General features: G+C 36.5%; 48 protein-coding genes. 18 read left to right on the forward strand and 30 right to left on the reverse strand.

The features are described 5' to 3' along the window. The 5 genes from EV144_RS15115 to EV144_RS15135 all read right to left on the reverse strand — a co-directional run. A partial coding sequence (locus tag EV144_RS15115) for a DUF5977 domain-containing protein (RefSeq protein WP_166670584.1) occupies window positions 1-4,377 on the reverse strand: 4,377 nt, incomplete at its 3' end. 46 nt (window positions 4,378-4,423) lie between these two features. Continuing rightward, a complete protein-coding gene (locus EV144_RS15120; RefSeq protein WP_134150008.1) occupies window positions 4,424-6,085 on the reverse strand; it encodes a T9SS type A sorting domain-containing protein in 1,662 nt (553 codons plus the stop codon). 528 nt (window positions 6,086-6,613) lie between these two features. Continuing rightward, on the reverse strand, window positions 6,614-8,599 hold the full coding sequence (gene mobC, locus EV144_RS15125; RefSeq protein ID WP_134150009.1) for a conjugal transfer protein MobC: 1,986 nt from the start codon (window positions 8,597-8,599) through the stop codon (window positions 6,614-6,616). 30 nt (window positions 8,600-8,629) lie between these two features. Continuing rightward, window positions 8,630-9,895 carry a relaxase/mobilization nuclease domain-containing protein gene (locus EV144_RS15130; protein WP_134150010.1) on the reverse strand — a complete coding sequence of 422 codons (1,266 nt, stop codon included), beginning with the start codon at window positions 9,893-9,895 and terminating at the stop codon, window positions 8,630-8,632. After that, window positions 9,880-10,317 (reverse strand): plasmid mobilization protein, encoded by a 438-nt coding sequence (locus EV144_RS15135; RefSeq protein ID WP_243854675.1) that lies wholly within the window; start codon window positions 10,315-10,317, stop codon window positions 9,880-9,882. The genes EV144_RS15130 and EV144_RS15135 overlap by 16 nt, the downstream gene beginning before the upstream one ends. A 255-nt stretch (window positions 10,318-10,572) precedes the next feature. On the opposite strand from EV144_RS15135, the gene EV144_RS15140 reads away from it, so the two are divergent. Together EV144_RS15140 and EV144_RS15145 are read left to right on the forward strand one after the other, a co-directional pair. Further along, complete coding sequence (locus tag EV144_RS15140) at window positions 10,573-10,866, forward strand: hypothetical protein (protein ID WP_134150011.1); 294 nt, start codon at window positions 10,573-10,575, stop codon at window positions 10,864-10,866. Between the two features lie 135 nt (window positions 10,867-11,001). Then, window positions 11,002-12,201, forward strand: coding sequence for a WG repeat-containing protein (locus EV144_RS15145; protein WP_134150012.1), 1,200 nt, complete (start codon window positions 11,002-11,004; stop codon window positions 12,199-12,201). A 303-nt stretch (window positions 12,202-12,504) separates the two neighbouring features. Here the strand turns inward: EV144_RS15145 and EV144_RS15150 are convergent, their stop codons facing one another. Beyond that, complete coding sequence (locus tag EV144_RS15150) at window positions 12,505-12,972, reverse strand: JAB domain-containing protein (protein WP_134150013.1); 468 nt, start codon at window positions 12,970-12,972, stop codon at window positions 12,505-12,507. A 429-nt stretch (window positions 12,973-13,401) separates the two neighbouring features. On the opposite strand from EV144_RS15150, the gene EV144_RS15155 reads away from it, so the two are divergent. Together EV144_RS15155 and EV144_RS15160 are read left to right on the forward strand one after the other, a co-directional pair. After that, the gene (locus tag EV144_RS15155; protein ID WP_134150014.1) at window positions 13,402-14,388 is read left to right on the forward strand and encodes a WG repeat-containing protein; all 987 of its coding nucleotides are present in this window, start codon (window positions 13,402-13,404) and stop codon (window positions 14,386-14,388) included. Between the two features lie 415 nt (window positions 14,389-14,803). Then, complete coding sequence (locus EV144_RS15160; RefSeq protein ID WP_134150015.1) at window positions 14,804-15,094, forward strand: DUF6965 family protein; 291 nt, start codon at window positions 14,804-14,806, stop codon at window positions 15,092-15,094. A gap of 95 nt (window positions 15,095-15,189) precedes the next feature. On the opposite strand, the gene EV144_RS15165 is transcribed toward EV144_RS15160, so the two are convergent. Next, window positions 15,190-15,627 (reverse strand): response regulator, encoded by a 438-nt coding sequence (locus EV144_RS15165; RefSeq protein WP_134150016.1) that lies wholly within the window; start codon window positions 15,625-15,627, stop codon window positions 15,190-15,192. A gap of 388 nt (window positions 15,628-16,015) precedes the next feature. Between EV144_RS15165 and dinB the strand changes: the two genes are divergently transcribed. The 4 genes from dinB to EV144_RS15185 all read left to right on the forward strand — a co-directional run bounded on the left by dinB (window position 16,016) and on the right by EV144_RS15185 (window position 23,457). Beyond that, a complete protein-coding gene (gene dinB / locus EV144_RS15170) occupies window positions 16,016-17,197 on the forward strand; it encodes a DNA polymerase IV (RefSeq protein ID WP_134150017.1) in 1,182 nt (393 codons plus the stop codon). Window positions 17,198-17,201: 4 nt separating this feature from the next. Next, complete coding sequence (locus tag EV144_RS15175) at window positions 17,202-20,258, forward strand: DNA polymerase III subunit alpha (RefSeq protein WP_134150018.1); 3,057 nt, start codon at window positions 17,202-17,204, stop codon at window positions 20,256-20,258. A 68-nt stretch (window positions 20,259-20,326) separates the two neighbouring features. After that, window positions 20,327-20,947: an alpha-ketoglutarate-dependent dioxygenase AlkB family protein gene (locus tag EV144_RS15180; protein WP_134150019.1), complete on the forward strand. Its 621-nt coding sequence runs from the start codon at window positions 20,327-20,329 to the stop codon at window positions 20,945-20,947. A 176-nt stretch (window positions 20,948-21,123) separates the two neighbouring features. Beyond that, window positions 21,124-23,457, forward strand: a complete 2,334-nt coding sequence (locus tag EV144_RS15185) for an ATP-dependent helicase (protein WP_134150020.1) — start codon at window positions 21,124-21,126, stop codon at window positions 23,455-23,457. 59 nt (window positions 23,458-23,516) lie between these two features. Here EV144_RS15185 and xseB read toward each other — a convergent pair whose 3' ends face one another. The 4 genes from xseB to EV144_RS15200 form a co-directional block, all read right to left on the reverse strand. Beyond that, window positions 23,517-23,729: an exodeoxyribonuclease VII small subunit gene (gene xseB / locus EV144_RS15190; protein WP_317129085.1), complete on the reverse strand. Its 213-nt coding sequence runs from the start codon at window positions 23,727-23,729 to the stop codon at window positions 23,517-23,519. Further along, window positions 23,704-24,726 (reverse strand): exodeoxyribonuclease VII large subunit, encoded by a 1,023-nt coding sequence (xseA, locus tag EV144_RS15195; RefSeq protein ID WP_243854676.1) that lies wholly within the window; start codon window positions 24,724-24,726, stop codon window positions 23,704-23,706. The genes xseB and xseA overlap by 26 nt, the downstream gene beginning before the upstream one ends. Beyond that, window positions 24,617-25,180 (reverse strand): exodeoxyribonuclease VII large subunit, encoded by a 564-nt coding sequence (locus EV144_RS24365; RefSeq protein ID WP_243854677.1) that lies wholly within the window; start codon window positions 25,178-25,180, stop codon window positions 24,617-24,619. The genes xseA and EV144_RS24365 overlap by 110 nt, the downstream gene beginning before the upstream one ends. A 74-nt stretch (window positions 25,181-25,254) precedes the next feature. Then, on the reverse strand, window positions 25,255-25,500 hold the full coding sequence (locus tag EV144_RS15200) for a hypothetical protein (protein WP_134150021.1): 246 nt from the start codon (window positions 25,498-25,500) through the stop codon (window positions 25,255-25,257). A 553-nt stretch (window positions 25,501-26,053) separates the two neighbouring features. Between EV144_RS15200 and EV144_RS15205 the strand changes: the two genes are divergently transcribed. The 6 genes from EV144_RS15205 to EV144_RS15230 all read left to right on the forward strand — a co-directional run bounded on the left by EV144_RS15205 (window position 26,054) and on the right by EV144_RS15230 (window position 34,162). After that, window positions 26,054-26,980, forward strand: coding sequence for a helix-turn-helix domain-containing protein (locus tag EV144_RS15205; protein WP_134150022.1), 927 nt, complete (start codon window positions 26,054-26,056; stop codon window positions 26,978-26,980). Window positions 26,981-27,106: 126 nt separating this feature from the next. After that, entirely contained in the window at window positions 27,107-28,054 is a 948-nt protein-coding gene (locus tag EV144_RS15210; protein WP_134150023.1) for a helix-turn-helix domain-containing protein, read from the forward strand. Window positions 28,055-28,175: 121 nt separating this feature from the next. After that, entirely contained in the window at window positions 28,176-29,114 is a 939-nt protein-coding gene (locus EV144_RS15215; protein ID WP_134150024.1) for a helix-turn-helix domain-containing protein, read from the forward strand. Between the two features lie 784 nt (window positions 29,115-29,898). Next, window positions 29,899-30,837 carry an AraC family transcriptional regulator gene (locus EV144_RS15220; RefSeq protein ID WP_134150025.1) on the forward strand — a complete coding sequence of 313 codons (939 nt, stop codon included), beginning with the start codon at window positions 29,899-29,901 and terminating at the stop codon, window positions 30,835-30,837. A gap of 308 nt (window positions 30,838-31,145) precedes the next feature. After that, entirely contained in the window at window positions 31,146-32,516 is a 1,371-nt protein-coding gene (locus EV144_RS15225; RefSeq protein ID WP_134150026.1) for a sigma-54-dependent transcriptional regulator, read from the forward strand. Window positions 32,517-32,596: 80 nt separating this feature from the next. Further along, on the forward strand, window positions 32,597-34,162 hold the full coding sequence (locus tag EV144_RS15230; protein ID WP_134150027.1) for a sigma-54 interaction domain-containing protein: 1,566 nt from the start codon (window positions 32,597-32,599) through the stop codon (window positions 34,160-34,162). 108 nt (window positions 34,163-34,270) lie between these two features. Here the strand turns inward: EV144_RS15230 and EV144_RS15235 are convergent, their stop codons facing one another. The 13 genes from EV144_RS15235 to EV144_RS15295 all read right to left on the reverse strand — a co-directional run bounded on the left by EV144_RS15235 (window position 34,271) and on the right by EV144_RS15295 (window position 46,898). Further along, the gene (locus EV144_RS15235; protein WP_134150028.1) at window positions 34,271-36,448 is read right to left on the reverse strand and encodes a histidine kinase dimerization/phosphoacceptor domain -containing protein; all 2,178 of its coding nucleotides are present in this window, start codon (window positions 36,446-36,448) and stop codon (window positions 34,271-34,273) included. Window positions 36,449-36,757: 309 nt separating this feature from the next. Then, a complete protein-coding gene (locus tag EV144_RS15240; RefSeq protein ID WP_134150029.1) occupies window positions 36,758-37,372 on the reverse strand; it encodes a pyridoxamine 5'-phosphate oxidase family protein in 615 nt (204 codons plus the stop codon). 69 nt (window positions 37,373-37,441) lie between these two features. Beyond that, window positions 37,442-37,885 carry a DoxX family protein gene (locus EV144_RS15245; RefSeq protein WP_243854678.1) on the reverse strand — a complete coding sequence of 148 codons (444 nt, stop codon included), beginning with the start codon at window positions 37,883-37,885 and terminating at the stop codon, window positions 37,442-37,444. 116 nt (window positions 37,886-38,001) lie between these two features. Then, window positions 38,002-38,691 carry an isochorismatase family protein gene (locus tag EV144_RS15250; protein ID WP_134150031.1) on the reverse strand — a complete coding sequence of 230 codons (690 nt, stop codon included), beginning with the start codon at window positions 38,689-38,691 and terminating at the stop codon, window positions 38,002-38,004. Between the two features lie 115 nt (window positions 38,692-38,806). Beyond that, the gene (locus tag EV144_RS15255) at window positions 38,807-39,778 is read right to left on the reverse strand and encodes an alpha/beta fold hydrolase (protein WP_208326859.1); all 972 of its coding nucleotides are present in this window, start codon (window positions 39,776-39,778) and stop codon (window positions 38,807-38,809) included. Between the two features lie 52 nt (window positions 39,779-39,830). Further along, window positions 39,831-41,630 carry an amidohydrolase gene (locus EV144_RS15260; RefSeq protein WP_134150032.1) on the reverse strand — a complete coding sequence of 600 codons (1,800 nt, stop codon included), beginning with the start codon at window positions 41,628-41,630 and terminating at the stop codon, window positions 39,831-39,833. A gap of 75 nt (window positions 41,631-41,705) precedes the next feature. After that, window positions 41,706-42,371 carry an alpha/beta hydrolase gene (locus EV144_RS15265; RefSeq protein WP_243854680.1) on the reverse strand — a complete coding sequence of 222 codons (666 nt, stop codon included), beginning with the start codon at window positions 42,369-42,371 and terminating at the stop codon, window positions 41,706-41,708. A gap of 460 nt (window positions 42,372-42,831) precedes the next feature. Further along, window positions 42,832-43,626, reverse strand: coding sequence for an alpha/beta fold hydrolase (locus EV144_RS15270; protein ID WP_134150034.1), 795 nt, complete (start codon window positions 43,624-43,626; stop codon window positions 42,832-42,834). Between the two features lie 111 nt (window positions 43,627-43,737). Continuing rightward, complete coding sequence (locus EV144_RS15275; RefSeq protein WP_166670586.1) at window positions 43,738-45,087, reverse strand: alginate export family protein; 1,350 nt, start codon at window positions 45,085-45,087, stop codon at window positions 43,738-43,740. A 52-nt stretch (window positions 45,088-45,139) separates the two neighbouring features. Next, a complete protein-coding gene (locus EV144_RS15280) occupies window positions 45,140-45,586 on the reverse strand; it encodes a DoxX family protein (RefSeq protein ID WP_134150036.1) in 447 nt (148 codons plus the stop codon). Window positions 45,587-45,622: 36 nt separating this feature from the next. After that, the gene (locus EV144_RS15285; RefSeq protein ID WP_134150037.1) at window positions 45,623-46,099 is read right to left on the reverse strand and encodes a Dps family protein; all 477 of its coding nucleotides are present in this window, start codon (window positions 46,097-46,099) and stop codon (window positions 45,623-45,625) included. A 32-nt stretch (window positions 46,100-46,131) separates the two neighbouring features. Continuing rightward, on the reverse strand, window positions 46,132-46,539 hold the full coding sequence (locus EV144_RS15290) for a hypothetical protein (RefSeq protein WP_134150038.1): 408 nt from the start codon (window positions 46,537-46,539) through the stop codon (window positions 46,132-46,134). 59 nt (window positions 46,540-46,598) lie between these two features. Further along, window positions 46,599-46,898 carry a phosphoribosylpyrophosphate synthetase gene (locus tag EV144_RS15295; RefSeq protein ID WP_134150039.1) on the reverse strand — a complete coding sequence of 100 codons (300 nt, stop codon included), beginning with the start codon at window positions 46,896-46,898 and terminating at the stop codon, window positions 46,599-46,601. A 294-nt stretch (window positions 46,899-47,192) separates the two neighbouring features. On the opposite strand from EV144_RS15295, the gene EV144_RS15300 reads away from it, so the two are divergent. Together EV144_RS15300 and EV144_RS15305 are read left to right on the forward strand one after the other, a co-directional pair. Next, on the forward strand, window positions 47,193-47,774 hold the full coding sequence (locus EV144_RS15300) for a TetR/AcrR family transcriptional regulator (protein WP_134150040.1): 582 nt from the start codon (window positions 47,193-47,195) through the stop codon (window positions 47,772-47,774). 85 nt (window positions 47,775-47,859) lie between these two features. Beyond that, the gene (locus EV144_RS15305; RefSeq protein WP_134150041.1) at window positions 47,860-48,903 is read left to right on the forward strand and encodes a proline iminopeptidase-family hydrolase; all 1,044 of its coding nucleotides are present in this window, start codon (window positions 47,860-47,862) and stop codon (window positions 48,901-48,903) included. A 367-nt stretch (window positions 48,904-49,270) separates the two neighbouring features. On the opposite strand, the gene EV144_RS15310 is transcribed toward EV144_RS15305, so the two are convergent. From EV144_RS15310 to EV144_RS15330, 5 genes are all read right to left on the reverse strand, one after another. Further along, window positions 49,271-50,254 (reverse strand): type I glyceraldehyde-3-phosphate dehydrogenase, encoded by a 984-nt coding sequence (locus tag EV144_RS15310; RefSeq protein WP_134150042.1) that lies wholly within the window; start codon window positions 50,252-50,254, stop codon window positions 49,271-49,273. 141 nt (window positions 50,255-50,395) lie between these two features. Next, entirely contained in the window at window positions 50,396-51,160 is a 765-nt protein-coding gene (locus EV144_RS15315; protein ID WP_134150043.1) for a sulfite exporter TauE/SafE family protein, read from the reverse strand. A 2-nt stretch (window positions 51,161-51,162) separates the two neighbouring features. Further along, window positions 51,163-52,056, reverse strand: a complete 894-nt coding sequence (locus EV144_RS15320; protein ID WP_134150044.1) for an alpha/beta fold hydrolase — start codon at window positions 52,054-52,056, stop codon at window positions 51,163-51,165. 17 nt (window positions 52,057-52,073) lie between these two features. Then, window positions 52,074-52,943, reverse strand: a complete 870-nt coding sequence (locus EV144_RS15325) for an alpha/beta fold hydrolase (protein WP_134150045.1) — start codon at window positions 52,941-52,943, stop codon at window positions 52,074-52,076. Window positions 52,944-52,989: 46 nt separating this feature from the next. Further along, window positions 52,990-53,400, reverse strand: a complete 411-nt coding sequence (locus EV144_RS15330) for a nuclear transport factor 2 family protein (protein WP_208326860.1) — start codon at window positions 53,398-53,400, stop codon at window positions 52,990-52,992. Window positions 53,401-53,881: 481 nt separating this feature from the next. Here EV144_RS15330 and EV144_RS15335 point away from each other — a divergent pair, with 481 nt between their 5' ends. Then, complete coding sequence (locus tag EV144_RS15335) at window positions 53,882-54,814, forward strand: AraC family transcriptional regulator (RefSeq protein ID WP_134150047.1); 933 nt, start codon at window positions 53,882-53,884, stop codon at window positions 54,812-54,814. Between the two features lie 118 nt (window positions 54,815-54,932). Continuing rightward, entirely contained in the window at window positions 54,933-55,871 is a 939-nt protein-coding gene (locus EV144_RS15340; protein ID WP_134150048.1) for an AraC family transcriptional regulator, read from the forward strand. A 123-nt stretch (window positions 55,872-55,994) separates the two neighbouring features. Here the strand turns inward: EV144_RS15340 and EV144_RS15345 are convergent, their stop codons facing one another. Then, window positions 55,995-56,972 (reverse strand): AraC family transcriptional regulator, encoded by a 978-nt coding sequence (locus EV144_RS15345; protein WP_134150049.1) that lies wholly within the window; start codon window positions 56,970-56,972, stop codon window positions 55,995-55,997. Window positions 56,973-57,671: the final 699 nt, after the last annotated feature.

A 57,671-nucleotide genomic window follows, 5' to 3' on the forward strand; every position in this document is an offset into this window, starting at 1 on the left:
ACCCTGCGCCTGAGCATCGGCATCTGCCTGAGAAACATTTGAACTGTAACGTCCTGCAGGTACTGTATAGGTCGCACTCTGAGGACTGCCTCCTGATGCACAGTTGTTTCGGGTAAATACACTGCTTTTTACAACATTAGTAAAAATACATTTTGCATTGTTGTTATCATTGGCAAATGCCTGCCCGTTAGCATTTATCTCACCCTGCGCCTGAGCATCGGCATCTGCCTGAGAAACATTTGAACTGTAACGTCCTGCAGGTACTGTATAGGTCGCACTCTGAGGACTGCCTCCTGACGCACAGTTATTTCGGGTAAATACACTGCTTTTTACAACATTAGTAAAAATGCATTTAGCATTGTTATTATCATTTGCAAATATCTGCCCATTTGCATTTACGTCATTCTGAGCCTGAGCGTCTGCATCTGCCTGTGAAACATTTGAACTGTAACGGCCTGCGGGTACTGTATAGGTCGCACTTTGAGGCGTACCTCCTGAGCTGCAGTTGTTTCGCGTAAATATCACGCTTTTGATAATATTTTTAAAAATGCATTTAGCATTGTTATTATCATTGGCAAATATCTGCCCATTTGCAGTTATATCGTTTTGAGCCTGAGCATCTGCATCTGCCTGTGAAACATTTGAGCTGTAACGGCCTGCGGGTACTGTATAAGTTGCGCTTTGAGGCGTACCTCCTGAACTGCAGTTGTTTCGCGTAAATATCACGCTTTTGATAATATTTTTAAAAATGCATTTAGCATTGTTATTATCATTTGCAAATATCTGACCATTTGCAGTTATATCGTTTTGAGCTTGAGCATCTGCATCTGCCTGCGAAACATTTGAACTATAACGCCCTGCAGGCACTGTATAAGTTGCATTTCCAGGAGTACCGCCCGAAGCACAATTATTTCGGGTAAACACAGCGCTCTTAACTGCATTTTTAAAAGTACAAAGTACTGATGGATTACTATTAGCGTAAGCCTGTCCATCTATATTAAATTTAGTTAGACCATCTGCATCTGCAATTGCTTGAGAAACCGTTGAAGTAACTGCTCCTTCAGCTTGATTGTATGTTACACTAGAACCTGTTCCTCCTGTCGCACAATTGTTCTTTGTAAACGAACCGCTTCTTGCTGTACTCTTATACAAAACTATACTCGTTGAGCTGTTATTACAGTCAACTTGGTCTCCTTTATAATTATAGCAGTATTTTTGAAGCACATTTAAATCTTTATCTTTTACAAATTTTAATCTGCCGAAAGTATCATATTCATAATAAGAAGATATTTCTTTAGGATCCGTAACACTGGTTACACCGATTAAAGGATTATAAGTATAAGTTGATGCAAAAGCATCCGCTGGAAGTGAATTTCTAAATGTATTTAATGCATTTCTTAGAAGCTGTTCTTTACACGCCACTCCCATGCAGTTATCATTATCTGCATTTGAAAGTGTCTGCAGGCTGTTAACCGTTGCTGCAGGAATAGATGAATAGGCGTAATTCTCGATTTTTGCGATGGGCTGGGTCTGATTGTATCCCCATATTATTGACACAGGCGTGCTATTTTCTAAAGTATACTGGAGTACGTTCCCTTTACTGTCATATAAATCATAAGTAACTTTTTTCTCAACATTCCCAACATTATTTATTAGAGAAAATGAATTAGGAAATTTCCCTGCATAAATAGATTTTGGAAGCAGTAAATTGCTAGTCGATGCAGTTTTATCATAGACAGATACCTGTTCTGATAATTTCGCTGCACCGTTAAAAGTCTGCGTTCTTAAAGGAATTGCAAGCATGTTTGCAGTTATGATTTCAGGAGCAAAAGGAAGATTTCCCGCTTCAGCATCCTGCGCATAAAAGTATCTGGTTTCAACAGTTTCATTTTTAGAATTGGTATTTTTCTGACTTTTAAGATTGCCTGTATTATAATCATAGGCATTTAATGTTATGTGTACTAATTCTTGTCCATAATAATAGTCCTTATTTTCTGTACTCTGCAATTGATAATTTTTAGCTTCATGTTTAAAAGTACCGATCATAAAATCAGATAAAGGCCTCGGATAACTCATCGGACATGCTGCATACGGAGAAGCACGCGTCTCAATAATATTTTTACAATCTAGAAAGTACATAAACTTTGGAACAGTACGTCTCAAGCCCTCCAAATAAATATTTTTCTGGTTTGATAAAATTGTGCCTGACTGGCTTTTTACCGTTTGGGTATCTAGAAGCCCAATGGTAAAATAATTTTCATCATCATACAGTGAATTGGAAGATGCTTTTCCATAGTACGAATATATAATTTTCCCATTACTAGAGCTTCCATTGCTGTCTGATTTTTCAACGGTATTATATAACACCGGGCTTCCTCTAAAATTAGACAAGGGATAAATACTTGAATAATTATAAAAATCCTGTCTTACGTAAATACCTTGGGGACAACTCAAATTATCCTGAATAAAATATCCTGAATAAAAACTAGGTCTTTGAAGCATTATTCCCGTACTGTTTCCTGCTTGAGAATAAGTATATGAAGTCGTAATGCATTCACCATTGAAATCACAATTTTTAGTTTGCTTAATTCTTATGCCCCCTACCGTCTGATTAAAATATTCAGGCCGCTGCTTAAGGTTTAAAGTTATGCTGGCAGACGATCCTTTTGTAGATGTTGCTTTGATACGATAAGTACCCGCTTCATTAATGACTATCTTTTTTGTTGCTGTAAAAATTAACTTGGAAGGAATCCAAACGCCCTCAGGAAGCCAATTTTGTGAAGCTTTATAAAGAGGGGTTGTACTCTGGCCGTCTTTATACAAAACAACTTCAGTATTCCTTTCTTCATAAGGATTAATTGAGGTATGATTTGTTAAAGTAGAAATAACATTTACCTCTAATGGAACGGTAGTGACTGTAAAGCTGTCTACATCATTCATATTAACATCAGGAGTTGTTGCAGCATCTATTGTAGAAGTGCTTACTGCGTCTGCATCATAAGGAAAATTGTAATCCGTTGATTTCATATAAACTGTATTAGGTTCATAGTCTATCAAAGAATATCCTTTAGTTTGATAAGTAATCTTGGTTAAAGCGCCAATTTTTGTACTGGCTAAATCTGATTTTATACTAGAATTAGCATACGGATCTGTTAAACCTGTTGGGCTTACTGGGACTGCATTTGCATTAAAATATCCCCATAAATCCTTTTTTAGGTAATAGCTGTTTAAAGTAGGCAGCGGATAAGGAATACTCATGTCATATTCCATGGTATTTGTAACAGCTCCATTATATTTTACATTCAGAAGATTAACCCTTCTGCCTGACCACGAAGAAAACTCAAAATCATAATTTTTAATTACACTGCTTAATTTATCTTGTATTTTTAAATTACTAATAACAGCAACAGCAGGTTCGTTTACATTGCTGTTGTACTGAAGTTCAATAGTATAATTATTAGTAACTATCCTATTTAACTTTCTGGTGTTTAGTATTGTGGTAACTTTATTATTCCTTAATGTAAAGTCATTATCAGGATTACCTATCTGGTTAGTCGTTTTTATTAAACTCTGGCTGGAGTTAATATCATTATACTGCAGGACAGTACCATACTCAAATGTAATTTTGTTTGTACTAAAAGGAAAATTAATTTCTGTTATTAAAAAAGAAGAATTATAACTATATTGGTCGTTGTCTGTAACTTTATCAGCAGTTTGGGCCAGACTAAAAACATAATTAATTCCATAATCATCAGTTAATGTAAATCCAGTTGTTGAATTACCAGTAAGTTTATAATTTTCATTTTTTAAAAAAATTGGATTATTATCTTTGTCCAGATAAAAACTGCAGTTTAAATTTCCAATATTCACAGAATACTTATCGGGTTCTCCATCGAAAATTCCGTTTGAAACATTTTCTAAAAAATGTGCTATAGTAGTCTGTCCTTCACCTGTTGCTAAATCATTATACGGTGCCAGTTTATTGATATAGTTGTAAACGTATGTTTTATTAGACTCGTGGTTTTCATCATTTAAACCATTAATGGAATGTGTTATTGCTCCGCCAATATTAAAAGTCCAACCTACACCTGCGTAACCCGGAGTTTCATCCAGTAAAAGTCCTGAATAATTATAGGATAAACCAATGGGCATAGTAAAATTACCTTCTTTTATCTCAAATATGGGAATGCTGTAATTTATTCTCCCGGTAGAAATGTCTACAGGAATTTCCCCAGCTTTATTTATGGCACCGGCCTGAGGAGTGGTAACTGTTATATTTGGGATGTATTTTTGATTTCCTCCAATAGTTTGAGATTTTATTTCTTGAACATTTAATAAAAAAATAAAAAATAATAAAAAATATAAATTTGATTTCATAACGATTTGTAACTGGATATAGATAAGTTTAAATAAGAAATAATTCCTACTTAACAGTTTTGATTACTTTTACAGATTCCGTCTTCACATCGGTTTTGATTTTAATAATGTAGATCCCTTCAGAATATCGGCTTAAATCTATCGGCACTGTCCTGCTTTCTATCTTGAATTCCTGCAGCGTACGTCCTGTGATATCCACCAGCGTGGCAGTTCCTTCCTTAAAATCGTAACCTATTATTACATTGGTAAAACTGACAGCCGGGTTGGGGATTGCTTCGATACTTGACTTGACTTTCTCTATTTTGGTTTTATCCTTAAGCTTTACAACCCAAAAATCATTACCGCCGATATTAGAGTTTTTATCCTTTGATGATCCCGAATTAGAAGTTCCGGCCATCAAGTAGCCGCCGTCACGGGTTTCTATTAATTTTCTTAAAATATCTTCTCCCCCGCTGCCTATTGTTTTACTCCAGATCTCTTCTCCCTGATCATTAATTTTTAAGGCGATATAATCGTTAATCCCGTCTTTCTCTTTATTAATCAGACCTGCAGCTTTTCCCAGTAATCCTTCTGTAAATCTCACAGCATCATTTTGGGCATGACCGCCGATTAAATACGTGTGGTCATTATTTTCTACTAACGAGGTAAGGATATCAACTTTTCCAAAGTCGTATGTCTTGCTCCATACAACACCACCTTCTTCATCTGTTTTCAAAATCCAGTAATCAGTTCCATTGCCGACAATACCTCCCTGAGGCGATAACGGATTTTTACTATTGGAATTACCTCCAATAATGTAACCGCCGTCGCTTGTCTGATGAATTACATAAGGCTGGTCATCTCCATCGGCCCCATAAGTTTTCTGCCATAAAATTTCCCCCGTATCATTTATTTTGATAATCCAATAATCTCCCACTCCTTTATTAGCATCTGCTTTTTCTCCTGATATTGGAGAGTTAGAATAACCTGCTAAAATATAGCCCATATCAGAAGTCTGTTCCATACTTCTTAATTCATCGGTATACTGCCCGCCGTAAGTTTTCTGCCATTCAATTTTACCTTCCTTATCCAATTTCACAATCCAGTAATCCATGTTGCCTCTGCTCTTTTCAGATTTACTAAATAAATCTGCTTTTGCAGCAGGAGCCAGTTTTCCCTCTGGACTGGTATTTAAAATTGATGAGGGGCTTGAACTGGATGAACCTCCTAATATATATCCTCCGTCTTTAGTCTGAAAAGCGCATAGTAATTCATCCTGGCCGCTGCCGCCAATGGTTCGCTGCCATTGTTCTGCACCAGCTGCGTCAAGTTTTATAACCCAAAAATCGGTAATACCTTTGCAGTCTTCTCCTTTTTCAAAACCCGTTCCAGAACTAGATGTGCCTGCGAGTATAAAACCGCCGTCTCTGGTAATCTTGATGCTTTGAAGTAAGTCAAATCCATTTCCTCCGAAACTTTTCTGCCAGTCCAGTTCTCCTTTCTCTGACATTTTCCAGATCCAGTAATCCAGATCCCCGTGATTGTCCTGGTCTTTATTCCCGGTTTTATCCGAAACAGAACTTCCCGCGAGAATAAAACCGTAATCGGCTGTCGGCTGTGCATCAAAAAGATAATCGGAATGTTTACCCCCATATGACTTTTCCCATTGGATATCCTGGGAATAGTTCAAAATCGGTAAGAGAAGAATTAGTAAGTAAAGTTTTTTCATACGCACATTTATGATTAGACAATTTCGTGCGTAAATGTAAATGAGGGATTCTTATAATCTTTACGGATTTCCTCATTGATAAAAAATCTTTATAAATCCAGCAAAGAAATAAAATATAACATGCTGTAAATAAAAATATTACATCAAAAAAAAAAAAAAAAAACTATAATACAGATGTAAAAAAGGTATTTATACTTAGCATTTTATTTACAAAAAAATATAGAAAATACTTATTTCATGACACTTTCAGATTGACAATCCTGCATCATCCAGAAATGATTAATTATGCTAATTTTTATAAATCATCAAAAAAAAATGGTTCCAGAATTGTCGCGTTAGGGCTGGAAAAGTTTTAGAAAAATCTAAAACTTCTTAACCTCTTATTTTTAATCCAAAACCATAATAATATTCTCCATTTAATAAATGGAATTAACTAAATCATCATTACGTATTGCCGGCCATAATAATTAAAATAAAACAGTCTGCTTCAAAGGCTCATCCAATAAACAAACAAACAATTCAAATCAATCATCTCTTCTTCTTAACTACCACCAGATGCTTCAGCGCAGGATCATTCAAAAGTCTCTCCATCTCGGTATAAATAATTTCCTGAACATCACGCCGGATCTGTGCGAAATTCTGCTGGATCATCGCATTATCAAGCTTTCTAACAGGCGGTATTTCCTTGTACCCCTGCTCTTCTTTCCGTAACACTTCATGATCGTTTACGATCTCCGAATGAAAAGTCTTCAACTCTATTTTACAATCCGGATTATCTGCTGTCATCCCCACAAATTCCCCAGAACTTAAGGACGAAATCTTCGAAGGAGGCACTGCTGCTTCCAATTGTCTGGAACGGCTGATAGAGGTATCCGCACTGTTTATCGAAACACTTTCTCTATCCTGCATGATCTTCCCGAAACGTTCCGAGAGCTGTTTGGCCGTATCCCCTGTCACCTGCCCTGAGATAATATTGCCAGTAATATTTAAAATCACATCGGCCTGCTCCCGTCCGTAATCTTTTCTAAGCTGGCTGAAGTCCTGAACCCCTAAACAAGTGCTCACCTTATTGCTTCTGGCTGTAGCAATCAGACTGTCCATATTGTTGAGATAAATGGTCGGGAACTCATCAAAGATCAGGCTCGATTTCAGCTTTCCTTTTTTATTGACCAGTTTGATCAGGCGGTTCACATACAGCGATAAAACGGCTCCGTAAATCTGTATTTTCTGCGGATTGTTGCCCATACAGACAATCTTCGGCTCGAGTGGATTATTAATATCCAAAGTAAAATCATTTCCCGACAGCACATAATACAACTGTGGCGACGAAAGCCTTGCCATGGCTATTTTAGCCGAAGCAATCTGTCCCTCCAATTGATCCATGGCATCGTTGAGATAGGCATTGATAAAAGGATTGATGAGCACCTCAATTTCTTTATCGGTACGCAGCAGGGTAAAGAGACTGTCGTAATCAATCTGCATGAGTTCAATCACATGCGGCAGGGTGCAGAACTCCCCTTCGTTGTAACGCCTTAAATACCAGATTACAGCGGATAAAAAATTGATCGGCGACTCCACAAAAAAATCCCCCTGACGCTTGATCCATTCCCGGTTAAGCCCCATGAGAATTGTCCTTGCGGATTCCGAAGCATCGGTGATATCTTCCATGCTCTGCGGATCTAAAGGATTGCAGCGGTGCATGATGTTATCAAAGTTAATGAAGTAACATTTGGGCATCACGGCATATACCTGCTTGTATTTCTCAAAGGTGTTGTAAACTATTTTAGACAGGTCATCATACTTAAAATCATAGACAAACATGCTGAATCCTTTGGCAATGTGCTGGGTGATGACATGACGAATGACAAAGTAGGATTTACCCGATCCGGGCGTGCCTAAAACCATCAGCCCGCGGAACGGATTGATGACGTTGATCCAGCTCGAGCGCAGCTTTTTTTTCAGATAATACCGGGCCGGCAGATTAATCGAATATTCATTTTCCAGAAGCCGTTCTTCCTGCGGAAAGGTCTCATTCTCGCTGTTGAAAATATCTCCGGAAGACAGTCTGTTTTTGATCAGTCTGGACAGCAGCGTCCCTCCTGAAAGCACCAGCAGAAATCCCAGACTCGTGACCATCATATACCCCGCCGCTGCATACAAAAAAGAGGAAACAAGGATCAGAAACAGCCCGCTCAGAAAGTACAATACCAGCCCCGAAACCACTTTATAAAAAGCCGTTTTGAACTCGAGCTTTTCATCCTTTCTTCCCTTTGCTCCCCATAATGAAATAACCAGAAAACCAAGCGAAGCACACTTTGAAATATAAAAATTCCCGAACAGTCCGGTACGGTAAACCGCTCCCAGAATCTTACCTGCAAACACACTGGTAAGATTCCATAATTTAAAAGCTTCATAACAGTAATAGTAGTAATGCCCCAGCAGTAAAAAGATACTGATAAGCCTTGTCATGTCCACTATTTTTCTCAGTGCCTGTTCATTTTCTCCTGTCTGCATAATTCTCTATTTTAGTATTATTTTTTCCTTTTAATTCAGATCCGAACGACCTTTTTTCTTCCTCCTTTTACGTTTTCGTTTCAGTGCGGCAGGCACATTATCGGACTGCCATTCGGACTTGAAAAGCTCTTCAAGTCCTTTACCCAAAAGACCGGATGAAACACTTTCAGAACCCGTCTGGTACAGCTCTTTAAAATCATTGCGAAGAACTTTTTCAGCCCCTGCAGCCTCTCCCATTTTCACACTTCCCTCGCAGCGTTCCAGCATGCCTTTGGCACTGTAATTTTTCCCCAGTGCACTGCCGTTTAAAACACACTTCGTTACATGGTCCACATAGGTAATCCCATACAGCTGTCCCGCATCACTCTGCCGTAAAACCACCTGTATCCCTTCTTTCTGAAGCTGGGAAACCAGTCCTTCCATATTGCTATTTTTCGTTAGAAAAACAGTATCAACTGCATTTCGGATCCGCTTCTTTTCAAATACCTTTTCGGTGTTGTTCAGCAGATAACTGCGCTCTAAAAAAGCAAGGGTCGGCTTCATCGCAAAATCACTGGCCTTGATGGGAACTCCTGCAGTTTTCCCTTCCTTATCCAGTATGCGGTACACGAGTCCTCCGCTCTTAAAAACCCTCGAATCCGCACTGCCTCTGTCTGCCTTAATATTATAGAGTTGCAGCACTGCATTGAGTTCTGCCAGCGAGCCGTATTTATATTGCAGAAGCACGGACTGCAGTACGGCTGAGATGGCTTTTTTGGATTCGATTTTACCGTAGCAGACTTTACTGACAGCAGCTGGTTTTACGAGAGTAATTCCTTCCGGTTTCTTCCCTTCCGCTCTTACCAGGTGGAATGCTTTTTCAATTTCTTTTCTGGCTTTTTCAGACTGGTTTTTCCCTATGTTCTGCATGTCAATCCGCGAGCCGTCTCCCCTGACTTTAATGGAGACCAGATGGATGTGCGGATGCCCTGCATCATGATGCTGGTAGATCAGATAGGGCTGTTCTCCGAAACCTATCTTTTCCATATAGGCTTCGGCGATCTGAAGGAGCTTTTCTTTGGAATACTTTTCAGAAGGATGAAAGTTCAGCGAGATGTGCACGCTGTTTCTTTTCACATTACCGTTCAGGGCATTCTGATGCACCAGTCTGCTGAGTTTCATAGACGAGTTCAGGTCCTGCACCCCAGCAGGATAATTACCCTCCCCGATACACTCGGCAGCCCCTTCCTTGACCTTGTTTTCGTTGTAATGGAAAATGCGCTGCACCGAATGCCCAGTCTTTATGACCGCAACCATTTCTCCGTAATTTTAGCGGTCATTCTCTGGATCTCCGCTACTTGAAACAGCAGTATTTCGCGCTGCGTTTCCGTCTCAAAAATCCACTGCCCGAACTCGGGAATCTGTTGCAGGGTATGCAGTTTTTTAACGGTCTGGTTGAAGTTGTTCCCCACCGCACTGAGCTCTTTTCGAAGGCGTATAAATTCGAGCATAAATTCATCCAGTGAGGCATCGCGATGTTTGACCGTTACCGGCTTATGTAAAAGACAGTTTCTGAGATATTCGCTCATCTGCCTGCAGGTTGTCGCTCTGCATCTTCTTTCAAGCACTGCATATTCCCCGACGGTAAAGCGGATCGCTGCAATGCGGGTTCGGTTTAAAATCTCTTTTCCCATCTTCTTTCCCTTTCCTTTTTTTAAACTCTTTTCTTCTTGTTTCACTGCCAGCGAGTTCCGAGCACAGGGCAGCCGGATGCGTTTGTTTAACAAACGGACATCTGGCCGACTGCAGCAAGCGGGGCAGTCTTACAGCCTCTCCAAACAATTACCTCTGAAAGCTGTTTTTAAACGATTCTGATAACGAAAGTAGAAAAGACAGACGGATTCCTCCCATCCCGTCCATATTTTGAACGGGGTGTTTTTACAGCTTCTGACTATCTTTGAAGATCCAATTATTAATTTAAAAACAAGTGAATTATGCTGACAGAAAATGATGCAGCCCAGGTTTTTGATACCATACTGAGTGTCCCGGGCATGAATGAACCAGTGAAGATTGATCTGAAAATTTCACGAAAAAATGTCCTCCTGCTGAGCCATGTAATTGAGCGAGGTCTGCTGGAAAATAACGGCAGTCCTTCATTGCTGCTCCAGCGTACCGCAGAAGAAAATATCACCGAACTCAAACAGCTTTCTACAGACTGCCTGAGCAGGGCCGGTCTTACCGAACTCAATGAAAAACTTGCGGGTCTGGCAGCTGCCAAAAAACAGTAAAACCAAAAAGAAAAGCCGTTAACCAAAGTGTTAACGGCTTTATTATTTTATACGTCATTATCAATGCATTTGATTTTTAAAATATAGAATATTATGATTTTTATGGTATTTTTGAAGAGCTGATCCAAATATAATATGAGCCCTGAAGAATTAAAATCGTTTGAAGAAAGACAAAATGAAATGCAGCAAACCAGAGATATTTTTGATCTCATCTGCAGCAGACTCAATCTTAAATACGGGGAGTTTTTTGGATTCCGTGATACCAGAGGATTCGTTGTTCTTAACATCTATAATGATAAGGGCGGTAAAACAAGAGTGCTGAAAGTTTCGGAAACGGCAGAAGTGCTGTTCGATACCCATAAATACTATTCAGTCCATCATACACAGACGAAAAAAGACATCCTTTTTTTCAGTGAGCTGAGAGATAAGCCCGAGATCTATAAGACCACCAGAGAAGGTGTGCTTGATGAGAATTTCGAGATACTGGTTCCTGCCATCTATGATACTGTAAGGGACATCAATGAAGACAGCTATCTGGTCGTTATTGATGATTACCGGGGCATCCTTAATTCCAAATTTGAAATCATCATCCCACTAAAATACAGTGAAATTGAGTACAATAAAACCCTGAAAATTTTCAAAGCCAGAGAACAGATCCATAAAGGAAAAGATGAAGATGGTGATGATCTTGAAGGCAGCAGGTATTGGATCTACGATCAGAACGGACTGCTGCTTCAAACTCTTGAATACGGTCTGGTTAATTTTGTACATGATCCCAATTTATATACGGTTTATGATATCGGGGTATTCTACAGCAGCTATGTCGACAATACCGCTATGATCGAACAGCAGGGACTGCTGGATCAGCACTTCAGCATTATAATTCCGCCGCTTTACAATCTGATTTCTAAAGGTGAAAAGTTTATTCTGGTTTATGAAAAAAGAAACGCGGTATCCGGTCATGACTATGAATCGAAAGAAGCAGAAGGTGCTGAATGCTATTATACGCTGGACGGCGGAAAATGGGGTGTCTATGATCATGCGGGAAGCCTGATTATCTCTATTCAATACAACTGGATTGATCACACTTTTAGTGATGATTTGTTTTTAATCAACCCAACAGGGCTGATGTATTATTATCAGGGTGAACAGGAAGATGGAGTCTGGTGTGCTAAGGATGGGTTCTGGGGACTTATCAATTCCAATAACGAAATAATTGTAGAGCCTGTCTATAAACACTACCAAATGTACGAGGACAGGATCATATTCTATAACAGGCAGACTGTCAATTATGAAATTCTTGATATAGAAGATGCTCTCACCATATACTTCTAGTCCTGTCAGAAGATTTAATTACTTTTTACATAAAAAAACTCCCTTAAAAAGGGAGTCTTGGGCGGCCGGCGGTTGCCTGAAATGGTATGCGGTAACTAACTAAATCATTTGGGACAGAACCTCCAGACGAACCCCGCCGGTCCCCTGTTCTTTTCTGGCTGATTTAAACAGCAGCATTACCAGTATATAAACAAATTTACGACAATAAAGAGCACTGCCACTTACAGGATCTTCCAATAATCTTACAGCATTTCAAGCCTGCACGGCAAAGGTCAAAAAACATATAAAAAGAAAAAAAAGACGCTATAAAGCGCCTTCATCCGCAAAGGAATAATAGCTGTCAGCTGTCACTATCAGATGATCCAGCAGCTTGATATCGAGCAGCTCTCCTGCTGCTTTAATTTTTCTGGTAATGCTTTTATCGGCTTCTGAAGGGGCAGTATTACCCGAAGGATGGTTGTGGGTGATAATAAATCCCACTGAATTGGCTTTAAGAGCTGCCACAAAGAGCAGTCTGACATCCACGACAGTTCCTGCTATACCTCCGGAAGAGGCTTCATAAATGCCGAGGACTTTATTGGCCTGGCTCAGCAGCAGCACCTTGAACTGCTCGATAAATTCAATTTTATCGGGATCCCAGCAATCCCTGAGAATCGCATAAGCAGATCTCGAAGAAGTAATCAGCGGCCTTTCTGAGCTTTTAATTTTGGTTCTGTAGATCAGGTCGATTTCCGATACGGTTTTCCAGCTGCTGTTTTCATTTGTTTTCATGGTACTGTATATTTAAGATTAATAACAGCACCGCCTGCGGGCACAGGAAAGCGAGCGCAGAAAGCAACGCAATAAAGCAGGACGGATGTCCTGCATTTATGGGGGAATTTTTTGCAGCGAACCGCAGTCCTGTGTCCGAACTTTGTGATGGAATTAAACGAAAGTATGCTTCTTCAGATTTCAAAAAGCGTAAACGGAAAAAAGGATGCAGAAAACGCAAATGAGCCTTGCTGTAAACAGCAGGAAAAGGCAGAAATAAAACGAGCAGCAAACCCGGCCGCTAAGATTATATCAAAAAGATTTATATAATCCATATCTTCGCTTTTATGACTGGTACAAATTAACCTTAGCCATATAAGAACAGCTTTAGACCTGTCTGGTAATATACATGAAAAATTTAATTCTATAAGAAACACCTTTGAACTTACTATGAGAAATTTAACACTGGCTTTAACATTAATTGTAACTGTACTTGGCTGCAAACAAAGCGAAGCTCAAAACAAAAAAGTAAACAATGAACTTTATCCGATTACGGTTAATGATGTATTCGGTTATATTGACAATAAAGGAAAAATTGTAATTAAGCCCCAATTTTATATAGCCACTTATTTCAACGAAGAATTTGCAGTTATTAAAAATACTGCCGGCAAATTTGGTTATATAGATCTTTCAGGAAAAACGGCTATTATGCCTCAATTTGATTATGCAGATAAGTTTAGCGAAGCACTTGGATTAATTAGTATTAATGAAAAATTTGGCTTCGTTGACAAAGCAGGAAAAATAGTTATTAAACCACAATTTAGCTGGGCTAATGATTTTCAGGAAGGACTTGCATGTGTTAAATATGATGACAAATATGGCTATATTGATAAAACAGGACAAATAGTTATCAAACCTCAATTTGATTATGCAGATAAGTTTAGCGAAGGACTTGCCATGGTCATCCTTAATGGCAAATCTGGTTATATCAATAAAACAGGAGAATTCGTAATCAACCCTCAATTTGAGATAGCACATGACTTTAAAGAAGGAATAGCCCCTGTTAGTATTAACGGTAAATTTGGCTACATTAACAAAACCGGAGAAATAGTTGTAAGCCCCGCATTTGATTCTGCATTTCCATTTAATGATGGACTGGCTAGAATCATAGTAAATAAAAAACAGGGCTACATTGATAAAACAGGAAAAATAATTGTCGATCCTCAGTATGAAAATGCTCGAGATTTTTGTGCCGGCTTTGCACGTATTAAGTATGGCGATAAATACGGTTATCTTGATAAAACAGGACAAATAGTTATCAAAGCCCAATTTGATTATGCAGATGATTTCAGGCAAGGAATAGCAAACGTCAAATATAATGGCAAATATTGTTACATTGGTGAAACAGGAGAATTTATTTATACTCCAAAAATATAAGCTAAGATTTAAAGATACTGCCTATAACAGCTGCCCCAGCGGAGCTGGTCATTTACTCCGGAATTAGGTGGTCATTTTGAAATGGAATTAGGTGCTCACTTTAAAACGGAATGGGGTGATCAATATAATCGGAATTTGAACTCAGAGGCTTATGAATTATCAGCATATTTTAATTTTATTAAAATTAGACTGATAAGCTTTTTTTTTGGATTACAGCACAACAACATTCTGGTCCTATCCTAGCCCCGATAGCAGTGAAAATCCTTATGCGACGGGGTTCGGCGCAGAAGATTGAAACGCATAGCGGGAACAGCCCCAAAAAGAGAGCATAAATCCTCCATAAAAAAAACGCAATCACCTCCATTATACCCCATGAACCCTTGACTAATCTGTACTTATTGCGTAATTTCGCGATATGAATCACGAAGAAATTAAACGCTATTTTGAGGCCAGTCCTCCGCCGAAGGAAGTCCGATTGACACCTTGGGCCAACATTACCGATACCCAGGTTTTTTTAAAAAGCTGCTACAGCACTATCCAAAATTTTAACGGTCCTACAGACCGCTGTCCGGCATGGTGGCACCTAAGGGATTTTTATATCCTGATGAAAAAAACGACCCAGCAGACTGCTGTAGAAAAAACAGAAGAAACACCCTCTGATGGAATCACTGGTGAGGCTTCTTCCCAGGTCGAAACAGCTCTGTAAAATTTCCCTTTACAAACTGAGCCGAATAAAAAACAGCCCTGCATTTCAATCTGCAGGGCTGTTTTTTTATTTAATTATTTATTTTGAAGAGACCTTCAGAAATCGAGTCTGTTCCTGTCAGCGGCATTCCAGTCTATGGCTAATATATCCCGCAGCACTTCTTTGAGATCCTGAAAAGTACGGGGTTTAACAGCATAAAAATCAGCACCCAGTTTATAGCAAACCTCTACATGCAGTCTGCTGCTGCTGGTGGAAAGCATGATCACTTTAACATCGTCAAAGCTGCTGTCGCCCCTTATTTCTTTAAGGCATTCAAAACCATTTTTACGCGGCATGTTGATGTCCAGGAAAATGATCTCAGGTTTGTCCATAAGGGCTTCATAAAGGATATCTAAAAGCTGCTGTCCGTCTTGGGATATCTTCACGGTGATTTCAGGATCAACTTCTCGGAGCGCTTCCACAAACAATATACTGTCATCGGGATCGTCTTCCGCCAGGAAAATAGTTTTGCTTGAGTGCTGCTGCTGTAACATCGCTTAAAAATTATGCAGTTAGATAATAATTTAAAAATCCGCAAAAAATTATACCGGGGGGTAATATAAGCTTTTAAAAAACTGCAGACAGCAGAGTACCGTGCTGTGCAGCTGACCGTTATAAATGTAAGAAAATTTTCTTACATAGAAAAATGATAAATCATTAAATATGCTGCAGCTTATCTAAAACCAAAAAAGCCTTCAGCTGAGTTTCCCTTTTTTTGACCTTATGTAATTTCTGAATAAAGGATTTTGAGTTCAAAAAAGCATCATTTCAAATCACCTGAAAAATAAGGATTTTAGAATTTTGTTACTATTTATAACATTTAATTTTTAAAAAATGTTATTTTCTGTTACTAATTTTGATTCCTATAAAATGAAACAGAGGATGAACAGAGCAGTGGTACATATTGATATGAATACGTTTTTCGTTTCCTGCGAAAGACTAACCAATTCAGAACTAAACGGTATTCCGCTGATTATCGGCGGAGGGGACAGAGGTGTTGTGGCTTCCTGCTCTTATGAAGCCAGAAAATTCGGAGTGCGCTCTGCCATGCCGATCCAGATGGCACTCCGCCTGTGTCCGCAGGCAAAAGTCATGAAAGGCGATATGGAATTGTATTCCAACCTCTCCCATACTATCACCGAAATTATTCAGGAAAAAGCGCCTGTGGTGGAAAAAGCCAGTATTGATGAATTTTATCTGGACATCACCGGCATGGACCGGTTTTACGGCAGCTATAAATGGACCGATGAGCTCGCCCAGCGCATCACCAAGGAAACCGGCCTGCCCCTCACCTTTGCCCTTTCGATCAACAAAACGGTTTCCAAAATCGGCACCGGTGAAGGAAAACAGAAACAAAATCTGGATATCCCCGAACACATGGTGCAGTCTTTTTTAAATCCGCTTTCCATCCAGAAAATCCCCATGGTGGGTGAAAAAACGTTCCAGCTGCTCTCCCGGATCGGCATCCGCACCATCAAAACACTCTCTGAAATGCCGGCAGATGCCCTGCAGCAGATGATCGGTAAAAACGGACTGGAACTCTGGAAAAAAGCCAACGGCATCGATCATAATCCCGTGGAGCCTTATACGGAAAGAAAATCCATTTCCACCGAACATACTTTCTCGCAGGACACCATTGACATTCCAAAATTAAACAGAGTGCTGCTGGGAATGGTCGAGAAACTCTCCTACCAGCTCCGCGCAGAACAATGGCTGGCCTCCACGGTAACGGTCAAAGTCAGATATGCCAATTTTGATACGGAAACCAAGCAGTGCAGGGTTCAGTATACCTCAGCGGATCATATCCTGACTAAAATGGTTCAGGAACTTTTCGATAAACTCTATCAGCGCCGTATGAGGCTGCGTCTGATCGGTGTGCGTTTCAGCGGGCTGGTAAGAGGCACCTACCAGATTGATCTTTTCAATGATACTGAAGAAATGCTGGCGCTTTACCAGGCCATGGACAAAATGAAAACCCGCTACGGTTTTGATGCCGTCATGCGCTGCGCCGGAGCCTCATTTAAACCCAACACTAAAAATGAAATTTTAAAACGCAAACCCTGATTCCATGTATCTGAACTGCCATTCTTTCCACTCCCTGCGTTACGGCACCATCCCTGTCGCGGAGCTCGTGCAGCAGGCCGTTTCCTGCGGTGTTAAAGTCATGGCGCTGACCGATATCAATACGGTGACCGGAATTTATGAATTCTTAAAGGAATGCACCGCTGCAGGAATAAAACCTCTGGCCGGTATTGAATTTCGCAGCGAGAATCAATTCCGCTATATAGGGCTGGCAAAGAATGCAAAGGGGATTGCCCAAATGAACCGTTTTCTTACCGAACATAATTTTGACGGCACCCCGCTGCCTTTAAACGCCCCGGATCTTCAGGACGTACTTTTTATCTATACCATCGAAAATGCTCCCGATTCGTTAAAAGAAAATGAGTTTATCGGAATACGCCCCGAGGAGCTTCCTAAACTCGTATTAAATAAAGCTCAGAACAGCATGTCCAAGATGGTTATGCTGCAGCCGGTAACAATCCGGACCCGTACCGAATACAACCTGCACAGAATACTCTGCGCAGTAGAGCGGAACATCATTTTATCAAAACTGGCTGACGGTGACCACTGCAGGGAAACAGAAGTCATGATTTCCCTGGAATCCCTTTTGGAAAAATATGCAGACTATCCACAGATCATATCCAATACGGAAGCGCTAACGGCACAATGTAATTTTGAATTTGACTTTCAGACGCCCAAAAACAAAAAATACTATACCCACAGCCGTCAGAGTGACATCGAACTGCTGACCATTCTCGCCCAGCAGGGGCTTGAATGGCGCTACGGTAAGGACAATAGGGAAGCAAAAACCCGAATGATCAAAGAACTTAAAACTATTGACCAGCTGGAATTCAGCGGCTATTTTCTCATTACCTGGGATATCATACGCTACAGCAGCAGCAGAGGGTTTATGCATATCGGACGCGGGAGCGGCGCCAACAGCATCATAGCCTACTGCCTGGGAATTACCGATATCTGTCCTCTGGAACTGGACCTGTACTTTGAGCGTTTTTTGAACCTCAACCGCAAGAGTCCGCCTGATTTCGATATTGACTGGTCATGGAAAGAACGCGATGTGATCCTCGAATATATATTCTCCCGCTACGGCGCTGCCCATGTGGCTTTCTGCGGCACCAATGTGGAATTTAAATACCGTTCTATATTCCGTGAAGTAGGCAAAGTTTTCGGTCTTCCGAAAGAAGAACTCGATGCGCTTGCTAAAAATCCGATGAACCTGCACCCGACCAATAAAGTAGTCCGACAGGTGCAGCAATACGGCATGCTTTTGGAAAAATACCCCAACCAGCGAAGCATGCATTCCTGCGGTATCCTGATCTCTGAAGAACCTATTACCACCTACACCCCGCTGGAAATGCCACCCAAAGGTTTTCCTATTGCACTGTTTGATATGCATACCGCCGAAGACATCGGTCTTGAGAAATTCGATATTTTAAGCCAGCGCGGGATCGGCCATATCGACGAGAGCGTTAAAATTATTGAGAAGAACCGCGGTATACGGCTTAATATACGTGACACTTCCATTTCCAAAGATGAAGTTTCCTGTAACCAATACCTTTCCAAAGGAAAAACCATCGGCTGTTTTTATATTGAAAGCCCGGCTATGCGGGGTCTGCTGCGCCGTCTGCAGTGCGGCGACTATAAGACCCTTGTGGCAGCCTCTTCCATTATACGTCCCGGGGTGGCACAGTCCGGCATGATGAAGGAATATATATTCCGACACAACCATCCGGACCAGTTTGAGTATTTCCATCCTGTTTTTAAACAGCATCTCGGAGAGACTTACGGCATCATGGTGTATCAGGAAGACGTGATTAAGATTGCCCAGCATTACGGCGGACTCCCAGCGGCCGACGGGGATATACTGCGCCGTGCCATGTCCGGTAAAGGACGATCCAAAGCTGCCCTGCAAAGGGTAAAGGATCACTTTTTTGAATGCTGTGCAAGCCAGGGACATCCCTTACAGCTCAGTGAGGAAATTTACCGCCAGATTGAATCTTTTGCCGGATACTCTTTCTGTAAAGCCCATTCCGCCTCTTATGCCGTCGAAAGCTACCAGAGCCTGTATCTTAAAGTGCATTATCCGATTGAGTTTATGACCGCCGTAATCAATAATCAGGGCGGGTTTTACCGCACGGAGGTCTATGTGCATGAAGCGCGGATGTCAGGGGCAGCTGTGCACAATCCCTGTGTCAATAAAAGCACTTATGAAACCACGCTTTACGGCCGTGATATCTTTCTGGGGTTTATGCAGCTGCAGGGACTGGAACATAAAACCGCTTTGTTTATTGAAGAAGAGCGGGCTGTAAACGGGGATTATCAATCACTGGAAGATTTTATCAACCGGGTGCCCATAGGCATTGAAAACCTACAGATCCTGATCTTTATCGGAGCTTTCCGTTTTACGCAGCAATCCAAAAATGAACTCCTGATCACGGCTCGTCTGCTGCTGGTCAATTTCAAGCCCGGGGACCGGAACCTTAAACTGATCCAGGAACCGGCCAGGGAATTCAAACTCCCGATATTGGAACGCTCTTTTTTTGAAGATGCTTTTGATGAAATTGAGTTTATCGGTTTTCCGGTCTCCTGCTCCCCATTCGAGCTCCTGCAGACCAGTTTCAGGGGCGATGTTATGGCCAAAGACCTGCTGCAGCATCACAAAAAACAGGTGCGCATGCTGGCCTATCTGATCTCGCGCAAACATGTGCCTACTAAAATGGGCGCCATGTATTTCGGAACCTGGATAGATGCAGAAGGAGAAATGTTTGACACGGCCCATTTCACGGGAAGCTTAAAGCAGTATCCTTTTCAGGGAGGAGGCTGTTACCTGCTGCTGGGCAGTGTGGAAGTGGACTACCACTTCCCTACCATCACGGTTACCAAAATGGCCAAAATGCCTTTTATCCCTGATCCCCGGTATGCCCATGAGAACGACTGGAAGTACAAAATGCAGCAGAAACTAAAAGAAGATGTCAGCATGACACACCGCGCACCCTATCCGCAGGAACATGAAATCAATATCCCAAGACAAAAGATGAACAGCTGATACCGGGAATCATAACGGATATAGCAGCTGCCGCAATAAAGACAAGTCCAACTAAAAATGTGAAAAAAATGATGCTTTTTGATGACACCGAAATTTTCTCATCAGGCTGCGGAGGCAGAAAAATATTTGATGCTCCTGACACTGATCTGCTGCTGATCGATAACTTTTTTAATAAGGAAGAATCCGATCACTATTATAATTTTTTACTCCACACTACCCAGTGGCGGGAATACGAAATGCCGATGTATGACAAAGTGGTCACAGCACCGCGTATGATTGCCTGGTACGGTGACACCAACAGACCGGAACGCAAATCCAATCCTGACTGGCCCTCAGAACTTCTGGTTATCCGGGACCGGGTGGAGCAGGAAACCCGTATTCAGTTTAATGCCGTGCTGCTAAACCTATACAGAAACGGCGGTGATGGTGTGGGATGGCACAGTGACAAAACCTCTTCCAGTAATAAAAACATGAATATTGCTTCTGTAACCTTTGGGGAAACCCGTATGTTCCGTCTGCGCCATAAAGTGCTTAAACATATGCCACCGATAGAAATCCCGCTGCACCACGGCACCTTTCTGCTCATGGCTGGAAATACCAACACCTGGTGGGAACATCAGGTGCCTAAAACGGCAAGGCCGGTGCTGCCGAGAATCAACCTCACTTTCCGGCAGGTCAGGGAAATTTAATGCTGCCTGTGCCAAATGTATTTATTCTTTTGTCTGTTTAGAGCGTTCATCCATTTGAATTAATTGCATAAATTTGTAAAGGTACAGCCGTCCGCCATTTGTAATTAAATTCCAAGCAGGATGCAAAGCATAAAAGCAGCAGTGCCTTTTAATATCTTTTTAATATTTATCCTGTTATGACCGATCCGATTCTAGAAAACCTTAACCCAAAACAGCTGCAGGCAGTCAAAACTACTGAAGGCTACGTTCGTGTTATTGCCGGAGCCGGATCAGGAAAAACAAAGGCACTGACTTCACGTTTCGCTTATATTGTCGACAGACTGGGTATCAATTCGTCTAACATTCTCTGTGTCACCTTTACCAATAAAGCGGCACAGGAAATGAAAAAACGTGTAAAAATGCTCATTGGTGATCTTTATGATGTCAGTTTTATTACCACCTACCACGGTTTTTGCGTACGCTTTCTGCGTGAAGAAATAAATAAAATACATTACCCGAAGAATTTTATCATACTGGATGCTGAAGACCAGAAAACCATACTCAGAGAGGTGTTCACAGAGCTGGAGATCAATTCCAAAAACCTGACTTTCAAACAGGTGCTGCGTTTTATCTCCAAGCAAAAAAGCACTTCAGATTATCTGGGCTATATGCTGGAGAATAAAAGCTTTGAGCCCGATGAAAAAGATTCACTTTCCAGTCGTGTTTATCAGAAGTACCTGGACAAACAAAAACGCAATTACGCGCTGGATTTTGACGACCTGATTCATTTTACTGCATTTATTCTGGACAGTAATGCCGACGTGCTTTTAAAGTGGCAGGAAATGCTACATTACATACAGGTTGATGAGGCACAGGACAGCTCCGACAGCCAGTTTCATCTGGTGGAAATTCTTTCCCGCGTACACCAGAATCTTTTCCTTGTCGGCGACCCTGACCAGACCATCTATGAATGGCGCGGTGCAAAGCCTGAATACCTGGTGGAATTTGACCAGATGTTTCCTGATACCCAGACCATCATCATGAACCAGAATTACCGTTCGACGCCCAACATCCTGAAAGTCGGCAACCACATCATTAAAAACAATACAGTAAGAGTGGACAAGGATATGGTGACTGACAATCCCGAAGGTGTTGAAGTGGTTCATTTCCACGGTAAAAATGATTTTGAGGAAACACTGTGGGTGGCAACAGAGATTAAGGAAATACTAAAAACCGAAAATGCTTCTTATTCCGACATTACTATACTGTACCGATCGAACCACCTCTCCAGAAATATAGAGCAGGCACTTATCAAGGATAATATCCCGTATATCATATTTGGAGGCGTCCGTTTTTTTGAGCGCAGGGAAATCAAAGATGTGCTTTCTTTTTTAAGACTTATTGTACAGGGCGATAATTTCTCTTTTCTGCGCATGTTCAACCATCCTTCAAGAGGACTGGGGAAAAAGTTTCTCGAAAGACTCAGCTTTCTGGCAGGAGAACAGAACCTCTCGCTGCTTCACACATTAGAGCATAATATTGAAGACAGGGAACTTAATAAAAAGGGGGCTGTTGATTTCCTGAACCTGGTTTCAGAATTAAAAAAAGATGCCCAGAACAATTCCATTTCAGATCTGGTTAAGATTATCCTGGACAAAAGCGGACTTTCCGAGCTTTACCGTAAAGACGGCGATGAGGACAGGCTCGAGAACATCAAAGAACTGGTAAGCTCGATGCTGCTGCTGGAAAAAGAAAACAACGGTCCTGTAAATATTGTGGAATACCTGCAGGAAGTCTCACTCTACACCGATCTTGACAAGGACACAGAAACTCAGGACAAGGTGCGCCTGATGACCATACACATCTCCAAAGGATTGGAATTTCCTTACGTATTCCTGTGCGGTTTCACAGAAGGAGTGCTGCCCAGCGCGCTTTCTATCAAAGAAAGAAGAAAACGCGCCATTGAGGAAGAAAGAAGACTAATGTACGTGGCTGTTACCCGCGCTGAGAAAAGGTTCTACATGACAGACTCTGAAGGTTTTAATTTCACAACCGGTCTTAATAAATATCCGTCAAGATTCCTCTTTGAAATCAAGGAAGAATTTTATGTGCGTAAAGGAAAACTCTCTGCTGAAATACTGCAGACTGCCCAGTCCGCTTCAGCTTCAAAAGGTGAGGAAGACACTGCTTTTTCAGAAGGGGACCTTGTGATGCACCCGGTCTGGAACAAAGGAAAAATACAGACCGTTGACAGGGAAAAAAACCAGTATATCGTGCATTTTTTTGAAATGGGAAAAGAAAAGCCGATTGATTTTGCTTTTCGTTTTCTGACCGCTGCATCTGAACAGCAGGAAGATTCATCGCCTGCTGCACTCTTAAGCCTCCATGAAAGCCTGAAAACAGCTCCAGATCCCTTTGCCGGAAGTGACACTCCTAAGGCTCCTTCCAAGGATATTTTTGAAAATGATGACCCTGCAGATGATCTTGATGAAGATGCCGGTGGTGCCTGTAAAAAATGGCCGGAATCCTGAAACAGATATACTGGCTTTGGAATTTATTTTCCGATTAGTTTAGCCGCTTCATTTTATCCTTATGCCTCTTTCTGGTTTTCCATACCGTCAATAATTTTTCCCACTTCCGTTTCAGTATCTTTCAGTCTGCTCTGGCAGAAAGCAATAAGCTCGGATGCTCTTTTCACTTTGGCAGCCAGCTCATCCACTGAAATGGTTTCATTCTCTATTTCCTTTGAAATGGCGGTCAGCTCATTCCATGCTGTTTCATAAGTCAGTTTCTCTTCCATCATGTCGTATTTTTTCTTTAACGGTGCTTTTAAGTATGGTATCGTAAAGGATTACTTCTATATCCTCCCCTTCTTTTATATCATTAGCTCGGCTGGTAATTTTTCCATTGGCTTTTACAATTGCATAGCCTTTTTTAAGGATATTCTGCGGGGACATCAGCGCAATGCTCTTCTGCATATGTTCAAGATGCAGGTTTTTGCTTCGTAAACAGGCTCTTGAAAAGAGCTTTAAATTTCCCGCCAGATGCTCTATATCACTGTTTTTTCGGCGCAGCAGGTTCTGTGATGTCTGGGCTGTAAACTGGATTTTCAGCGAAAGTTTCTTCTGGTGTTCATGCAGTATGTCTTTCACATTTGCTGCAATTCTCTGATTGCTGAATGACAGCTTTTCTTTGTGCTGTGCCAAAAGCGTTCTCGTGTTTAATGAAATATTTTTTTTAAGCTCTTCCAGTATTTTGAAATGTCTTAGGAAAAGCTGCTGTGATTTGATCACGATATTTTGCTGCACCGCGAGCAGTCCCATCTCAAAACTGCGGTTGTGGGCTATGATAAACTCAGCGGCTTTAGTCGGGGTTTTGGTATTGGTATGAGCCATCATGTCCGTAATGCTGACATCTTTCTGGTGTCCTATACCTGTTATAATCGGAATAGGAAACTTAGCGACGGCGCGTCCAATATTGTAATTATCAAAGATCAGAAAATCCGACTGTGCGCCTCCTCCTCTTGTAATCACCACCGCATCATAGGAAATGCCTGTCTGGTAAACTTCTATCAATTTATTTAAAAACAGTCTGGCATTATTGTCTCCCTGCACTATAGTATAATAATCATCAATATGGAAAGCATACCCAAAATTATTATGCTCCAGGGTATGTCTGAAATCTTCATTTCTAGCGGAGTTGCTGGCCGATATAACAGCTACTCTCTGGATGACAAGCGGCAGCTTCAGACGGCTGTTGTGCGTTGAATACCCCCTCAGCGGTCTTTGTAATAAAATCATTTTCCTGCTCAAGCCTTTTAAGTGTAGCATTACGCTGGCGCTCGAGAACGCCAAGTGTAAAATTGACATCTACATCCAGCACATTTACAGAGAGCCCGTACAGCGGATGATAGTCTACGCTTACCTTAACCAGAACATGAAGATTATTGGTAAACCGCTGTCCGGTTTTCTTTTCGAAATCGGAGAGATGTACCGCTCCTTCTCCCCACGCCTTTCCCATAATTTTGGCTGTAATCGCACTGTTTTTTTCTCCTTTTTCAACCAGCTCAAAATAATGGATCTTTTTATCAGCCTTAAAAGTATGACTGGTAACATCCGCCACCACCCAATAGGTATGCCCTTTGAAAAGGTCATTGACCGCCTGATGGATTTTGTGGTTAAGTTCAGAGAGTGTGATAAAGTTTTCAGGTACCATAGGCATTTTTACAAAAGACGGTCTGCTTTGTAATTTCATCTTAAAATGCTAAGGTAGCAATAATACCTCAGAAACTAAAAGCTGTACCTCTGTGGTTGATATGAGTTCTAAACTTACGTCAGCGAAACTGTGTCACAAAGATTCTCGGAATTAATAAATGCGGTTATATACTGATGGACATCATTTTTCTTCTCTGCAGCCGTTTCAAAACTGTTGATATGGAACTCATCATCCTGATCCATAATATGAATAATTTCTGTGTAACCTTTTGATATAAGGTTTCCTTTTAACTTAATTACAGTGAGCTGCTGGCGGTGGTTCAAATCTTTTCTCACTTTTAATTGTATTGCTTTATCCATTGCAAAGATTTGTTAGTTAAAAATTAGTTTGAAGATTCAAATTTAAAACGAAATCTTTTTTATCCAGTCTCTAAAAATGTTAAAATCATCATGTTTATTACCAATTAAGGACCTACTAAATTAATCTGGAAGAATTGGAACATAATATCAATATAACAGCGAATTCGATTACTATTCATTCATCTTATCAGATCTAACAAAATGAATTAATAAAATTTACGTCTTTCTAATAAGTAAATTTAAAGGCTTTTACAGAGAACAAAGTATCTCATTTTCTGTAAATAATTTACTAAAAATTATAATAATCTAAGATTTAAAGAATTTTATCCGCTTATATTAGTAAAACCCACTTTTATGCAGTAAATATGTACAATATAAAAAATTGGATAAGAGTGTTTTAGTTTGATAAAATCGAAATCAAATCATACAATTAACTACCACTCTATATATGTATTTCTTGAAATATTACTATCTACTGTACGAAGCGATATTATAAAATTGATGCAATATTATTTTTTCAATTTTAGATAATGTTATTTTTAAATTAACCTATATGGACAGCAAAATACCCATTTTTAAAACATTAAAAGATATCCTTGAATGGTTCGGACTTTCTTCACTTGAAATGATCAGTGAAGATTTTATACTTCAGGAAATAAATAAATATCATAAAGATAAATTACTTAAGGCTGGTGATAATTATAAGGCAAATTTCTTTACTATATTTATCATTAATGAAGGTACTGCAACACACTTTTACAATAATCAAACATTAAAATTAGAATCGCCCAGTATATTTATAACTGGTCCAGGACATTATCGTAATTATAAATTAGATCACATTTCCCAAGCTTATTTTATATGTTTTACCGAAAAATTTCTGGTTACTTATTGCTTTCTGGATATATATAAAGAATTTCCATTTTTACTTTCGGAATCGTTTATTTATACCAAAATTGATCCGGAAAACTATTTAATACTAATGAATAATATAAGTCAAATTAAACAAGAAATTGAAGGTTATTCAGATCAAAAAATGATTCTCATTGGTAATATAATAGAATTTTTACTTATAAAGATTAAAGAATTGTTCCAAAATCAATTAAGCACTATAACTGAAAAAAACAATAATTCTCTTGTAGTTAATACCTTTTATAAAGATTTAGAGAAATACTTTAAAGAAATGGTAAATGGCAAAAAACCAAAACAATTAAGAGCCGGCGATTTTGCGGAACTACAATTTTTAAACGAAGATTATTTTTGCAGAATAATAAAAACAAAGACAGGAAGAACCCCAACGGCATGGATTAATAGCAGACTTTTAAGTGAAGCTAAAATGTTATTAACAGAAACCTCTATTCCAATAGCAGAAATTGCCAATACATTCCAATTTACCAGTAGCCGTTACTTTAACTATTACTTTAAAAAGCAAACTACAATGACACCAACTCAATATAGAAAAAGTCTGCAACAAAACTAAAATCTTTAAATTTTATAACTTATTGTCAATATTAGCCGCTAGTACAAGTATCAATTTGAATTACATTTGAAAATTAAATTTATCTATTTATTAGTTAAAGATTTGCCTAACTTTATTTACAAGATAATGATACCAGAACTAACCACAATCAGCAAATATAAAGACCAAATTGATTTTTTGAATCTTTCCTACCATGATTATATAGACAACGACGAATTTTCAATTGTAAAAGTTCACAAATGGGACTTGAAATTTCCTTTTCATTCACCGACTTTCAGATCGGATTATTATAGTTTCACTATTGTCACTAAAGCAAATGGAAGTTTTACGGTAGGTGACGATAGATTTGAGTTACACCAAAATCATGTTGTCTTAGCTTGTCCAAACGCCTTTTTTAAAATTGATTGGACTGACATGGAAAAAGTTTACAATATAACGTTCAAAAAATCTTTCATGTTAAAACACTTTCCTGGCGGGATTGATAATATTTTAGAATTTGATGGTAAAAACGGTTACTGCTGCTGCCTTACCCAAGAAACAATGAATTATTTTGAACTAACCTGTATTGAAATGTATGAAATAGCAATTTCTAATTTATGTTATAAAGAAGAAATTATGGCAAATATGGCGCTTAACCTTCTATTCATAGTACAATTACAACACAAAAATGAAGTAAATATTCAAAAAAACAATGAAAAGAATAACAAAATTACCATCAATTTTCGCCAAAATATGGAAAATAATTTTAATGAATTAATTAATGGTAATTGTTCCTCTATTATGCGTGTAAAAGAGCATGCTACATTATTAAATTTAGATGAAAATTATTTATCTAAAATAATAAGTAATTCCACTCAAAAAACTGTAAACGAATGGATAAACGAAAAACTGATCGATGAAATAAAATACCTGCTTAAATATTCTGAAAAATCGATGAAAGACATCGCCATTACTTTTGGCTTTAATGATTTAAATTATTTTTACAGCTTTTTCAAAACACAAACCTTGCAAGCTCCCGGAATTTACAGAAAAGAATTTCAAAAATCATCTTTAAAAGAATTACCTGTTTCATAAATAAAAAACTCAACAAACTGGTAAAAAGTAATCTTTAAAAAACAATACAGGTCAATATAAACTATAAAATCCTGCTACATCGGCGGCTATATTTTATGGTGTGCAATGTAATATTTATAAAATGGGCAAACTTAAAAAAAAAGAAACATACGATTTATATGATAATGAAAAAGTTATGGGAAGTAATTTCTCTGAGGGACATATAGGTGATGAAGATTTTTCATTGATAATTTCAAAAATATTACACCCAAAAGAAATACTACCATGGACTTCGCCGTGGTTTCATGCTTCTTTTTATACTGTAGGAATTGTTATTGATTCCTATGGCGCCATGAAACTGGAGGATTTAACGGTTAACATTGAACCCAATATGCTGTTTATGAATAAACCTGGCGATTTGCAGCAATTAAGATGGGATGAAATAAACGAAACCTATGGTTTATTATTTTCTGAAGATTTTCTCTTAAAATATGCCGGAATTTCTATTTATACAATGTTTCCTTTTTTGTTATTTGAAAGACATTTGCCACTACATGCCTCACCAGAATTTCAGCAAGAGCTAAAAACGATTATTTTATTAATTTATCAGGAACTAAAAAAAGATTCACCACTCAAAAAGAAATTATGTGCAAATCTGCTTACCAGAATTTTACTTAAAATTAAACAAGAATTCTGGGTAGGTTACAGCATAAATAATGCACAATCCCGAAATCCGGACATTTTAAACGATTTTAAGCAAAATCTTGAGTATCACTATGAGCAGCTGCTGAAAGGCAAAGTTAAGCAAGTCCTTCATATAAAAGACTATGCTGAGATGCAGCAACTTCATGAGAACTATCTGTCAACCATCTTAAAAGAAAAGACTGGAAAAACTGGGGGGCAATTAATTGCTGAAAAAACATTGATGACAGCAAAGATCTTAATTCAGGATTCTCAATACACTATGAAAGAAATTGCACATATCTCAGGTTTCAGCTACACCTCATACTTTAATATTTTCTTCAAAAAACATACAGGTATCACACCTTTGGATTATCGCAAAAAAAGTCAGCAGGATTAATATCATTATTATAATAAATTTAAATCAGATTTTCCGCTTTTCGTTTACAGATTTAAATCTATGATCTTGAAAAAATCATAGGCCATATACTGCATTTTTTTACAATAGTGATTCTTTATATCCTACAAGACCAGTACTTGATACTTACTAAGTGCATTTCAAAGACTTCTGCCATCCCATTATTTGTGTGTACCAACATACATCATCTACTGGAATATTTCAAATCAAAATAGTTCTCATCCTAATCCAGCATAAAAATGCCCTCTTCATTAAACATATGAAATAGATAAAATACTTTTTACACTCGGGTGTTTTATTGTGAATATTCTTTTTGAATTTTTCATAAATAATTTGACACTAAAATTCATTATTGATCGTCATCCTTCAAATACTGAATAAAGATTTTCAATAACGACTTTACATATTACGAAATAAAGTCAAAATTAAAATCACTAAAAAAATCAAATCACTAAATATCAGACTATTAAAAAATTGGATTGTTTTTTGAATATTACCAGTCATAATTTTTAATTCTAATTGTATTTATGAAAAACAATCAAAACGTCGTTCTGTCGACCCCAACTGTCAAATTAGATTTTATAGAATATCGTGTTTTATCACAACCAAAAAATATTAAAAAATTCTCATCTAACAGCATTTTTTCATATCCTAAAATGAAGCTGCAGAATTCGGTTGGCAATCACACCGGAAATTTATTTAAAGACCATTTCATTTTCATAATCGAAGATGATCTGAATGTATTAATTCTTAAAAACTTACTGATATGGAACCAGTTGTAGTTAGTACAAGAAAGTTTAAAGAGAGTCTTACTTTCTTGAAAATTCCATTTTGTGAAGAGATGAATTCAAACGATTTTTCAATATTTAAAATGGAAGATCTGGGTATGAATCTGCCTTGTCAAATGCCGGTTTTTAGACCGGATCATTTTAGCATCATAATAATATCCCAAGGGTCCGCAGTATATCATACAGGGGATACTACTTATCCTATCAGTTCAAATAATATTTTGTTTATCCGGCCTAATGCTTTTCTTTTTAGTGAATGGAAAAGCGTAACCAAAGCCTATATAATTACCTTTAGAAAACAGTTTCTCTACCATTACTGGCCCGCTGCAGTAGATCATATTCAGAAGCTTGAAAGAGGTGAAACATTCTCAGCTGTTCTTACAAAGGAATTAATGAATATATTTGAAAATATCTGCGGTGAAATATACAATCATGCCTTATCATCAGCATCATATAAATATGAGATTATTACAAATCTTATATTCAATTTATTATTATTAATGCAACAATATAATTTAGGAACCGAATCTGAGTGGACAAACCAAAAATACAACTCTCATGCCGCTGCTTTTCTTGATGCCATTGATGATAATCTGAGTAAGATTTCTTCAGGAGAGACGACCGAGCTTTTCGACATTAACAATTATGTAGAAAGTCAGAATCTAAATTTAAACCAATTATCAAAAATCATTTACAACTGTACCGGAAAATCCATAAGCCAGTGGATTCATAAAAAATTAATTGATGAGATTAAGTATCTGCTTAAATATTCAGATAAATCCATAAGCACTATTGCTTACTCATACGGATTTAATGACTTGAATTATTTTTACAGTTACTTTAAAAAATACACAAAAATGGCTCCTGGCATTTTTCGCAAAAATTTCAAAGATCCTCTAATAAATGCAGTAGCTTAAATTTTGAATTTAAGAGTAAGGAAAAGGCGGGTATTAGATATGAAATTATCCGAACCTAATTTTATAATGATATTATTATACTGCAGAAGAGATAATATGAAGATTGTCATATACCTGATTTTATATTCATTATAATTTTGTTTTAGTGCTGAAAATAATTTCGCCGCCATTCTTTTAACTTTAAAAACTAATATTCTATATTTAGGCTAGATTGTTGCATTATAAAAAGACGGCAGCCAGACATAAATAACAGTAAAAATACGATTTTACCAATAATCAATAAAATACAGCAATCCAATTAAAAATCGATGGAAAATAAAGTAAAAATACTAATTGTTGAGGATGAATTCATCGTAGCAAATGATCTAAAGATTATATTAAAAAAAAATAATTTTGATGTTATCGGTATAGCGTCATCTGCAGATCAGGCGAAAGCAATAATAAAATCCATACGACCTGATTGGGTACTGCTGGATATTATAATTGAGGGGAATGAAACAGGCATTGATTTAGCCCATGATCTTATGAAACAAAAAATTCCATACTTATTTGTTTCAGCCAATACAAATCAGTCAACACTTCAAGCTGTAAAAAAAACGCATCCCTATGGTTTTTTGGTAAAACCTTTCAGACGCAAAGATCTTTTGGTTATGCTGGACATTGCACGTTATCGCTATGCAGTAGAAAATCAAAACCAGTTCAATTCCGAAAAAAAAGAAAATACTCCATTGGTCTTTACCGGAATTGTAGGCAGCAGTCCCCCACTTAAAGAAATATTTTCAAGAATTAGTATTGTTGCCCCAACGGAAGCTTCCGTTCTTATTACTGGTGAAACGGGAACAGGAAAGGAAAAAATAGCACATGCAGTTCATGAAAATTCGCTTCGCAGAAATAAAAAAATGATTGTGGTCAATTGTGCCGCAATTCCTTTTTCATTGCTAGAATCTGAGCTTTTTGGATTTGAAAAAGGGGCTTTTACTGGAGCTGTTTCAAAAAGAATTGGCAAATTTGAACAAGCCGAAGGCGGTACACTTTTTTTGGACGAAATCGGAGAGCTTAGCCTCGATGCACAGGCAAAATTATTACGTGTGCTACAAGAAAAAGAGATAGAACGCATAGGCGGTACAGGAATAATAAAAGTGGATGTGCGTATAATTGCCGCAACGAATCGCAGCCTTGAGCGTGAGGTCGCAGAAGGACGTTTCAGGCTGGACCTATATTACAGGCTTAATGTATTTCTAATTGAACTACTGCCGCTACGGGAAAGAAAACAGGATATACTGGAACTTGCCCAGTATTTTATGAAAAATTATAATACTGCATTTAAAAAGAATATCAAGGGTATAACATCAAAAGTTTTAAGTGAATTGCAAAGCTACAGCTGGCCCGGAAATATTCGGGAGTTGGAGCATCTGATTGAACGAAGCGTACTTCTTGCAGAAACAGAGGAAATTACAAAAATTAATCTTCCTGCTAATATTGAGATAAATAATGCTACGAAAGATTCTGATAGTCTGGAGTCGCTGCAATTTGTAGAGAAGAATCATATTATGAAGATTTTAAATGTCTGCAATGGTAAAATATACGGGGACAACGGGGCTGCCGCAATTTTAAAAATATCACCAGTGTCGCTGTATGCTAAAATGAAAAAATTAGGAATCGGACAGGAATATTTTTAAGTATAAATCAATCATAATATAATATCTAAAGTGATACTGCTATATTTATTTCAAATACAATTATAAGTTAAATCCGAAATATGACATACGCCATAGATAATGAAAATACAGTAATGCGTTTACAGGAGAGAGAACTCGAGCAGTCCAAAATTATTTACATGTGTGAATCACTTGCTCCTGTCACCACAAGAAATGAACTCAGAGATGTTGTGGAAAATTCAATAAAAAGTATATTGAATTTTAGTGAAATGATGATTTGTATTACGGATGAACAAGAACAAAATTACAACCTCTTTTATCACAGCAATACTGTAGAATACAACAAGCATGTGCAGGATTCGTATAATAAAAATGCTGATTTCTTTTTTTCGATATTGCACTCCCCTGATCCATCAATCTTACTCCAGAAGAAAATAGGAAAAGGATCTGAAATACCTTCCTTTATCAGGACCTCCGGCCAGGAATCAAAACATACCATTATCACCTATGCTTTAACTTTTAATAAATATAATGCCGTGTTGTTTTTTTGTTTTGACAGAAAGAAAAACATCGAAAGAAACTGTTTTAATCTAATTAAAAAACTTTCTATACAGCTGAAAATTACTTTGATAAACATTTCTATGCGTGAAACAAATAATCCAGCCGCCCCAGCAGAGATTAATCTGCGACCTGAAAATAGAAATGAAATGTGCTCCACCATGGGAATTATTGGAGAGAGCGATCTTATAAAAAAAACACGAAGTCTTATCATTACAGTTAGTGCATCAGACTGCAATGTACTCATACAGGGAGAAAGTGGTACAGGAAAAGAACTGGCCGCAAAAGCAATACACTACAATTCAAAAAGAAATGAGAAACCATTAATTGTGGTTAATTGCGCCGCAATTCCTAAAAATCTGATTGAAAGTGAGCTATTTGGCCATGAAAAGGGCAGTTTTACCGGTGCTGCCTCCAAGAAAAAAGGCAAATTTGAACAGGCCCATCAAGGCACGATCTTTCTGGACGAAATTGGAGAAATGCCTTTGGAGCTTCAGGCAAAAATTTTGAGAACCTTGGAGCAAAAGGAAATTCAGCCTATAGGTTGTAATCTTACAAAGATTGTTGATATCCGAATAATCGCTGCAACAAATGTAGATCTACAGAACGAGGTGCTAAAAGGAAATTTCAGAGCAGATTTGTTTTACAGACTAAATGTATTTCCTATAGATATCCCTCCATTAAGAAATCATCCTGAAGACATTGCTGATTTAGTAAAATATTTTATAAGCAGGTACTGTAAAAAATATGAAAAACCGGTTAGTACAACAACTCTTAAAGTACTTAATGGGTTAAAGAGCTATCAATGGCCGGGCAATATTAGAGAACTTGAACATGCAGTAGAGAAAGCAGTACTTATGTCTACCGGAAAGATTATTTCTGAAATAAGTGTAGGCAGCCAGAATATAATAACGGCGTCCATTGACAAAAACTGTATAAAACCCTGGCATGAGTTTGAGAAAGAATATATACTCAAAGTGCTTAAATTCTGCAGCGGAAAAGTTTCAGGTTCAAATAGCGCATCATCGTTTTTAGAAATCCCTCCAACAACACTCAAATCCAAAATGCTAAAGCTGGGTATAAAAAAAAGACATTACCTGCTAGATTGAAGATAACTCCTTGTTTAGGGATTTCAATTGGTTTTTTGAAACATAATAACGTAATTTTGCTATGCTTTCTTTAACACAAATTTCGTATTACATTGTTCTTAAGGATATTTAAATTAAACCACCTCTCTTCCTAAAGGTTATCATAATGGTTAGTCCGTCGATATTTTGAATTTCTAATGTTCCGTTTATCTGATTGGCAAGTCCTTTCATCAGATTCATTCCGAATGAGTCCTGTCCTTTTAATTCAAATTCTTCGGAAAGGCCCACCCCATTATCTTTAATTACCAGACGATAATTCTCATTATTCTGTTTTCCGAGTTCAATAGTGATTTGCCCGTTGTCCGTATGGTTAAAGGCATATTTTATAGCATTGCTTACAGCCTCGTTAAGAATGAGTCCCAGCGGCACTGCCTGAGTAACATCCAATTCTACACATTCTGTATCTAATTTATAATTTATTTTTTGATCTGTGGAAAAGCATTCTTTGAGATAGCTTACAAGTTCCTTAATGTACCAGGCCATGTCAATCATTGCAAGATCATCGGACTGATAGAGCTTTTGATGAATAAGTGACATGGCGTACATACGATTTTGACTATTCTGTATCGCTGCAAGCGCATACTCATTATCCAAATATTCTGACTGTGTATTCAAAAGGCTGATTACAATCTGTAAGTTGTTTTTAACTCTGTGATGAATTTCCTTTATAAGCCATTCTTTTTCTGAGAGCAGTATTTTCAGCTGGTCATTCTGCTCATTTATTTTGTTTTGCGCACGCTGCTTCAGTCTTGAACGATTGTACAGCAGAGTAATAAAGAGTACCATCATGCCAAAACCTGCGATTAATAAATAGCGTAAAATTTCTGCTTTGCGTATAACCTGCTTCTGGATTTCGCTTTGCTGTTTTAATACTATTATGTTTTTATCTTTTTTCTCCGTTTCATATTTAAGCTGGAGATCGTTATATTGCTGAGAGTTTACATTGTTAAAAATAGAGTCATTTAAAGATTTATACTTTTTAAAATGTTCCAGTGCACCGGCACAGTTTCCAACAGCTGAATCAGCTGAAAAAAATGCTCTCTCGGCCTCTAAGAGGTTTTTATCATTTTTCTCTGTTATAGCCTGTTCTTTTAATTTTTGAATATAAGGGTATGATTTTGTCGCCTGTCCTGTCATAAGCAAATACTGTGCTATTGCCGTATTAGCCGCCTGTTTTTCTCTAAGGTCCATTATGTCACATTGCAGCAACTGTTTAAAATATATTTTCGCTGTTTTGTATTGTTTCAACTTGCAGTACAGCAGCATATATGTCGCCTGATATCTTATTTTACAATCTTTGCCGTCGTAAAATTTAATATCTTTCATTACTGCCAATGCTTCGTCGAATTGTTTATGAAAATATAAATACTTGGCAAGATTAAATTGTATTGCTTCCAGATTCGTAGAATTTTTGCTCTTTCTACTTATTGTAACTGCCTTTCTATAAAAAAATAAGGCTTTTTCCTGAATATTAAGTTTTTCATATGTAATAGCAAGTTGATTGTATATGGAAGAACGCCATATTGGGGAGGCATCTGAATCTTCAGCGTTTAAGTCGGCCTGAAGAGCATAAGCAAGTGCTTCTTTAATTTTACCTCTTGCAAGATAAGCTCGAACTACCAAGGTATACTCCTTGTAAAATTCAGCATTTTTTAATCTTTTTTTTATTTCAATAGCCTTTTGGGTATATTTAAGAATGCTGTCCGGTGTCTCTTCATAAAATCTGGCAAGACAATAATAAGTATCGCCTTCAGCTGGTAGATTATGTTGTTCTTTAAATAAAGAAATCGCTTTACGAATATATTTTTCTCTGTTTATAAGGTCCTCAGAAGGAAAATCAAAGGCCATATCTTTATATATTTCAGCCTCACGGTTTTTAAGACCGTTTTGCTTTGAATAGACCAATGCTTTGTTTTTTAATATAGCAGCAAGCTCCTTATTTTTTCTTCTTTTTGCAATCTGTCCGTCAATATGCATACTGGCTGCAATTATATCTTTAGATCCCAGTTGTTTTCCGATTTCAAATGACTGGCTGTTTAGGCGCGATGAAATTTCGATGTCTTGTACGGACTCGTTTCTTACAATATAATAATGGGCAAGACGATTAAGAAGCAATGCTTTTTTTGTCTTGTCTGTTTCCAGTAGCAGGCTTTTTTCTGCTTTTTTAAAATCTTTTTCTGTAAGGTTTTGTGTATATGATTTTATAGTAATCAAAAGGATTGCGGCAAAGAATATTTTTAGTTTCATAGATTTCTAATTCATTAATACAAATACAGTCTACACAGAAATCGGAAGCAGCCAAAGCCCTGCTTTGCAAAATATAGTATGAAAGTACTAATTTTGGCGAACATACAAAACCTTTGATTATGCTATCAGCTAAATAGAGCTGTAAAACAGTCCAGTCTCAATTAAGTATATTTGATGCACAACATCAAGTTGGTGTTATTCAAAAATTACGACTCCACAGTTAATAAAAAACACCAAGACCGGAAAGTATTCAACTATAGAAACATTTGCCGGCTTATACTTTATTCCAGCTTAAAGTAAAATTTACAATTATTTTTCTGCAAGCTTTTGTTCTAATTCTTTAATTATATCTTCTAATTTAGCAATATATTCTTTTTGTGGCTGTAAGGCCATTTCAATTTCTTCCCTGGTAAAACGTGGCGTTATATGCTGCGGGCAATTCCAGTCATAAGCCTGAATTTCAAACAGGATCATTCTTTCAGGTCTGAATTTATAATCAGAAGGTTTCAATTGATTGTATAGCTGATCATGGTCTTTCAAATCAACTACTTTCGCACTGGCGTATATTTTTAATCTGGCCTTTTGAGAATAGGACATCATAAATAAAGCTACTTTATTATTATTCGAAATATTTCCGACAGAAATGTATTGTCTGTTACCCGAAAAATCTACAATGCCAATTGTCTTATCATCAATAACCTTAATAAAACCGGCAGGCCCACCCCTATGCTGTATATAGGGATACTCATTCTCTCCAAAACTGGCCATATAAAAACTATCCCTGTTGGAAATAAAATCTATTTCATTTTCCGTCAGCCCATCAACATTTGACGTTCTTTCCATGCGTTCGTAAGCACTTCTGCTTCCGTTTTCTTCCTGCAGATTTTTTATGGCATCTGTAAATGCTAATTTTTGGTAATTCATAGCTGATAATTTATGTTATTTCAAAAATTATTCTGATCTAATTTACAATAGGCTATCTCAATAATAAAATCATTTACGACGAAATAAATTTCGACTAATAATATAATGATCGACCGAATATTTACCTGCACCGGTAAAACATATCAGTAAAAAACAAAGGCTATACATAAATGGGACATCTTTTACCAAAATTGGATCATTAAAATGTAATACAAAATAGCCCGTCAGCGTCACCGCTAAAATAGGTAAAGTAGCTAAACGCGTCATTAAACCTAAGATTATAAAAATAGGCATCACCAGATTTGCAGCTGTTGCGAACACTTGATTTAAAGCTTCAGGAAGCCCTAAAGGATTAGGCACAACTTCCGCCAATGCCGTGCCAATACCAATTTTTTTTAACCCGTGGGCGTAAATAAGTTCAATTGAAACGGCAATTCTAAAAAAGAACAAAGCAACGTCGTTCAATTTAGTTCCCACATTTGACCGCATTAAAGAGAAAAATATATTTTTCATGATTTCCATTTTTTTTAAATTAATTTTATTGGCCTTGTTCCAAATGCTTTTACTTAAAACTGCTATTCGCAAAAGTATCCGGATTCAAAAGGCCAATAAATTAAAATGATGATTAATTAGTGTTTAAGCATCGCTCTGCTGTATTGAACTCCAATTCCATATGACCCACCATATTTTTGAACTAAGTCTGTCACTGCTGTATAAGTTTCCGACCTTCCCCAGTCACGTTGTAATTCTAATAAATACTGCATAGAAGTGATCGGTCTTGCACCAGCCTGAACCATACGGGTTACTGCCTGATTATGAGCTTCATCTGTAACATCGCCACTTGCATCAGTAATTACATAAACAGTGTATCCATCGTTTATGGCTGATAATGCAGGTCCTACAATACAAACGGAAGTCCATAACCCACCCATTACCAGTGTTTTATTTCCTTTACCCACAACTTCTTTATAAGCATTGGCATCTTCCCAAAAATTCATAGTGCTTCTGTCAAAATACTTAGTACTTGATTTAGGATAGAATTCCTGAACTTCCGGAAATACCGGACCACTAAATGATCCCTCTGCCACTGTTGTAATAACAGTAGGTACTTTAAAAATTTTAGATGCACCTGCTACCATTGCAGTATTAGTTCTCAATTGACTTACAGGAATATTCCCTACCGCGAACGCCATTTGACCTTCATGATCTACTAAAATCAATGTATGATTTTTAGGGTTTAACAATTGAGGACTTGGTTTTTGTGCAAATGCACTTACAGATGACAATGCAACTACCGCTGCTAAAATTAAATTTTTCATAATGATTCTGATTTAATGGTTAAAAATTTATTTAATTATTTTTGATTTATATAACTCTTGTTTTAATTAAGATTCTTAATCAATTTTTAAATTGATTACCTACTGCCGAGTCTACTTATTTAACTTTTTTACTTAAAAAATTTAGTATAAGTTTTGAAATTTCTGAATAGTGCTCCTCTAATGCAAAATGACCTCCGTTTACTAAATAAACTTCTGCATTTGGGTTATCTTTTTTATATGCATTTGCCCCCGCAGCGATAAAAAACTGATCATTTTTACCCCATATAACTAACATAGGCGGATGATATTTGGTAAAATACTGATGCCATTTTTCATATTGAGCTATATTAGATCCATAATCACGAAAGAGTGCTAATTGTATAACATCATTGCCTGGTCTGTCCAGGTAATATTGGTCAATACTATAGCTGTCTGGTGCTATCTTCTCAGGGTTTTCTGCACCGGTTAAATATTGCCATTTTGTGGCATCAATGGTCAGAAAAAAACGTGCTGCCTTTTCAGTTTCAGCATTTGGTTTTTCTATGTATGCTATTAAAGGTTTTAAAACTTCTCCTAATCCTTCAACATAAGCATTTGCATTTTGAATTATAAGAGTCTGAACCAGTTCAGCTCTTCTTGTTGCTATTCTCATACCTACTGGCCCTCCATAATCCTGGATATAAAAACTGGTTTTCTTAATTTTTAATTTATCAATAAAATGCTCTATTGTAACGGATAAGTTATCGAACGTATATTGATACCGCTTGGGATCCGGAGCACTACTTTGACCAAACCCCGGATAATCAGGAGCAATTACATGGTAATTATCTGATAGTTCATTTATCAAATTTCGGTACATGTGCGATGATGAAGGAAATCCATGCAATAAAATAATTGTGGGTTTGGTTGTTTCGCCTGCTTCACGGTAAAATATTTTTAAACTGTCAACAAGTATTGTCTTGTATTGTACAGGTTTATAAACAGTAGCTTTAAAAACCGGTTTTTTTTCCACTGAAAGATTTGCGTACGTTTTAAAGTGAATTAAAAACATAAAGGTTAATACTGATATGATAGTTTTTGTTTTCATTTTTAATGGTTTAGTTTTAGTAAATTATCTAGAGAAAATAATTTCCCGGTATTTATTTTTTTTGATAACCTCCATAGAAATTAACTGGTGACCAATCCGGAATTGCTTTTTCAATAGCAGGGTTTAGTTTTATATATTCTTTGTCACCAAAAACCACATTACCTCCTACCACTGTCAGTACAGCTGATAAATCTTTAATTTTACTTTCTTGCACGGTGAAATAATCATCCGATAATAGTATAAAATCAGCATACATTCCTTTCTCTAAAGTACCTTTTACTGCTTCCTCTTTCGATACCCAGGCACTACCTTTAGTGTATAATGAAAGTGCTTCTTGTCTTGTAAGTAAGTTATCAGGGGCGCTTAATTGCAGGCCTCCCACGGTTTTACCTGAAACCATCCAATATAAGGCAGGCCACGGATTATAGCTGGCAACTCGTGTCCCGTCTGTTCCTGCTCCGACAGGAATTCCCATTTTGATCATTAATTTCAAAGGAGGTGCATATTGGGCTTTAGCAGCTCCATATCTTTCGACAAAATATTCTCCGGCATAAGCCATTCTGGCTTGAATAGCAATTCCGCCGTTAAGGGCTTTAACTCTTTTCAACTGAGCTTCAGTAACGGTTTCTGCATGGTCAAACAACCATCTTTCTTTTGCTAATTTCCCATTGGTTTCTTTATTAACTTCTTCCAGAACATCTAATAAATTAGAGATAGTTTCACCATAGGTTGCATGAATTCTAAACGGCCAGCCACTATCAACATGCAGACGAATGACTTTTTTAATATCATTCCTCCACGATGGCCTATCTTCCAGCATAGGCTGCGGTGCTAAAAAATTTTCAAAATCCCCTGCACTCCAGGTCAGAAATTCTCCTCCTCCTTCTAACTCATAACCGTGATCCAAATGAATTTCTCCATTGTTACCCACTTTATTTGTAGCGATCCAATTTTGAAACTCTTCAAACTCTTTCCCTTTATTTTGAGGAAATAAATAATAAGACAGTCTTATAGGCATTTTACCCGCATCAGCAAGTGATTTTGTTGCGCTGTAATCTTTCGGAAAAACATGTCCTCCACCTCCGGCATCAATACCACTGGTGATGCCATATTTGTTTAATTCTCTATAAAACTGCTTGGTAGAATTTGACATTTCCTGTCCAGTCATTGGAGGTAATGCTCCTATTCCGGCGTAAAGAATGGTAGGATTTGGCTCCGCTAAAAATACTCCTGTCAATTTACCATCTGGTCCTTTTTCATACGAACTTCCTTCTGGTGGTTTTGTATTTTCATCAATTTTGAGCACTTTCATACCACTTTTATTCATCCAGGCACGGCTGTATAGAAACAATACAAATGCCGGAACATCTCCTGTCGCTTCATTGATTTCCTGAACTGTCGGAAATCTCTTTTCTTCAAATTGATAAGGACTCCAACCTCCCACTACTCTTACCCATTGCCCTTTTGGCGTTCTTGCTGCTTGTTCTTTTAACATTTGTAAAGCTTTTTTCAAGGACTTCACACCGTCCCATCTTAACTCAGCATTATAAAAACGTCCTCCTCTGGTTAAATGCAAATGAGAATCATTCAATCCGGGAATAATCGTACGTCCATTAGCATCAATGACGTTCGTTTTATCTCCTTTTAGCTTTAGCATTTCTGAACTTGTTCCAAACGCTATCACTTTTCCACCTTCTACAGCTATCGCTTCGGCCATCGTATTGTTTTTATCCATAATGGCTATTTTTCCATTGGTAACAATTAGATCAGCTGCTGCATTGTCAATTGCTTTTTTGTCTTTTTGACAAGAAAGAAATATTATTATGAGTACTAAAATTGCATATTTTCTCATTTTGACTGTTTTAAATATTATTAATCTTGTTTGATTTAATCAATGTAAAATGTCATTCCAAAACTTTTTAAGAAATTAATCTGTTTGTGAAGCTTTAATAATGACATCAGCTACAGCGTGGGGCTGGGAAATATAAACCGCATGACTTCCCTTTACATAGGTAGCATCTGTTTTTGAACGTTTGTACATTGCTTCCTGTATTTCTGTTGGAATACTCTTGTCTTCTGTTGCAATTACGCCGTAAGCAGGTTTTGATTTCCAGGCTGCATTTTTGATCGGTGTTATAAATCCTTTAGCATAAAATGCGCCTTGCGAAGCATACATAAACCCAGCATCTGCTTCACTCAAATCAGCACATATTCCCATATGATATTTGTCCTTTTCATAATAAATAATACCATTTTCATCAGCAGGTAGAATTCCACTCTCCGGTGCAGGCGGAGCAGTTTGTATCCATTGTAAAGCCGTTTCGCCGTCTCCCGGCTGAAATGCTGCCACATAAACCAATGCAGCCACATTCGGGTGGTTACCGGCTTCCGTAATTATAGCCCCGCCATATGAATGTCCTACAAGAACAGCATTACTGTCTAGTTTGTCTAAAGCCAGATGTACAGCTTTTATACCATCTTCTAATGATGTTAACGGATTATGTACCACTGTTATCTTATAACCGTTTGTATTAAGTATATCATATATACCTCTCCACCCTGAGCCATCTGCAAATGCACCATGGACAAGCACTATATTTTTTATTGTTTTCATATTATTATTTTTAAATAGTAAAGGCATTTTTTTGTGACTTTTTAATGGTAGAAATACAAAACACTGTAATTCGTTGTAACTTTAAAGCCTAATATTCAAATGGTTATTTTCTGTAAAATTTAAATTCTATTAAACCTTCACCAATCAATTCCTCTATTTGTTGAAACAAAATTACAGCTATTGAAGACGTTATTTTCTGTGAATAATTCACTATAAATTATAAAAAACTAAGATTTACAAGTTTTATCGTTTTACATTGACAAAACTTATTTTTTTGGTTGAGTTATTAAGAATAAAATATAGTGTAATACTGATTTTGGTTAGGCGTAAATAAAAAATATTGTATAAAAAAACTTCTGTTAATCATAGAAAATATGACCAACAGAAGTTTTCTAAATTAATAGTAAAGACCTTTTATAAGTTTAATCCAATTGCAATATTATTTTGCTTCCTGACTTAAAATAGCCGCGACCACAGCGGGCTGCGAGAAGAACGGTGTATGACTCGTAGGTAAAGAATATGTTTTTGTTATATTAGCACTTTTTGCCATACTTTTTTGCAAGGTCAGGCCTATGGCGTGATCATATTCGGTAAAAATATATACCTTATCTAACTTACCAAAATTGGCAGCCGTAAGTGTTACCGGAGTTGCAAGAGGTCCCAGTGGTTCTGGTTTAAAATTAGGTACCAATACATCTGCTATTTTCTTTGGTGCATCTGCGGCAAAAAAATCCAAAATGCCATTTTTAGCAATTCCTACCACACCAGATTTTTCATCTGGCTGTATGTACTGCCCAATATGAGTTTCTTTATCAGCTGCGGAAATTGAAAAAAGACTCTCTCCATTACTTGGCAAAAACGCACAAAGGTAAACTAGTTTTTTGATCTGTCCGGGAATCTGCTCAGCGGTGGCGCTGATGACCATTCCTCCAAAACTATGCCCTACCAAAGTAATGTTTTTCTTTGTTCCAATTGCTTTTTTGACAACGTCTACATAACGCTGAAGCGTCAAAGATGTTACAGGCGTATTATCATCGCCGTGACCAGGCAAATTTACCGTTATCACCTCATTACCATCTTTCTTCAGCGATGCTTCAACTTCCTTAAAGTCTTTAGCTGAAGACCATGCTCCATGCACTATAACAATTGTACTTTGGCTAGCCGTGCTAGCCTGAATTGATGTTCCGAAAGCAGTCATTAAAATGACCGCCGCTGTTGTAATTGATTTTCTCATTTTAAAAAATTTTATGGTTATATTAATTGTATTATTAAGTTTTATTTTCAATTTTATTGAATTAATTGTGTTTTAACGTTTCGTGGCTATCACATCAATATATTGATCTATTTATAAAATTATAGTGAGCGTAGTAGCTGTAAATAATATGTCCTTTCCATTACTCACATCTTTAATAAAATTTCCACTTTGAAACCATGTTCCTTCTACAGTTAAATTCAGGTATTTACTAAAAGTATAATCAAATGAAGTTCCCAATTGATTTCCTATTTTTTTTGAAGTTGAATTGGAACTGTCGAACAATACTGAAACATTTGGCTGATATATACCATCATTTACCGAAGCTCTCCAAAACATATCATAATCGATATTGAAATTTAATTTTTTTGTTAACTGAAATTCCAGATAGGGATGAATGTCAACTAAGTTTGATGGCCCAATTAAAGCAGCTAATCCAAAGTATGCCCCTCTGGGAAAAAGGGGATTAAATGTTCCTATAGTCCCGTCATTTTGAATTTTATCACCTGAGATATATTCCGCTTTTAAACCTATTTTTTGTTTTGCTTTATTCACGTCATAACTGAAAGAATTGTTGATTGAAAATGTCCAGGCACTAATTTTTTTATTGTCAAACTTCCCAAATTGATATGCAGCTTCTATATCATAATTCCAGTCAGAATAATTCGCATAAATTCTTGACCCCATTGTATTTCTATTTTCCCTGCCAGAAAAAGTATTGTAAGTACTATTGGATTTCTGAATATTTAAAATGTAGATTTCTATGTTATTAAAATATTTAATTCTATTTATACTCGCATACAAGCCAGATAGTTTTGTGTTTGCATCGATCTTATCATTAAAATTTCCAAACCTGTTTTTTACAAAATAGCCATAAAAAGCATCCGCAGAAAAATTGTTCCTATGATAAGTGATTTTCATCGCATCAAATGCCTGTCTGCTGTTTGGTCCTTCTCTAACTGAAATCAATCTTTGAGATCCATAATATAATTCCTGTCTTCCCATCCTAAAGCTTAAACTATGTACCTTAGCGTCGATAAATAACTGATGGACATCTAAAGGATTTTCTTCCAAAGGATTGGGATCTCTTCTACTAACAGAAGTACTGCTTTGTAATTGACTGAACAAACGAAACGAATTTCCTATTTTTAAATCAGCATAAAAAAGAGCTCTGTTGAGTATAAAACCATTATCGTCTCTATAACTATCGTCCCAATTTTCATTCTCAAAAAGTTGGTATTGCGTCCTGTTTTCAGCTCCAAAAAAAAGAAATGCCTGAGACTTTTTGGATATCGTTATTTGTTTGATTTTATAATAAAAACTTTGGTTTGTGCTATCAATCGAAATAACATCATTATACCTTAAAAATTTAAATTCATTCACCTGCTGTGCATAAACAGCTGAACTAAATACAATAACGAGTATCAGAAAATATTTTTTCACATTTTTTAAAATTTATTTTCATTGAAGCATGTTCCAATTTATTCCAGTATAACTATTCTCTTTTAATGAAAACTTTGTCTATAGCATATTTACCTCCACCCAAGATAAATAAGGCAAGAGCCATTCCTATCCAAAGAATGAAGTATTCGTATCCCTCTCCCTTTAGCGTTCCAAACCAATTCATAAAAAAACCATTTTTAAGATGTGTGGTAAATATCATTCCCAAAGGAAGAATTATATAGAAAAATGAAATCACTCTTGTTCCGAGTCCGATAAGGAGTGCAATCGCGCCCACGGTTTCCAGAATGATTACTAAAAAGCCCATAATCCAGGGCAATCCTACCATTTGAGTGAAGAATACCATTGTCTTCGAAAAGCCCAGACCTCCAAACAGCCCAAATAATTTTTGCATACCATGCATCAACACAACAAAACCGAGGATAAACCTTAAAATTAAAGGTGCGTATGATTCGCTTGTTTCAAATAATTTATTTTTCATAATATTTATATAGTATTTCAAACTGTAGTTACCGGTCTAACTTTTTATATATGCAGAATACATCCACACCATTTTTTCCTGTTCCCGAATATAATCACTCATCAAACTATTAGTTCCTGTATCATCTATTTCTGCAGAAAGATCAAGAATTACTCTTTGTTTAGATAAAAGGATTCCAAGAGATTCTAAAACTTTATCTACAGAATGTTGTCCGTCAATTACCTCGTTTGTTTCTAATATTGAGGCCGTTTTAAAATACTCGGTAAAATTGTGATTTGGTCTGAATCCTAATGTTAGTATTCTTTCGGCAACTTCATCAATTTTTAAAAAGAGATTATTATATAAGTCTTCAAATTTTTGATGTAATACAAAAAAATCGTCGCCTTTAATATTCCAATGATAACCTCTCACATTTTGATAAAATATTGAATAGTTAGAAAGCAAATCATTCAATTGACAGGCTAATTCTTCACTTTTTACAGCATTTAATCCTATGGCATTTAAATCGTTCATTTTTTTATTTTAAAGTGTTATGAATAAAAACATTATATATCTAATATTCGAGAATCATTTATAAAACGCCTCCAATTTAAAAATGGCATGGCGTATGATTTTAAAGTTTTATAAATCAAAAACGAAGGACTGACTTGCGTTTTTATTTTTTTAGTTTTCTGTACTTCTCTGACTGTTGCTCCTATTAAAAATGTACCCCCAGAAAAAAAATCATTTTCTATTCCTATTGAAGTTTCAATTTTACGGTCTAATACCACAACGTAGTGCCCTTCTGGTGAAATTTGAAAATCATGTTCATAATTTTCAATTACTTTTTTAAGAATAGCATTATTTGCTTCATTAGAATTTAATGTAAATCCTGATGTCACATTTAGAGATGTATCCGTAACCCAGAAATGCTTATTCTTTTCTGTGTCCAATCTTTTTGTTGTAAATTCCATGTGTACTTTTTTTGGTTATTCACTTTCTTTTATATTTTTTTATGGTGTATTGATACTATTTATCTCATCTTCAATTTCTGAATCATTGCTGCATTCAAGTTATCACTATACGCCCCATAAGCGTCGACCAATAGTCCTTTTACTCCAGACTCGGTTTGTATTGCATATAGTATTGACGAATCATCAGGATTAGAATCACCTTCAAAACGATAAAATGCATCAACATTGAATTCACTGGATTCAAATGTTTTATTCAACGTTTTACAGCTTAATGTTGAGTTACTAAGATTAAAATCAAATGTGTACCCTTCAGCTTGTTTTGTATCTATTGCCTCTGTTAGTGTATCGTAATTAGTCATTTTCTTATTTTTTTTAGTTAGTTAATACTGAGATATTTTCGGTTGTTTGCCTTTGGTATTTTATAAGATTCTTACACTCTAATTCTTAGCTTTTAAAATCTTGATTGTATGATTTCGTTTTCGATAGAGCAAAACTAATTCGAAACTCAACTTCAATTTCTATGGAAAACTTATCAAGAATTATAAATATTAAAGATTTAGGATATATACATGGCGTGATATCAAAAACAGAAATAAAATTTTTGAATTTAATAGAAAAGAGTTATTTTTGTATTGAACATTACAAAAATAATAATGCGCGGAAGACCAACAATTTTTAATGAAGAAGAGCTATTAAGAAAAGCACAAATTGTCTTTTGGGAAAAGGGATTTACTCCCACTTCACTTGAAGATCTGCTTGAAGCAATGCAGATTGGCAGCGGCAGTTTTTATAACACTTTTAAGGGAGGAAAGAAAGAACTTTTTTCCAAAGCACTTCAACTTCGAAGAAATGATTTAAAAAATTTTAAAGAACAACTTATTCAAAGTGACTCTCCTCTTGATGTATTAAAGGATTTTTTTCGATCGCTTGCGGAAACTGAACCTCATAGTCACCTGATGGGATGTCTTGTAGTTAATACTATAATAGAAATGACTTTTGTCGATACAAAATTTCAGCAGGAAGCTCTTGTTATTTTAAGAGAAATGGAGCAAATCTACATTTGGGCTATCGACAAGGCACAAAAGGAAGGAAAAATAATTAACCGGACCAGTCCTGAAATTTTAGGCCGATATCTTGTTACATTCTGGAGCGGATTAAATGTCATCAGACGTATGTATCCAGATAAAAAAATACTTGCTGCCCAAATAGAAATGCAGCTTAGCATTCTGAGCTAAGCTATTTTTTTAATCTTTTTTGTAGTGTTCAATACAAAATAATTTTACATGCTCAATAATAAAATATTAATTTAAAACAACATTCATGATTACTTACAAAAGAATTATTCCATTGCTTTTTACAGCTTTATTTCTAACTGCCTGCAACAAAGAAAGTCAGTTACAAAAAGAAAGCTCAAGTGAAAAAAATTATTTAAAGGACAATTCTAAAGGAATAAAAACAGGAGGTGTCAAAGTTGTAGAAATTACAACTCCCAAAGGCAAATTTAATGTATGGACCAAAACAATTGGAAATAATCCAAAAATCAAGGTATTACTTCTTAATGGAGGTCCGGGAGCCACACACGAATATTTTGAATGTATGGAAAGTTTCCTTCCTCAGGAAGGAATTGAATTTATTTATTATGATCAATTGGGTACCGGAAATTCTGACAACCCAAATGATCCTGCACTTTGGGATTTGCCGCGTTTTGTTGAAGAAATTGAACAGGTACGCCAGGCATTAAATCTTAATAAGGATAATTTTTATTTGTTAGGACATTCATGGGGTGGTATTCTTGCAGCAGAATATGCATTAAAATACCAACAAAATATTAAAGGTTTAATTATTTCCAATATGATGATGAGTGCCATCGATTATAGTAAATATTCTGATGTTCTTGCCAAAGAAATGGATCCAGAGGTTTTAGTCCAATTAAGAGAAATTGAAAAAAACAAAGATTATAAAAATCCAAAATATATGGAATTGCTGATTCCTAATTTCTACGCCAAACATATTATCAAAATGGATATAAGCTCATGGCCGGAACCGTTGAGCCGATCTTTCGGAAAAATTAATGAATCTCTTTATGTAACCATGCAAGGACCGAGCGAATTTGATATTTCGGGAAAACTTGAAAAATGGGATATTAAAAACCAACTCTCAAAAATTACGGTACCTACCTTATCCATAGGAGCAAAATACGATACTATGGATCCTAAACATATGGAATGGATTTCTACTCAGGTTAAAAACGGAACTTATCTTTACTGTGACAAAGGCAGCCATATGAGTATGTATGATGACCAGGAAACATATATGAAGGGTCTGATTAAATTTATAAAAGACACTGATAGTAAGCTGAATTAAAAGTATAAAAACACTATTATTAATATACTTAATGGTTTGCTTGTATAAATTTACCACATACAAATTACAAAATGATTGAAGTAGTGAATTTCCATAGCAATAGATAAATTAAACTGGACAAACCTATTTGATGAGGAGCAAAAAAAAGGAGAAAACTACGGGAATAGAAAACATTCTTTACAAGTACTTACTTGATGAAAAAGGCACTATTTTAAGTGTCAACCATCCTGTAGAAGAGATCAGGAAAGTATTATCAGATAAGATAAAAAAATCATGATTAAACTTTGAAATTTATAAATATAAAACCTCCAAAATCATAAATTTTGGAGGTTTTTTTAAAACTAAAGTAAGATGATTTTATTTGAATTTATAATTCCTGAATCTGCCTAACCATTTGGTTTGTAAATCCCCATTCGTTATCATACCACGCCATTACTTTTACAAGGTCTCCATCTACTACCCGCGTCATTTCAAGATCTACTGTCGCAGCAAACGGATTTTTTATCATATCCGAAGAAACCAAAGGTTCATCGCTTACATCGACTACTTTTTTATATCTTTCAGTTTTAGCTTCCTCTGCCAGAATGGTATTAATTTCTTCTACAGAAGTTGGACGTTCTGTAACAAACGTAATGTCTGATATTGAACCAATCGGCACAGGAACTCGTACTGCAATGCCATCAAATTTGCCAACATATTCGGGAAGTGCTTTTGTGACAGCAATGGCTGCTCCTGTTGCTGCAGGTGCAGAATTTATTGCTGCTCCACGTCCCATGCGGGGCTCTCTTTTTGATGGTGCATCTACCAGCGTTTGAGATGCTGTGTAAGCATGTGTTGTATTAAGAATGGCCTTTTTTACACCAATTCTGCGTCCCAAAATTTCTATAATCGGTCCAATATTATTAGTGGTGCAGCTCGCACATGAAAAAATAGCCACTTTCCCTTCTTCAGTATTTACTCCATGTACAATTGTTGGAGTATCTTTTGTTGGTCCTGATATCACCACAAACTTTGCGCCTGCAGCTATGTGTTTCTCTGCATCTGGTTTATTGGTAAAAAATCCGGTGCTTTCTATTACAACCTCAGCTTTTAATGATGCCCATGGTAATTCTGCGGGGTCTTTTATCGCGGTATATCTTATTGACTTACCTTCGACAATGATGTAATCACCATTAATTGTAACCTCTTTGTCAAATCTGCCGTATATACTGTCATACTTTAAAAGATATACTGCATTCTCAATACTCATAAGATCATTGATTCCGACAACTTCCAGCCCTGGAGTATCTAATATAATTTTGAGAGCTGCTCTTCCAATACGGCCAAAGCCATTAATTCCTATACTTTTCATTTTTAAATTTTAATGGTTAACACTATTTTATAAGATTTAATCTAAAGATACCAAATTTTAATATCAGTGATTAACAAAATACAAATTAACTAATTGACAATCAATTAATTTACTCTAAAAAACCACAAGTTATGTGCGATACTAAGACATTGTAAAGAAATAAACAGCTATTAAACCACCAATCACTATAATTAATTTCCTGACAAGTTCCTGATTCAAATGGCGTGAAAATACTGCACCGTAATAGCCTCCTATAATTCCTCCAATGGTCAGTACAATTGTTATTTTCCAGTCTATTAAGCCGGAAAACACAAAACATAATGCCGCAATTCCGTTATTTACGGCAACCATTAAAACTTTTAGGCCATTCATTTCATTTAGTTCTTTCATCCCATAAAGGGTAAAAAGTGTTAGAATCATAATTCCTATTCCAGCATTAAAATAGCCTCCGTAAAAATTAATCAAGAATAATGGTATCAGTTTTTTGTGTGAATATTCAAAATGCTCACTTGCAGTAGTAACTTTTTGGAAATATCCAAGTATGGGTTTACTAAAAGCAAATGTACCCCAAGATATAAGATGAAAGTAAGGAACAAGAGACTTAAAGGTTTTAGGATCTGTCATGACCATTACCACCGCTCCGCATAATCCGCCGATTCCGCTGATTAGTAAAATAATTTTCAAATCTTTTGACACTATACGAATATCGTTTTTAAACGCCTTGACACTCGCAACATTTCCAAACCACATCGATACACAAGTCATAGCATTAGCTCGTATGGAAGTTACTCCATTTAAAACTAAACTTGGAAACACAATAAATCCACCGCCTCCGGCAAATGCGTTTACAGCCCCGCCTACTACAGCGGCTAAGAATAACAGCCCAAATTGCAGATAATTTTCCATTTTTAGTTTTGTTGTAGTGATTCGTAATAACTAATAATTTCCCTGGCGATTTCAGTTCCAAATTCTTCTAAGGCAAAGTGACCAGTAGGATAAAAAACCAACTTAGAATCCGGCAGATCATTATGAATAGCCAATGCTCCTTCCTTTTTAAACACTTCATCATTTCCCCCCCAAACGATTAATGTCGGAAATTGTGATTTTCTAATTCTTTCCTGCCATGCCGGATAAAAAGCCAGATTATTTCCGTAGTCTTTTTTAATTAATAAATGAATCTTTTTTAATCCTGCTCTCTGCATTAAAAATTCATCTATCATATAGGATTCCGGAGCAATCTTAGACAGATCGGAAACACCAGTAAGATATTCCCATCTAATATATTCGGGTTCAACTAGCCTTGCCAGTTTTGCATGATTTTCTTTTGTATCATCATTGAAAAAAATCATTGCGTTCTTAATTCCATCTCCAAGACCTTCTTCATATATATTCCCGTTCTGAAAAATGAGCATATCAACTACTGCCGGATTTTTTGCAATTACATGCATCAAGACAGGAGCTCCATAATCAAAAAGATAAAAGCTCGTTTTCTTAATATTTAGTTTGGTCAAAAAACCTGTTACAATCCTGGCAAAATTTTCAAAAGTATATTCAAATACATCTTTTGATGGAACTGCACTAAAGCCAAAGCCTGGTAAATCGGGAGCAAGAATATGAAATCGTTCAGAGAGCACCGGAATAACATTCCTAAACATATGTGATGAAGAAGGATATCCATGAAGTAACAATAGATTTGGTTTTGCCTCATCTCCTGCTTCCCTGTAAAAAATTTCCGTTCCGTTTACATTAATGCTTTTATGAACAACTGAATTTACTTGCTCCTCGATAGATTTATTAGTCATTTATTTTTCTTAAATGATTAATTTTTAGCTGTTTTTCTTTTAAGAAAATCTTTTATAAGTTCTGAAATCTCATCACCAAAACTTTCCAGTGCAAAATGTCCGGTTGGGAATAAATGGAACTCAAGATTCTTAACATCTTTTTTGAACGCTTCAGCACCTACACCTGGAAAAATATAATCATCTTTTCCATATACGATCAGCATTTCAGGATTGTATTTTCTAAAATATTCCTGCCATTCCGGATATAAGGGTACATTGGTTCTGTAATCGTAAAAAAGTGCCAATTGAATATCACCATTTTCAGGGCGTCCTAAGTGTCTTAAATCGACCTCCCAGTTGTCTGGAGAAACTACCGAAGTATCCGGAACGTTGTGTGTATATTGCCATTTTAGTCCGTCAGGAGCGTGAAAAGTGCTTAATGTAGCAGCAGCTTCTTTGTCATTTCTATCTTTCCAAAGTGCTCTAAACGGATCCCAGAAAGTTTCAAGACCTTCCTCATAAGCACAACCGTTTTGTACAATCAGCGTCTCGATACTGTCCGGATTTCTGCTTGCAATTCTAAAACCAACCGGCGCACCATAATCCATTAAATAAAGACTGAATTTTTTGATACCCAGTTCATCTAATAACGTTTTAACAATAGTACTGAAGTTTTCAAAAGTATAATCGAAATCAGCTATTGGAGGCTGTTCACTTCTTCCATAACCTGGATAATCCGGAGCAATTACATGAAAATCATCTGCAAGATAATTGATCAAATTGCGGAACATGTGTGATGACGTTGGATAACCATGTAATAAAACCAGTGTTGGCTTTTGTTTATCTCCTGCTTCTCTGTAGAAAATTTCTACACCGTTGATTTTTTTTGTGTGGTAACTTGTTTTCATAATTTTAATTTTAATAGGGTTATTTTAATTTGTTTCTATTCTTCAATCAAATAAACTTTCTGTCACTATCATTTATAGACAGATCATTTATACTGGCAAATCTTTTTTTCATCAGGCCATCTTCATCAAATTCCCAATTTTCATTTCCGTACGCTCTAAACCATTGTCCGTTTACATCACGATATTCATACTCAAACCTCACAGCAATGCGATTCCCTGTATGTGCCCAGTATTCTTTTTTTAGTTTGTAATCAAGTTCTCGCTCCCACTTATCAGACAGAAAATCAATAATTTCCTGGCGGCCGTTTATAAATAAGTGACGATTTCTCCATTCGCAATCTATGGTGTAAGCCTGCGCTACTCTTTCAGGATCGCGGCTGTTCCATCCATCTTCTGCTAACTGTATCTTTTCCAGTGCCGTTTCTAGTGTAAATGGCGGTAGCGGGAATTTTTTCATATCTATATTATTTATTGGTTAATTATATTGATGAATTTTATTAAAGATCAAATGATTGCAGGCATCTAATAATCATTCTAAATACCCTTCTTGTAGATCCTTTGATTATTTAAAGCAAAATTATAGCAGTAGAAAGACGTACTAACTGTGAAAAATTCACTAAAAATTATAATAATCCTAGATTTGGATAATTTTTTAAATTTTGAGTGAGAAGTGACAATGCAAAATTTTTAAAGTGATGCGCTTTCTTAAAAATAATTTTAGTCCATAAATTTTTAGGTAACATAAACTATCATTTATATAAGAAACTTACTACAATATATCTTTAAGGGCCTAAAAAAAGTCTTCGTGTAGTCTTAAATCTTTAAATTTTATAATTTTAAGTCCAAATTGCTGCCTGCCTATTATTATTATTTTATGCAATTTTGAAAAAAATTAGTAAACAATTTAAAGCTAAAAAATTGTATACAAGCCTATTATAATGACACCACAGCTAACCACTTTAAGTAAACTAAAAGATTGTCTGGCATTTATGAAGCAGCCTGATAACTATTTGAACGATACCGATTTTACCGTTCTGAAAATACATGAATTGGACATACTAACTCCCTGTCATTCACCAACTTTTCGTCCTGAATTTTATAATTTAACGATTATTGTCAACGGATCCGGTACATGTATGGTAGGGAACGATACATTTGAACTTCGTTCCAACCATATATTTATTTCCCGGCCTGATTCATTCTTATCCTGCAGGTGGAACAATATTGTCAAGGTGTATAATATATGTTTCAGCAAGGATTTTGTTTTAGAATATTTTCCTGAAGGTATCGATACTATTATGGATTCAGACAAGAGCAATGGCTTTATGCAATCGCTGACAAAAAAAAACATGCTTTATTTCGAGCAGATCTGTATTGAAATTCACACTATTTTGAATTCGACTACATCTTACAAACAGGAATTAATTGCCAATCTGACCCTTAACCTATTATATATAATTCAGCTCCAGTTAAGAAATCGAAAAAAACAGAATATCAGAACAGACAAATATCATCCCATTATAATTGCCTTTCGTCAAAATCTTGAAGATAATTTCAATAGTCTTCTTGCAGGCAAAAACGCTTCTGTTTTAAGAACCAAAGAGCATGCGCAATTACTTAATCTTAATGAAAATTACCTTTGCAGACTAATTAGTAATGCTACAAATAGAACTGTTAACGACTGGATCAACGATAAACTAATTGATGAGATTAATTATCTTTTAAAACATTCTGACAAATCAGTAAGAGAAATTGCAGGAATGTTTGCCTTTAATGATATGACAACTTTTCACAGCTATTTTAAATCCCAGACTTTACTGGCACCCGGCTTTATCAGGAAAGAATTTATTATGAATCAATTTGAAAAATAAAATATCTTTAATAAAAAATTAATAACCATATAATTCTATGCCCGCTCCCTTTTCTAACCGTTATTACCTGAAAATCTACACGCGTAAAATTATTATTTAAATATTAAGTCCTTAGAAAATGGAAAACGACAAAAAACCAAAATTTACTGATTTTTACGAAACAGTGGAAATCATGGGCAATGAATTATCAAACGGACACTTGGGAGATGAGGAATTTTCTTTTGTGAACTCACGCCTGCTGCATCGGGACCATACATTTCCGTGGAGCACTCCTTTATTTTATACTACCTTTTTTTCAATAGGATTTCTTATAGAAGCCCAGGGTAAAATTATTGTTGACAAACAGCCATTTACTATTAAACCGGGAATGTTTTTTGTAAACAAGCCAGGAGAGCTCCAGCAGTTAACCTGGTATTCTGTTACTGAATCATACGGCTTGCTCTTTACAGAAAATTTCATTTCAAAATATGGCGGAATTTCAATTTACAAGACCTTTCCATTTTTACTCTTTGAAAGACAGGTTCCTTTGCAAACCTCAAAAGAATTTAGAGCTGAACTGAAAAAAATACTTCTGCTAATAGTGGAGGAACTACAAAGAGACTCCCCTTTACAAAAAAAGATATGCGCCAATTTACTGACCAGATTTTTATTGAAAATTAAACAGGAATATTGGGAAGGGTATAAGATCCATACTACGCCAGATCGTAATCCAGATATTCTAAAGGATTTTACACAAAATTTAGAATACCATTATGATCAATTATTACAGGGCAAAATTAATAGAACGCTTTACATAAAAGATTACGCTGAAATGCAGCAACTCCATGAAAATTACCTCTCAAGTGTCTTAAAAGAAAAAACCGGAAAAACTGGCGGACAGTTAATCGCGGAAAAAACACTCAGCACTGCTAAAATTTTGATGGAGGATTCTCGCCATTCAATAAAGGAAATCGCTTATATGCTTGGTTTTTCCTACATGTCGTATTTCAGTATTTTCTTTAAGAAACATACTGGATTGTCACCGGCTGATTATCGAAAAAGAAACACAAAAGGATAAAACCACATAGTAAAGAAATCTTATCCACTTTAATCTAAGGTTATTGTATTAAAGTCAACTCATAAGAATCTGTGAGTTAAGCAATCCGAATATAACTTCTGTCGTGAGTTTTAACTCAACTGATTACCAGCTTGGACGGATGTTTACACTATCGCCTCTGTAGATGTGCATTAGTTCATTTTGGGATTCATTAAAATCATTTCTTACTGCAATGGCAGTTTTATTTGTTTGCTTTTTATAGAAATTGTAAAACTGTTTAAGTTCAGCAAACGCATACAACTCAGCTATCTCCTTCATAGACTTATCTGTATTTTTAAGAAGATATGTAATTTCATCAATCAATTTTGTGTTTATCCACTGATTGATTGTCCTGCCAGAACTTTTACTTATAATTTTGGCCAGATTATTTTCGCTTAAATTTAGTAACCCCGCATGTTCCCGTCCACGAAATAAGAAATCAATTTCTCCAGATGCAAGCATGTTAAAATTCTTGTCCATATTTCTGCAGAAAGCACTAAAAATAACATCGTTTTTTTCATTTTGATTTTCTATCTGCAATGTATCCTGACGTTGTTGAATGAGTAAAAGAATATGAATAAGAAGGTTTGAAATCATTTCATATCTGAAGGCTGTCATAGAAACCGCTTCATTATAAATTTCCAAGCAAAGGTCTTCAAACTGAGAAATATCTTTTTTACTAAAAAGATAATTTATTCCATTGCAGTTGTCCATTTCCAAAAAGTCATCCATACCTAGCGGTAAATTTTTTTCAATGAAATACCTGCTGAAACTAATATTATAAACAGTAATCATTTTAGTCCAGCCACTAGAGAAATATACATCTGGCCGCTTCATGAAAACATTTCCTGGTCCAACTTCAAAAACTTCATTTCCCGATACTAAAGTGCCTTCTCCATCCAGAACAATCATGATAGTATAAAAATCAGGTCTGAATGTTGGCGTTAAATAAGGCATTTTTAATCCCATCTCATGTATTTTGAGAATAGCAAAATCATCTGTATCATTATAGGAGTAAACAGGTAAGTTCATAAAAGCGAGCATATCGCATAGTTTTTTCAAAGTGGTTAATTCTGGTTTCATACTACTTTAACTGGTTTAAATTCTAATTTGCAAAGTTAAAACTTGATAAATTTACTAAAACATCTCATATTCACAAATTAAAGAATATCACTTGTGTAACGAGAATCTTAAGATATCCAGTTTTTTTACATTTAAAAATATATTTTAAATATTCAATTAAATATCAAGTTATATGGTCTTATTTTGTTCCTGTCACAACACAGCCAAATGGCGCCAATTGAAGACAATTGGACGCCTTTTTTTGTAACCTGACTAATTTAGTATGCTAAGGAATAGTAATATACCATGTTTACTGCATCAGTATAAAAGGTGCATAATTAATAAAGCTGAAAGGCCCGCTACAGTAATTGGGCCTGAATATGCAGTTCTCCAAAATAAAAAGGGCTGTCCGGCAGCCTAGCCCTGATAGCAGTTGAAATACTTTTGTGCCGGACCCTGCACAAAAGATTGGAACGTATAGCGGGAAAAAGCTCCCTAAAAAAATAGTATATACAATTGAGAATAATGATTGCTCTGAACTAAATTCCGCCAGCAGCCCTTAACAATCCATTAACGTAATCTCTATTAATCCATACCCTGCAGCATTATGCTCGGCTTTTGTACAATTAAAAAACAGCCTTATTTTAAATTATTAAGCTGCTCCTGTACTTTTTTGTGCCTCTCACTGCCCGTTCCGGAGCAGTCAGACAAAGGCCTTTC

The organism is Flavobacterium sp. 270, from assembly GCF_004368785.1.
GTDB lineage: Bacteria > Bacteroidota > Bacteroidia > Flavobacteriales > Flavobacteriaceae > Flavobacterium.

Excerpts from the sequence above, each read along its gene's own strand:
- EV144_RS15120 (WP_134150008.1), bottom strand. The coding sequence starts at position 6,085 with ATGAAAAAACTTTACTTACTAATTCTTCTCTTACCGATTTTGAACTAT.
- mobC (WP_134150009.1), bottom strand. The coding sequence starts at position 8,599 with ATGCAGACAGGAGAAAATGAACAGGCACTGAGAAAAATAGTGGACATG.
- EV144_RS15130 (WP_134150010.1), bottom strand. The coding sequence starts at position 9,895 with ATGGTTGCGGTCATAAAGACTGGGCATTCGGTGCAGCGCATTTTCCAT.
- EV144_RS15140 (WP_134150011.1), top strand. The coding sequence starts at position 10,573 with ATGCTGACAGAAAATGATGCAGCCCAGGTTTTTGATACCATACTGAGT.
- EV144_RS15145 (WP_134150012.1), top strand. The coding sequence starts at position 11,002 with ATGAGCCCTGAAGAATTAAAATCGTTTGAAGAAAGACAAAATGAAATG.
- EV144_RS15150 (WP_134150013.1), bottom strand. The coding sequence starts at position 12,972 with ATGAAAACAAATGAAAACAGCAGCTGGAAAACCGTATCGGAAATCGAC.
- EV144_RS15155 (WP_134150014.1), top strand. The coding sequence starts at position 13,402 with ATGAGAAATTTAACACTGGCTTTAACATTAATTGTAACTGTACTTGGC.
- EV144_RS15160 (WP_134150015.1), top strand. The coding sequence starts at position 14,804 with ATGAATCACGAAGAAATTAAACGCTATTTTGAGGCCAGTCCTCCGCCG.
- EV144_RS15165 (WP_134150016.1), bottom strand. The coding sequence starts at position 15,627 with ATGTTACAGCAGCAGCACTCAAGCAAAACTATTTTCCTGGCGGAAGAC.
- dinB (WP_134150017.1), top strand. The coding sequence starts at position 16,016 with ATGAACAGAGCAGTGGTACATATTGATATGAATACGTTTTTCGTTTCC.
- EV144_RS15175 (WP_134150018.1), top strand. The coding sequence starts at position 17,202 with ATGTATCTGAACTGCCATTCTTTCCACTCCCTGCGTTACGGCACCATC.
- EV144_RS15180 (WP_134150019.1), top strand. The coding sequence starts at position 20,327 with ATGATGCTTTTTGATGACACCGAAATTTTCTCATCAGGCTGCGGAGGC.
- EV144_RS15185 (WP_134150020.1), top strand. The coding sequence starts at position 21,124 with ATGACCGATCCGATTCTAGAAAACCTTAACCCAAAACAGCTGCAGGCA.
- xseB (WP_317129085.1), bottom strand. The coding sequence starts at position 23,729 with ATGATGGAAGAGAAACTGACTTATGAAACAGCATGGAATGAGCTGACC.
- xseA (WP_243854676.1), bottom strand. The coding sequence starts at position 24,726 with ATGATTTTATTACAAAGACCGCTGAGGGGGTATTCAACGCACAACAGC.
- EV144_RS24365 (WP_243854677.1), bottom strand. The coding sequence starts at position 25,180 with ATGAAATTACAAAGCAGACCGTCTTTTGTAAAAATGCCTATGGTACCT.
- EV144_RS15200 (WP_134150021.1), bottom strand. The coding sequence starts at position 25,500 with ATGGATAAAGCAATACAATTAAAAGTGAGAAAAGATTTGAACCACCGC.
- EV144_RS15205 (WP_134150022.1), top strand. The coding sequence starts at position 26,054 with ATGGACAGCAAAATACCCATTTTTAAAACATTAAAAGATATCCTTGAA.
- EV144_RS15210 (WP_134150023.1), top strand. The coding sequence starts at position 27,107 with ATGATACCAGAACTAACCACAATCAGCAAATATAAAGACCAAATTGAT.
- EV144_RS15215 (WP_134150024.1), top strand. The coding sequence starts at position 28,176 with ATGGGCAAACTTAAAAAAAAAGAAACATACGATTTATATGATAATGAA.
- EV144_RS15220 (WP_134150025.1), top strand. The coding sequence starts at position 29,899 with ATGGAACCAGTTGTAGTTAGTACAAGAAAGTTTAAAGAGAGTCTTACT.
- EV144_RS15225 (WP_134150026.1), top strand. The coding sequence starts at position 31,146 with ATGGAAAATAAAGTAAAAATACTAATTGTTGAGGATGAATTCATCGTA.
- EV144_RS15230 (WP_134150027.1), top strand. The coding sequence starts at position 32,597 with ATGACATACGCCATAGATAATGAAAATACAGTAATGCGTTTACAGGAG.
- EV144_RS15235 (WP_134150028.1), bottom strand. The coding sequence starts at position 36,448 with ATGAAACTAAAAATATTCTTTGCCGCAATCCTTTTGATTACTATAAAA.
- EV144_RS15240 (WP_134150029.1), bottom strand. The coding sequence starts at position 37,372 with ATGAATTACCAAAAATTAGCATTTACAGATGCCATAAAAAATCTGCAG.
- EV144_RS15245 (WP_243854678.1), bottom strand. The coding sequence starts at position 37,885 with ATGAAAAATATATTTTTCTCTTTAATGCGGTCAAATGTGGGAACTAAA.
- EV144_RS15250 (WP_134150031.1), bottom strand. The coding sequence starts at position 38,691 with ATGAAAAATTTAATTTTAGCAGCGGTAGTTGCATTGTCATCTGTAAGT.
- EV144_RS15255 (WP_208326859.1), bottom strand. The coding sequence starts at position 39,778 with ATGAAAACAAAAACTATCATATCAGTATTAACCTTTATGTTTTTAATT.
- EV144_RS15260 (WP_134150032.1), bottom strand. The coding sequence starts at position 41,630 with ATGAGAAAATATGCAATTTTAGTACTCATAATAATATTTCTTTCTTGT.
- EV144_RS15270 (WP_134150034.1), bottom strand. The coding sequence starts at position 43,626 with ATGAGAAAATCAATTACAACAGCGGCGGTCATTTTAATGACTGCTTTC.
- EV144_RS15280 (WP_134150036.1), bottom strand. The coding sequence starts at position 45,586 with ATGAAAAATAAATTATTTGAAACAAGCGAATCATACGCACCTTTAATT.
- EV144_RS15285 (WP_134150037.1), bottom strand. The coding sequence starts at position 46,099 with ATGAACGATTTAAATGCCATAGGATTAAATGCTGTAAAAAGTGAAGAA.
- EV144_RS15290 (WP_134150038.1), bottom strand. The coding sequence starts at position 46,539 with ATGGAATTTACAACAAAAAGATTGGACACAGAAAAGAATAAGCATTTC.
- EV144_RS15295 (WP_134150039.1), bottom strand. The coding sequence starts at position 46,898 with ATGACTAATTACGATACACTAACAGAGGCAATAGATACAAAACAAGCT.
- EV144_RS15300 (WP_134150040.1), top strand. The coding sequence starts at position 47,193 with ATGCGCGGAAGACCAACAATTTTTAATGAAGAAGAGCTATTAAGAAAA.
- EV144_RS15305 (WP_134150041.1), top strand. The coding sequence starts at position 47,860 with ATGATTACTTACAAAAGAATTATTCCATTGCTTTTTACAGCTTTATTT.
- EV144_RS15310 (WP_134150042.1), bottom strand. The coding sequence starts at position 50,254 with ATGAAAAGTATAGGAATTAATGGCTTTGGCCGTATTGGAAGAGCAGCT.
- EV144_RS15315 (WP_134150043.1), bottom strand. The coding sequence starts at position 51,160 with ATGGAAAATTATCTGCAATTTGGGCTGTTATTCTTAGCCGCTGTAGTA.
- EV144_RS15320 (WP_134150044.1), bottom strand. The coding sequence starts at position 52,056 with ATGACTAATAAATCTATCGAGGAGCAAGTAAATTCAGTTGTTCATAAA.
- EV144_RS15325 (WP_134150045.1), bottom strand. The coding sequence starts at position 52,943 with ATGAAAACAAGTTACCACACAAAAAAAATCAACGGTGTAGAAATTTTC.
- EV144_RS15330 (WP_208326860.1), bottom strand. The coding sequence starts at position 53,400 with ATGAAAAAATTCCCGCTACCGCCATTTACACTAGAAACGGCACTGGAA.
- EV144_RS15335 (WP_134150047.1), top strand. The coding sequence starts at position 53,882 with ATGACACCACAGCTAACCACTTTAAGTAAACTAAAAGATTGTCTGGCA.
- EV144_RS15340 (WP_134150048.1), top strand. The coding sequence starts at position 54,933 with ATGGAAAACGACAAAAAACCAAAATTTACTGATTTTTACGAAACAGTG.
- EV144_RS15345 (WP_134150049.1), bottom strand. The coding sequence starts at position 56,972 with ATGAAACCAGAATTAACCACTTTGAAAAAACTATGCGATATGCTCGCT.